We start from the raw sequence: 57671 nt of genomic DNA, 5'->3' as shown, positions 1-57671 counted from the left end.
ATCGATCCCTTTGTTGCCCCCCTCAGAGGTAGCGAAGTTCTCGATAATCTTGCCGTCAGTTGGCCAGCGCCAGGTGGTGATTGACGAGCTGGCATTCTGACTGCTTGCAGTCGGTACAGTAGAGCTAACCACAGGTGCCGTAGTCGGTGCTGTGACAACAGTCGCAGTACCTTTATTATTCGGCAACATTTTGTTAGCACTCTGATCACCTGAATCCTCAGAATACGTAATTACAGGTTGTGAAGCAACCACCGTGGTGGATTTTTGTGCAGGCTTAACGCTGTTATTTTGAGCCGTCACATCGGCCGCTGAAACCGTGTTGCCAGGCGTCAGTGGGGTACCCGTTGCATTGCCTACCTGGAGCGTTTGCCCGACTTCCAGACCATACGGGGCCTGGACGTTGTTTCGCTGTGCCAGATCGCGGAAATCGTTCCCGGTGATCCAGGCAATATAGAACAGCGTATCGCCGCGCTTCACGGTATAGGTGCTGCCGCCGGTATAGCTACCTTTCGGAATGTTCCCATACTTACGGTTATACACTATGCGGCCATTTTCGGTCTGAACAGGCTGATCCACTGGCTGAATCTGCGAAGGCTGCGTAACTGGACGCTGAACCGGCTGGATCTGCGGAGTTTGCTGCGCCGTGGACGTGCCCATTTTAGGCGGAGGGGTAATCAACATTCCGCTGGACGTGTTACCCGAGCCGCTGGTTCCATTGACGGAACTGACGGGCGCAGGTGCATTGTCAGAACTTGTACAGCCTGCCAGCCAGAGCGAAACCAGTGATAATGCCGCAACACGGCTGATGGTGAATTTTGGGCTTCCCGCGCTCATTTATCCCCCAGGAATGTGTTAACTACCAGTGACTTAAAAATAACCGTGATGGCACGAACCTATCGCGCCACACCATACGCTGAATTTGCCTCAATAACCCTGGAAAAATCCGAGTCTCAGGCCAGCTCGCCTTTAACCAGGGGCACAAAGCGCACGGCTTCCACGGTATCGATAATAAACTCGCCGCCGCGTCGACGAACGCGCTTTAAAAGCTGCTGCTCATCGCCGACGGGCAAAACAAGAATGCCGCCCTCGTCCAGCTGCGAGAGAAGTGCAGCGGGGATTTCAGGTGGCGCTGCCGTGACAATAATGGCGTCAAACGGGGCGCGAGCCTGCCAACCCTGCCATCCATCGCCGTGGCGTGTCGATACATTATGTAAATCAAGCTGTTTCAGGCGACGGCGCGCCTGCCACTGCAAGCCTTTAATCCGTTCCACGGAACAGACATGGTGCACAAGGTGGGCCAGGATCGCGGTCTGATACCCTGAACCGGTGCCAATTTCCAGCACCCGGGAGTCTGGCGTTAACTCCAGAAGCTCCGTCATACGCGCCACCATGTAAGGCTGCGAAATCGTCTGGCCTTGCCCGATGGGCAGCGCCACGTTTTCCCACGCTTTGTGTTCAAACGCCTCATCTACAAACTTCTCACGGGGAACCTGGGCAAGCGCATCCAGCACCTGCTCGTTGGCGATCCCCTGTGCGCGTAATTGTTCCAGAAGAGTTTGTACACGTTTACTTACCATTGCGCGTTCACTCCGACCCGATCTAACCAGTCCGACACCACATCATGCGCGCTATAAGCGGTTAAATCTACGTGCAACGGCGTAACGGAAACGTAACCTTCATCCACCGCAGCGAAGTCGGTGTCTGGCCCTGCATCGCATTTATCTCCCGGCGGGCCGATCCAGTACAGGGTATTGCCGCGCGGATCCTGCTGGGGAATAACCTGATCGGCCGGATGGCGACTGCCGCAGCGCGTCACGCGGATCCCTTTGATCTCGTCCAGCGGGAGATCCGGCACGTTAATATTGAGGATACGTCCGGTACGCAGCGGCTCGCGGCCAAGCGCACGGAGAATGGAGCAGGTCACCGCGGCGGCAGTGTCATAGTGGGTGTGGCCGTTTAACGAGACCGCCAGCGCCGGGAAACCCAGGTGACGCCCCTCCATCGCCGCGGCCACGGTGCCGGAGTAAATCACATCATCGCCAAGATTCGGCCCGGCATTGATGCCGGAGACCACAACATCCGGCCGCGGGCGCATCAGCGCATTTACGCCCAGAAACACGCAGTCGGTCGGCGTCCCCATCTGGACGGCAATATCGCCATTCTCAAAGGTAAAGGTGCGAAGTGAAGACTCCAGCGTCAATGAGTTAGACGCGCCACTGCGGTTACGATCGGGAGCCACGACCTGCACATCCGCAAATTCGCGGAGGTGTTTCGCCAGCGTCTGAATACCTGGCGCATGGATCCCGTCATCGTTACTCAGCAATATTCGCATAATCACCCGACGTGTTGATAAGTTCCCTGACAACACTGGTGGCAAAGCTACCTGCCGGCAGCCAGAAGCGTAACTCGACGGTTACGTCATCCCACCAGTTCCAGCTCAGCTGTTGCGGGTAGAGGAGCATCGCACGGCGCGCCGCCTCAACTTTTTCCCGCACCAGCAATGATTGTAATTCTGGCGCATCCGCCACCGCTGACTGCTCAGCGGCCAGCGCCTCGCCCTGGGTTCCCCAGTCGCCTGAGCCCGGCAAGGCGGCGGTAATCATCAGCGCTTTAGCGTCCACGCGCGACTGGGCATCGGCCATCTCATTGGCCGTTGCCACAAACCAGCTTCCGCGTCCCGCTAATTGTAGCGCATCGCCGACAACAACTTGATTCGCGTCCGGTTTTTTCAGCCGTTCGCTCACAATCTGATTAAACAACGCACTGCGGGCCGCCGACAACCAAAAACTGCGTTTATTCCTGTCGCGTACCGGCGCACTGCTTTGCGCCCAGCGCAGCGCGCCCAGCAGGTTGCTGCCACCAATGCCAAAGCGCTGTGCGCCAAAATAGTTTGGCACGCCGCGTACGGTAATGGCCCTCAGGCGTTTTTCAACGTCATCGCGGTCGGTCACTTCACGCAGCACCAGCGTGAAATCGTTGCCTTTCAACGCTCCCGGACGCAGTTTGCGTTTATGGCGGGCATACTCCAGTACCTTACAGCCCTCAAGCTCAAATTTGCTTAAATCGGGCATGGCATTGCCGGGCACGCGGGCGCAAAGCCACTGTTCGGTCACGGCATGTTTATCTTTTTGACCGGCAAAGCTCACTTCACGGGCGTGAATTTTGAGGAATTTTGCCAGCGCGTCCGCCACGAAGCGGGTGTTGCAGCCGTTTTTCAGAATGCGCACCAGGATGTGCTCGCCTTCGCCATCCGGCTCAAAACCCAGATCTTCCACTACCACGAAATCTTCAGGGTTGGCTTTCAGCAGACCCTTGCCCTGCGGTTTACCGTGCAGATACGTCAGGTTGTCGAAATCCGTCATTTGGCCGCCTTCACCAGCAGCGCCACAGCTTCACAGGCAATGCCTTCGCCACGACCGGTAAAGCCCAGCTTCTCCGTGGTGGTCGCTTTGACGTTGACATCGTCCATATGGCAGCCCAGATCTTCAGCGATAAACACGCGCATCTGAGGGATGTGCGGCAGCATCTTCGGTGCCTGAGCAATGATCGTCACATCAACGTTGCCGAGGGTGTAGCCTTTGGCCTGAATACGACGCCAGGCTTCGCGCAGCAGTTCGCGGCTGTCTGCGCCTTTAAAAGCAGGATCGGTGTCCGGGAACAGTTTGCCAATGTCGCCCAGCGCGGCGGCACCCAGCAGCGCGTCGGTCAGCGCATGCAGCGCCACGTCGCCATCAGAATGCGCCAGCAAACCTTTTTCGTAAGGAATGCGCACGCCGCCAATGATAATTGGGCCAACGCCGCCAAAGGCGTGTACATCAAAACCGTGTCCAATACGCATTATGCCTTCTCCTGAGGGGTCGTACGAGTAAGATAAAATTCCGCGAGCTGTAAGTCTTCCGGGCGCGTCACTTTAATATTATCAGCGCGCCCTTCAACAAGCGTTGGGTGGAAACCGCAATACTCCAGCGCCGAGGCTTCGTCCGTAATGGTCGCACCTTCTTTGAGCGCACGCGTTAAGCAGTCGTGAAGTAATTCGCGGTGAAAAAATTGTGGCGTCAGCGCGTGCCATAAATCCACGCGCTCGACGGTGTGGGCAATCGCCAGTTTACCCGGTTCGGCACGCTTCATGGTGTCACGCACCGGGGCGGCCAGAATGCCGCCCACGTTACTGGTTTCACTCAGGGCCAGCAGACGTGACAGATCGTCGTGATGCAGACAGGGACGCGCGGCATCGTGCACCAGCACCCACTGCGCGTTCCCGGCAGCCTGAATGCCCGCCAGAACAGAGTCGGCCCGCTCGGCGCCGCCGTCAACAACGGTAATCTGAGGATGATTTGCCAGCGGGAGCTGTGCAAAACGCGCATCGCCGGGGCTGATGGCAATAACCACGCGTTTCACCCGGGCATGCGCCAGCAGCGCTGCCACGGCGTGCTCGAGGATCGTTTTATCGCCAATTGAGAGGTACTGCTTGGGACACTCTGTCTGCATGCGCCGGCCAAAACCTGCGGCCGGCACCACGGCACAGACGTCCGAAAAAGTTGCTGCCATGTCGTAATCCTGGGCCTGATTATCGATTGTTTTGTGCGGAGCCCTGATTGCGTTTAGACGCATCCGGAACCAGGCGATAAAACGTTTCGCCCGGCTTAGTCATACTGAGTTCATTGCGTGCGCGTTCCTCAATCGCCTCCTGGCCGCCATTGAGGTCATCAATTTCAGCAAAAAGTTGATCGTTACGCGCTTTAAGTTTGGCGTTTGTAGCCTGCTGTGCCGCGACGTCATCGCTCACCCGGCTGTAGTCGTGCAGTCCGTTTTTGCCGAACCACAGCGAATATTGCAGCCAGACCAGCAAAGCCAGCAACAGCAGCGTTAGTTTACCCATCCTGCCCCCTGAAAAAACGGCATCATCATCCCATAACTTTCCGCTGGACTCTACTGCGGGGTTTTAATTATGCCGTAAGTTAGCCCATCAGCCATAAAAACAGCAGGCCAAAGATGACCACAACGGTGGCGATAGTGATGAGCGTACTATACAGGAGCTTGCCGTTGAAAAGGGAGTGCAGCGCCACGCCCACAACCACCGCAACGGGCATCAGCGCCAGAAAGAAAGGCCAGGTATAGAGGAAGAAAAAGAGGGTGTTACCACCGTAGATCAAAAACGGGATACCCAGCGCCAGTAGCCACGATACGAAGCCGACTATCGCCCCAGGGAAGGACCAGGTCGTCTCGTCGTCGGTCGTTAACGGTTCCGACCCGGTGGTAATCATGTAGTTTTCACTGTTGCGCATAGCTAATCCTGTGACCGTGACTCATCGCTCGGGAAGACAGCTCCCGAACGATACCGTCTCAGGATCTGATAATATCGTCCCGTCTGAGCAGGTCTAATAATTGGCTTACTAAATTTGTTACCAATTGTTGGCCTTCCAGATGAATCTCAGGGGATTCAGGCGCTTCGTAAACCGAGTCAATGCCGGTGAAGTTTCGCAGCTCTCCCGCGCGGGCTTTTTTGTACAGCCCTTTTGGATCGCGCGCTTCGCAGATTGCCAGCGGGGTATCCACAAACACTTCAATAAAGCGATTCTGCCCCACGCGCTCACGCACCATCTGACGTTCGGCGCGGTGCGGTGAGATAAACGCCGTTAGCACCACCAGCCCGGCATCCGCCATCAGGCTGGCGACTTCCCCTACCCGACGAATGTTCTCTTTACGGTCTTCATCGCTGAACCCTAAATCGCTGCACAGGCCGTGACGCACGTTGTCGCCGTCCAGCAGGTAGGTGCTCACCCCCTGCTGATGCAGCGCCTCTTCCAGTGCGCCTGCCACCGTGGATTTACCGGAGCCAGACAGCCCGGTAAACCACAGCACAACCCCACGGTGACCGTGGAGCTGTTCGCGCTGGGCGACGGTGACCGGATGAGGATGCCAGACGACGTTCTCATCATGGGCGGCCATCACTTGCCTCCCAGCAGATCGCGTGCGCCCCAGTGCGGGAAGTGCTTACGCACCAGCGCGTTCAGTTCCAGCTCGAAGGCGCTGAACTCAGACGTCACGCTCGCCTGTGCGTCAGGCTCGCGGACCATGCCGGCACCGACGGTGACGTTGGTCAGGCGGTCAATGAAGATCAGCCCGCCCGTCACCGGATTCTGCTGATACGGATCCAGCACCAGCGGCTCGTCGAAGGTCATATCCACCAGACCGATGCCGTTCAGCGGCAGCTCGCTCACGTCACGGTGGGTCAGGTTGTTGATGTCCACCTGGAACTGAATGCCGTCCACGCGGGCGCGGGTTTTCTTGCCGGCGATTTTAATGTCATAGCTCTGGCCTGCGGTCAGCGGCTGTTCGGCCATCCACACTACATCCACGGATGCGCCCTGCACCGCCGCCAGCGTTTCCTGCGCGTCGACCAGCAGGTCGCCGCGGCTGATATCAATTTCGTCTTTCAGTACCAGGGTTACCGCTTCACCTGCCCCGGCTTCGTCCAGATCGCCATCAAAGGTGACGATACGGGCGATGGTCGATTCCACGCCGGATGGCAGCACCTTGACGCGCTGACCCACCTTCACGGAGCCTGAAGCGAGAGTACCGGAGAAGCCGCGGAAATCGAGGTTCGGACGGTTCACGTACTGCACCGGGAAGCGCATCGGCTGGGTATCGACCACGCGCTGAATTTCAACGGTTTCCAGCACTTCCAGCAGCGTCGGGCCGCTGTACCACGGCATGTTCGCGCTCTGAGAGGCGACGTTATCCCCTTCCAGCGCCGACAGCGGCACAAAGCGAATATCGAGGTTGCCCGGCAGCTGTTCAGCAAAGGTCAGGTAGCTCTGGCGGATCTCGTCGAAACGCGCTTCGCTGTAGCCCACCAGATCCATTTTGTTCACCGCCACCACCAGATGCTTGATCCCCAGCAGCGTAGAGATAAAGCTGTGACGACGAGTCTGATCCAGCACACCTTTACGGGCGTCGATCAGCAGGATCGCCAGGTCACAGGTGGACGCGCCGGTCGCCATGTTACGGGTGTACTGCTCGTGCCCCGGGGTGTCGGCGATAATAAATTTGCGCTTTTCGGTAGAGAAGTAGCGATAGGCGACATCAATGGTAATGCCCTGCTCGCGCTCCGCCTGCAAGCCGTCCACCAGCAGCGCCAGGTCGAGTTTTTCGCCCTGGGTGCCGTGGCGTTTGCTGTCATTGTGCAGGGAAGAGAGCTGATCTTCGTAGATCTGGCGCGTGTCGTGCAGCAGACGACCAATCAGGGTACTTTTCCCGTCATCCACGCTGCCGCAGGTCAGGAAACGCAGCAGGCTTTTGTACTGTTGGGCGTGCAGATAAGCTTCTACGCCGCCTTCATCGGCAATTTGTTGGGCAATAGTCGTATTCATGGCGGCTCCTTAGAAATAACCCTGACGTTTCTTCAGCTCCATGGAGCCTGCCTGGTCGCGGTCAATCACGCGGCCCTGTCGCTCACTGGTGGTCGACACCAGCATCTCCTCGATGATCTCGGGCAGCGTCTGCGCACTGGATTCCACCGCGCCGGTCAACGGCCAGCAGCCGAGAGTACGGAAACGGACCATCTGTTTTTTGATCACTTCGCCCGGCTGTAAATCAATGCGATCGTCGTCGATCATCATCAGCATGCCGTCGCGCTCCAGCACCGGGCGCTCGGCCGCCAGATACAGCGGAACGATCTCAATATTTTCCAGATAGATGTACTGCCAGATATCCAGCTCGGTCCAGTTGGAGAGCGGGAAGACGCGAATGCTTTCGCCCTTGTTGATCTGGCCGTTGTAGTTGTGCCACAGCTCCGGACGCTGGTTTTTCGGGTCCCAGCGGTGGAAGCGGTCGCGGAAAGAGTAGATACGCTCTTTGGCGCGGGATTTCTCTTCGTCACGTCGCGCGCCGCCGAAGGCCGCATCAAAACCGTATTTATTCAGCACCTGCTTCAGCCCTTCGGTTTTCATGATGTCGGTATGCTTGGCGCTGCCGTGCACGAACGGGTTGATGCCCATCGCCACCCCTTCCGGGTTTTTGTGCACCAGCAGCTCGCAGCCGTAGGCTTTGGCGGTACGGTCACGAAACTCGTACATCTCGCGGAATTTCCAGCCGGTATCCACGTGTAACAGCGGGAACGGCAGCGTACCCGGATAAAACGCTTTACGCGCCAGGTGCAGCATGACGCTGGAATCTTTACCGATGGAGTACATCATCACCGGGTTAGAAAACTCGGCGGCCACTTCGCGGATAATGTGGATACTTTCCGCTTCGAGCTGCCGCAGGTGAGTAAGTCGTTTTTGGTCCATAACCGTTCCTTAAGCCAAATTTATAACAGAAGCGCCAAAGCCTTCTGTGTCGGTTGTGTGTTGGAACCAGGCGAGCGTGCTGTGCAGCTGCACCACTTCTCCCACCACGATCAGGGCGGGCATTGGGGCGTCTTTCGCCAGGGTTGCAAGGTCTTGTAAGGTGCCGATGGCGACATGCTGATCGACGCGTGTCCCGCGGGAGATCACCGCTACCGGCGTCGTCGCATCGCGACCGTGCTGAATAAGCTGTTCGCTGATGTCAGCCGCTTTCATCGTGCCCATATAAATCGCCAGCGTTTGTCGGCTCTGGGCGAGATGCGACCAGTCAAACGGCGTGCTGTCGGCTTTATAGTGCCCGGTCACAAAGGTCACGCTCTGGGCGTAATCGCGATGGGTCAGCGGAATACCGGCGTAGGCCGTGACGGCAGACGCCGCCGTAATGCCGGGAACCACCTGGAACGGGACGCCCGCTTCGGCTGCCGCCTGCAACTCCTCGCCACCACGACCGAAGATAAACGGGTCGCCCCCTTTCAGGCGCACCACGGTCTTGCCCGCTTTCGCGGCGGCAATCAGCATCTGGTTGGTGTCGTGCTGGGGCACGGAGTGCTCGCCGGCACGTTTGCCGACGCAAATTTGCTCCGCGTCACGGCGGATCAGCTCGCGAATACCGTCGGTGACCAGGTGGTCATAGAACACGACATCCGCATCCTGAAGAACCTGGAGGCCACGCAGCGTGAGCAGCCCGGCATCGCCCGGCCCGGCGCCCACCAGAATGATCTCCCCGCCCGTACTGCCGGGGTTATCCAGTTCGTCTTCGAGAATTTGTTGCGCCGCCGTCTCGTTACCGGCCTGCATCAGGCTGGCAAAGCGGCCGCGAAACACACGCTCCCAGAAGCGACGGCGTTCCGTCACGCTGGTCAGACGCGTTTTCAAATGGTTGCGCCAGTAGCTGGCCTTCTCCGCCATGCGTCCGAGGCTGGTCGGCAGCAGCGCTTCGATTTTTTCTCGCAGCACGCGCGCCAGCACCGGGGCGGTGCCGCCGGAGGAGATCGCCACCAGCAGCGGCGAGCGGTCGACAATTGACGGGAAGATAAATGAACATAACGGCTGGTCGTCTACCACGTTCACCAGACGGTGTCGGGCCTGAGCTGCGTCGGAGATGCGGCGGTTGAGCGCCCGATCTTCGGTTGCCGCAATCACCAGCACCACGCTGTCGATCTGAGACTCTTCAAAATCCGCCTCTGCAACGATCTGCACCTGCGCCCCGGCGCGTTGCAGGAAGGCGATTTTGCGATCGGCAATTTCACCCGTCCCGACAACCAGTACCGGTCGGTCTTTTAAGGCAGCAAAAAGGGGGAGATAGTCCACAGGCAACAACTCACTAACAACCACGAATAAAGGGACTATAGGGGGCGGCTTAGATCGAATGAAATTACGAATTGGAATGAGTAGTTACTCAATGGAATAACGCCGTGGAAAAGCAAATATCAAAAAATGCTTAACACGCGAAATTTCGGGCATTTAGGAGCAATTCAAATTGTGTCTACCCGATCACAGTTTCATACTATGCGGGTTAAAATTTTGCTCTGTTTTTAAGGACTCACTATGTTTTCCGCAATGCGCCACCGATTCGTTGCCCTGGCGCTCGGCGTTTGCTTTATCCTTCCGGCTCAGGCAAATAATCAATCTTACGGTGAAATAGCCAGTATGCAGGCGCGGCATATTGCGACGGTCTTTCCGGGCCGTATGACCGGAACCCCAGCCGAGATGCTCTCGGCAGACTATATTCGTCAGCAGTTTGCGGATATGGGCTATGAGAGCGACATTCGCGCTTTCCACAGCCGCTACATCTATACCACACGCAATAAAACGCAGAACTGGCATAACGTAACCGGCAGCACGGTCATTGCGGCGCACGAAGGAAAGGCGGCTGAGCAGATTATTATTATGGCGCACCTTGATACCTACACGCCGTTGAGCGACGCCGATGTCGATAATAACCTCGGCGGGCTGACGCTTCAGGGACTGGATGACAATGCGGCGGGTCTGGGCGTGATGCTTGAGCTGGCCGAACGCCTGAAGAATATTCCGACGAAATACAGCATTCGCTTTGTTGCGACCAGCGGCGAAGAAGAAGGAAAACTCGGCGCTGAGAATCTCCTTAAGCGCATGAGCGCTGAGGAGAAGAAAAATACGTTGCTGGTGATTAACCTCGATAATCTGATCGTGGGGGATAAGCTCTATTTTAATAGCGGACAGAGCACGCCGAGCAGCGTACGTAAACTCACCCGCGACCGCGCGCTGGCGCTTGCCCGCACGCATGGCGTCTATGCTGCGACAAATCCGGGCGGTAACCCGCAGTATCCTAAAGGCACAGGCTGCTGTAATGACGGTGAAGTGTTTGATAAGGCGGGCATTCCGGTGCTTTACGTCGAGGCGACGAACTGGGCGCTGGGCAAAAAAGATGGCTATCAGCAGCGCAGCAAATCGAAAGCCTTTCCGGACGGCACCAGCTGGCATGATGTGCGGCTGGATAATCAGCAGCACATTGATAAAGCGCTGCCGCAGCGGATTGAGCACCGCAGCCGGGATGTCGTGAAGGTGATGCTGCCGCTGGTGAAGGAGCTGGCGAAAGCGGGGAAAGCCTGAGGCAATTAAGCCCGGTAAGGCGTAGCCGCCACCGGGCGAAACGACATTACCCTTCGTGCAGCCCGCACTCGCGCTTCAGCCCAAAGAATCGCGTCTCTTCTTCCGCCATTCCCGGTTCCCATTTACGCGTGGTGTGGGTGTCGCCTACCGACAGGTAGCCTTGATCCCACAGCGGATGGTACTTCAGCCCGTGCTTTTGCAGATACTGGTACACCGTGCGGTTATCCCAGTCGATGATCGGCAGCACTTTGAACACGCCGCGCTGCACCGCCAGCACCGGCAGCGTTGCCCGGCTCCCGGACTGCTCGCGGCGCAGGCCCGCGAACCAGGTCTGAGCGTTCAGCTCTTTCAGCGCCCGGTTCATCGGCTCGACCTTGTTGATCTCATTGTATTTCTCAATGCCCTCAACACCCTGCTCCCACAGCTTGCCGTAGCGCGCCTCCTGCCAGGCCGCGCTTTCCGTCGCGCGGTAAACTTTGAGGTTCAGCTTGAGCTTGTCCGTCAGCTCGTCAATAAACTGGTAGGTCTCCGGGAACAGATAGCCGGTATCGGTGAGGATCACCGGAATGTCCGGGCGGATCCGATTCACCAGGTGCAGGCTGACCGCCGCCTGGATGCCAAAGCTTGACGACAGCACATAGTCACCCGGCAGGTTTTCCAGCGCCCACGCCACGCGCCCTTCGGCGTCGAGTTTTTCCAGCTGGGCGTTGGTTTCTGCCAGGGCCAGAATGCGTTCGACTTTTGGCTGGTCATTAAGGGCGTTTAGATCGAGTACGGACATAAGAACCTCGTTTGCCTGTTTTGCCGGGCGGCACTGCGTTTGCCCGGCCTACAAAAGCGGTGAAACCGCCGGGATGTTACTCCCAGAAATCCCTTGCGGGATCGAGCACCGGGCGAATGATGCCCGCACGTACCGTAAAGTCGCCGAAGCCTTCACCCGCTTCACGCTCTATCGCCCAGCGCCCGACAAGCTCGTCGATGGAATCAAGAATTTCCGGTTCCGTAATATTTTCACGGTACATACGCGGAATGCGCGTCCCCATACGGTTGCCGCCAAGGTGCACGTTGTAACGACCCGGCGCTTTGCCCACCAGACCCAGCTCGGCCAGCATCGCGCGACCGCAGCCGTTCGGGCAGCCGGTGACGCGCATAACAATATGCTCGTCCGGAATACCGTGTTTTTCCAGAATCGCTTCCACCTTATCAGTGAAGGACGGCAGGAAACGCTCCGCTTCGGCCATCGCCAGCGGACAGGTCGGGAACGACACGCAGGCCATCGAGTTTTCACGCTGCGGTTTAACCGCATTCATCAACCCATGATCGCGCGCCAGCTTCTCGATTTTAGCCTTCTGGCTTTCCGGCACGCCGGCAATAATCAGGTTCTGGTTGGCGGTAATGCGGAACTCGCCTTTATGGATCTTAGCAATTTCCAGCAGACCGGTTTTCAGCGGGCGGCCCGGATAATCCAGAATACGACCGTTTTCAATAAACAGCGTCAGGTGCCATTTATTATCGATACCTTTCACCCAGCCAATGCGATCGCCGCGACCGGTGAATTCGTAAGGGCGGATCGGCTCAAACTTGATCCCCGCGCGACGCTCCACTTCTTCTTTGAACGTCTCGACGCCCACGCGCTCCAGGGTGTATTTGGTTTTCGCGTTTTTACGGTCGGTACGGTTGCCCCAGTCGCGCTGGGTAGTAACCACCGCCTCAGCCACGGCCAGCGTGTGCTCCAGCGGCAGGAAGCCGAACTCGCTCGCGGTGCGGGCGTAGGTTTTCTTGTTCCCATGCTCGATGGACAAACCGCCGCCCACCAGCAGGTTAAAGCCGACCAGCTTGCCATTTTCGGCAATCGCCACGAAGTTCATGTCGTTGGCGTGCAGGTCGATATCGTTCTGCGGCGGGATAACCACCGTGGTCTTGAATTTGCGCGGCAGGTAGGTCTGACCGAGGATCGGCTCTTCGTCCGTGGTCGCGACTTTCTCCTGATCGAGCCAGATCTCCGCATAGGCACGCGTGCGTGGCAGCAGGTGCTCGGAGATCTTCTTCGCCCACTCGTACGCTTCGGCGTGCAGCTCGGACTCATACGGGTTCGAGGTGCAAAGCACGTTACGGTTCATGTCGTTGGCGGTCGCCAGCGCGTCCAGCCCCACGGAGTGCAGCATCTGGTGCACCGGCTTGACGTTCTTCTTCAGAATGCCGTGGAACTGGAAGGTCTGACGGTTAGTCAGACGGATGCTGCCGTAAATCGTGTTTTCACCGGCAAACTTGTCAATCGCCTGCCACTGTTTGGTGGTGATGATGCCACCCGGCAGGCGGCAGCGCAGCAGCATCGCATGACGCGGCTCCAGCTTCTGTTCGGCACGTTCGGCGCGGATATCGCGGTCGTCCTGCTGGTACATACCGTGGAAACGGATCAGCAGGAAGTTGTCGCCTTTGAAACCGCCGGTCAGGCCGTCATTTAAATCTTCGGCAATGGTACCGCGCAGGTAGTTGCTCTCTACCTTCATGCGCTCGGCATCAGACAGTTTGCCTTCGACCACCAGTGGGCCAGGATGTTTTTCGCTCATTAGTAGACATCTCGCTGATAACGGCGCTCTACGCGCAGCTCACTTAAAAATTCATCCGCCGTTTCGGCATCCATACCGCCGAATTCGGCAATCACTTCCAGCAGTGCCTGCTCAACGTCTTTCGCCATGCGATTGGCGTCGCCGCAGACATAAATGTGGGCGCCGTCATTGATCCAGCGCCACAGCTCTGCGCCCTGTTCGCGCAGTTTGTCTTGTACGTATACTTTTTCTTTCTGATCGCGGGACCAGGCCAGATCGATGCGGGTCAGCACGCCCTCTTTGACGTAGCGCTGCCATTCAACCTGGTAGAGGAAATCTTCAGTAAAATGCGGGTTGCCGAAGAACAGCCAGTTTTTACCCGGTGCCTCGTCCGCTGCACGCTGCTGCATAAAGGCGCGGAACGGTGCGATGCCGGTGCCCGGGCCAATCATGATCACCGGCGTTTCCGGGTTCGCCGGCAGGCGGAAGTTGTCGTTGTGTTCGATAAAGACGCGCACCTCGCCCTCTTCTTCCACGCGGTCGGCCAGGAAGCCCGACGCCCCACCCGCCCGCGCGCGGCCTTCGATGTCGTAACGCACCACGCCAACGGTGATGTGGACTTCGTTTTCCACTTCCGCCTGTGAAGAGGCGATGGAGTAAAGACGCGGCGTCAGCGGACGCAGCAGGCCGATCAGCGCGTCGGCATCCAGCTGTGCCGGGGAGAAACGCACCATGTCGACAATCGGCGTCGTCGCGGCGTAATGCTGTAACTTCGTCTTGTCCCCCACCAGCGGCAGAAGGGACTCGCTGCGCGTTAAGGTGGCGTAGTTTTCAACGATGTTGGCGGTGTTCACCGTCAGCTCGAAATGCCACTGAAGCGCCTCAGAGAGCGGTAAGGTTTTACCTTCCACCTGGACCAGCTCCGTGCCTTTCAGCCACAGCAGCTCGACCAGCTCTTTCACCAGCGCCGGATCGTTCTGATACCAGACGCCCAGCGCATCGCCAGGCTGATAACGCAGGCCGGAGTCACCGAGATCGATTTCGATATGGCGCACGTCTTTTTCCGAATCACGGCCCGTGATTTTCTGGTTTACCGACAGGCTCGCCGTCAGCGGCGCCTCTTTCGTGTAAGGGCTGGTGTGGATTTCATTTACGGTGCCCGCTGCGGTAACGGCGGCCTGCGCTGGCGTCTCTTTCGGGACGCGGACCTTCAGCACCTCAACGATGCGCGTCCGCCATTCGGCGGCGGCGGCCTGGTATTCGACATCAGCGTCTACGCGATCCAGCAGGCGCTCTGCACCCAGCTCCGCCAGCTTGCTGTCGAAGTCTTTACCGGACTGGCAGAAAAATTCATATGACGTATCACCGAGGCCGAAGACGGCAAAGGCGGTGCCCTCCAGCCTGGGCGCTTTTTTCGAGAACAGGAACTTATGCAGCGCGACGGCTTCTTCAGCAGGCTCACCTTCCCCCTGCGTTGACGCCACCACCACCAGCAATTTTTCTGACGCGATCTGTTTGAATTTATAATCCCCGGCGTTGACCAGGTTAACGTTCAGCTTCGCGGCGAGCAGGTCATCACGCAGCGCTTCGGCCACACGACGGGCATTACCCGTTTGCGAAGCGGAGATAAGCGTGATGGCAGGAATTTCAACGGCCGTTGGCGGGACGCCAGCCACAGCACCCGGCTGCTGGTTGAGCATTCCCCAGAAATAGCCGGAGACCCAGGCGAGCTGGGTGGGTGAAAAATCGGAAGTCGCGGCCTGGAGGCGCGCCAGTTGCTCCGGGTTAAGGGGAAGCAAATTTGAAGGTGGGGCCTGTGTTGTCATGCGTCGTTATGTTCCAGTAGCAAAGCGGACTTTAAGCGAATAAATCCAAACTGAAGATAAGGTTAACGGCGGGGATAATAACAATTAAAGAAGGGATGGAAATAATAAATAACCAAATGGACTAACCTGTTTTAGTTATCGTTCTTAACGATAAAAGCGATTAAATAACTAACTGAAATAAAACAATAAAGGCCGATAAATACCATGAATACGAGGCGGTGACCGTTCAGAGCCGTTTTAGTTAATGATAAAAATTGTGCTTTCCGGTACTATGCGGCGGTTTTTTCCGCATTCCTGAGAGCTATGATGTCCACCACACTGTTTAAAGATTTCACCTTCGAAGCCGCACACCACCTTCCACACGTTCCTGCCGGGCACAAATGTGGCCGCCTGCATGGACACTCGTTTATGGTGCGTCTTGAAATCACCGGTGAAGTCGATCCCCATACGGGCTGGATCATGGACTTTGCCGAACTGAAGGCCGCGTTTAAGCCGACCTACGATCGTCTCGATCACTACTATCTGAATGATATTCCGGGCCTTGAAAACCCGACCAGCGAAGTGCTGGCGAAATGGATTTGGGATCAGATGAAACCGCTGGTGCCGCTGCTGAGCGCGGTGATGATCAAAGAGACCTGCACGGCAGGCTGCGTCTACCGCGGGGAGTGAATCTCCTCCGTTGCGGCCTCACGAGGCACGAGCGGCGTAAACTCGTAGAGCACCAGCGCATTACTCTCCAGTGATTCACTCAGTTGCCAGCCGTCATAAAGGCGTTCATCGCGTACGGAAAGCGTTGGACGCGCTTTATGCGCTATCCAGCGCCACATCTCTTCATCAGGGCCGCTTTCGCTGCCAACCCCTTCAAGCAGCGGATAGAGCGCGCCGTTGTGCTGATCAAACAGATGACATTTAATTCGCCATTTACCGCGCATTCCCTTCAGGTGTAAATGATACTGCTGGCGAAAACGCTGGATGAATGCTTCTTCACTGGAAAGGAGCGGATTAAAAACCACCACATTACGCAGCAACAGCTGATAACCATTGCGATGGCGCGTAAGCAGGACACGCTTATCATTGACCAGCACCTCGCCCCGCAGACGTTGCCAGAGCCAGAGTACCCAATAAACCGGACGCGGCAGACCATGGTTATACTGTAGCGCCAGGCTTGAGGTATCGATGGTGTTGTTCGCACGAGCTTCTCCCTGAAGGCCCGAATTGAGCCAGAATCCCGCCAGCCAGACCTGCTCCGAAAGTCCAAGCAGGTTCTGCATCAGCAACGCCCCACGAAAAAACCAGCCGTTTGTCGCCCGCGTGTTGCCGGTGAGGGTATTCCAGGAGAGAAGCCAGACGGGAAGCGAACTTTTTCGCAGGCGAAGGGCGGCGAGGATCTGGCGGACCTTCAGTATCGGATAATTTTCCGTTGAGGAGAGAGGGGTTGCCTCCAGCTGCGCGGGATCGAGAAGCTCATTGGCATCGGCAGAACAGGCAAGAAAATCGGCCTGCATCAGGATGGCTGAACTGAACAGGGTATCGTCGCTTACGCCCGCGCTGACGGGGGCAAATCGGTGCCATAAACCAAACTTTGCCTGCGGAAGATAAGTTCGTATTGCCTTTTGCTGGGCCAGCCAGACCTGCTCCCGGGTCTCCTCACTTGCCTGTGTTGACCAGTGCATGACGAAGTGCCAGCCCGCGGTGATCTCTGGCGAAAAATGATTAACCGACTGTTGTAAAAAACGGGTAAGAAGATCGCGACGGGTCGTTACGCCGGTGTGCAGTAGCACCGTCCACTGCTTTTTTGCCAGCCAGGTGAAGAGCTGATGCAGATTGTACCAGCAGGCGTAGCCCGCTATCTGGGGGTCATCCCACCCGGTGGCAAACAGACGACTGCTGAGAAAAGGTTCGGCGATATCAATCCCCTCAATGGGAATGGCCTCATTTATCGCCTCCAGATTTTGTCGAACGTCCTTACGCAGCAAATCGTCGAGCTCACGCAGGGTAATGACCACCCGCATACGGCGCAGCGAGGCAGAAAGAGGATTAAGCTGCTCAAGATCCAGGCTCTGCTCCTGCTGCGGATGAACGATGAGCGGCGAGGCTCCCCAACCGCGCGCCACCGGTTCATTGAGCAGGCTAAACAGCTTGTCCACGGCGACCGGATAGCGCTGCTCACGCCTGTCCGTCCGAATACGTGCCGCCTCCGGGTGCTGGCGCCGGGTCTTACGAAACTCACCCGGAGACATATTGTGAACACGCCTGAACCGATCGCTCATCATACGCGTGCTGGCGAAACCCTGCTCAAGCGCAATCTGGTGCAGCGGTCGGTTCGTCAGCCGGAGAGCGTCGGCCGCCTTTTCCAGCCGCAGGTGGGTGATGTACTGCATGAAACTGATCCCCACCTCCTTGCGAAAGAGACGAGAGAGCCAGGCTTCAGAGACATATTCACTCGCGGCGATTTCCGCAAGCGTAATACGGCGGGAATAACTGGCATTGATCCGCTCTATCACCCGGGCGATGCGTTTGCTGTGCGCTGAGGAAAGTTCCCGGGACAGCATACGGGCGGGCTGTTGAAAGCGGCTGGTCAGCAAGAGCAATATCTCGCTCAGCCAGCGGTACGCCTCCAGCCGGTAGCGGTGCGGGTCGTTGATGAGGGTGACCACAAGAAGCTGGCGCAGCAGATCGCGAAGCGCATCGCATTGGGGCCAGACGCCTCCGGCTTCTGCCGGTACAGCATAATCATGGGCAAAAAAATCATTGCAGAGCTGGATGACCCAGCGCCCGGAAAGGGTTACGCGCAGGGTGACATTTGCCGTTTCGCTCGTGAACAGCCAGCGCCGATGACGGTTGATGATAGCAAGGGTATTGGCCTCCAGGATGTCATGTCCCACATCGGTGTTCAGCTCTGCCCGCCCTTCCAGCACCCAGAGCAACGTTAGCGTATCGCCTTCATCCTCCACGCAGTGGCGAATGTCCTGAATCTCTATCCAAAATTCATCTCCCCGTTGCGCCATCTTACCCCTCACCAAAGACAAAAAATGACCTGATCTTTTTTGTCATAACTGAATTGTATGAAAAACAATCAAAATAAAGCCGTCGCTTTACAACAAAAAAATGCATTTTCAGGCGGGACGATCGTCATAGACTCGAAATTATCATCGTTTGGCAGAAAAAGGATAACAAAAATGACACATCCAATTATCGAAGCTCTGCGTGGCAACGAAGCTAGGTTCACTGAATTACGTCGCTATTTTCATCAGCATCCTGAAATTGGTTTTGAGGAGCACAACACGAGCGATCGCGTTGCAGCGCTGCTTCAGGAATGGGGATATGAGGTTCATCGCGGCCTGGCGAAAACCGGTGTGGTCGGCACACTGAAGGTGGGTAACGGGCATAAACGCCTGGGCCTGCGCGCCGATATGGATGCGCTGCCAATGCAGGAAAACAACGGCAAGGCGTGGAGCAGTACCGTTGAGGGTAAATTCCACGGCTGCGGTCATGACGGCCACACCACAACGCTCCTGTATGCAGCGGAGTACCTGGCACGCACCCGCAATTTTAACGGCACGCTGCACCTTATTTTTCAGCCCGCGGAAGAACTTCTGTATGGCGGACGCGTTATGGTAGAGGACGGTTTGTTTGACCTGTTCCCCTGCGACCACATCTTCGGTCTGCACAATATGCCGTCACAGCCCCTCGGAAAAATTGGTCTGCGCGATGGCGCCATGATGGCCTCTTCCGACACCCTTCATATTGAGGTTAACGGCGTGGGGGGGCACGGCGCGGTGCCAGAACATACCGTTGACGCCACCCTGGTTGCCTGCCATATCACTATCGCTTTGCAGTCGATTGTTTCGCGCAACATTACCCCCTTCCAGCCAGCCGTCGTTACCGTAGGCAGCATTCAGGCCGGGCACGCTCCCAACATTATCAACGACAAGGTATTGATGAAACTTACCGTTCGCACGCTGGATGAACGCGTGCGACAAACCGTGCTACAGCGTATCCATGATATCGCCGTTGCACAGGCGGAAAGTTTCAATGCGACGGCCACCATTCGACACATTAACGGCAGCCCGGTGCTGAAAAACAATCCGCAAGCCAACGAGATGGTGCGCAGCGTCGCCACCGATCTGTTCGGTCAGGATGCCGTCGCGGAGGTCAATGCGTTTATGGGCAGCGAGGACTTTGCTTTCATGCTCGAGAAAAATCCCAATGGCTGCTATTTCACGCTTGGCGCCGGGGATGAGCCTGACCGCTGCATGGTACATAACCCGGGCTACGACTTTAACGACAACATTCTCCTCACCGGCGCGGCGCTGTGGGCCGCACTGACCGAACACTATCTGCGCTGATTCGCACCTTCCCGGGAGGGCTGCACTATGAGTACCGTTTCCCTGACAGGCGCATCCGCCTACGCCGGTAACGATCGGCTGCTGGCGGGTATCGTCATGAGCGTTCTGACATTCTGGCTGTTTGCCCAGTCGGTTATCAACGTGGTTCCGGCCATGCAGAATAGCCTCGATATTGCCCTCGAAACCCTTACGCTGGCCGTCAGCCTGAGCGCGTTGTTCAGCGGCTGTTTTGTCGTCGCCTGCGGTGGGTTTGCCGATAAGTTTGGGCGCATGCGCCTGACCATGATTGGCCTGATCCTGAGCATGATCGGGAGTGGTCTGCTGTTCATTTCATGGGAGCCCATCCTGTTTCTGTTGGGAAGAGCGATACAGGGGCTATCAGCGGCGTGCATCATGCCCGCCACGCTGGCGCTGATTAAGACCTGGTATGAAGGTAAAGCACGCCAGCGCGCAATCAGTTTCTGGGTTATCGGTTCATGGGGCGGGAGTGGCCTGAGCTCGTTTGTGGGAGGTGCCATTGCCACCACGCTGGGCTGGCGCTGGATTTTTATTCTGTCGATGGTGGTGGCTCTGGCCGCGCTATTGCTTATCCGCGCCACGCCGGAAAGCCGCAGCCCTGATGCGTGTCGACACAAACTGGATATCAGCGGCCTGGTGAGTTTTGTCCTTATGCTGGTGCTGTTCAATCTGTTTATTAGCAAAGGACACAGCTGGGGCTGGAGCAGCAGTTTATCGCTTCTTGTACTGTGTGGAGCCGTGATTGCACTGATGTGCTTTGTCGTTACCGGGCGGCGAAAAGGCGATGCGGCGCTGATCGATTTCGCCCTGTTTAAAAACCGGGCCTATAGCGCCTCGGTATTCTCAAATTTCCTGCTCAACGGCTGCATTGGCACCATGATGATCGCCAGCATCTGGTTGCAGCAGGGCCATCATCTGTCACCGCTACAGACCGGCATGATGACGCTGGGGTATCTGGTTACCGTACTGGCGATGATCCGGGTGGGTGAAAAACTGCTTCAGCGCTATGGCGCCAGGCTGCCGATGATGACCGGCCCGCTGCTGACCGCAACAGGTATTTCGCTGATTTCATGCACCTTCTTAAGCAAAGAGGTCTACATTGTTACCGTTTTTCTGAGCAATATTTTATTCGGGCTGGGGCTCGGATGTTACGCCACGCCCTCAACGGACACGGCGGTAATGAATGCCCCTGAAAACAAAGTGGGGGTGGCTTCAGGGATCTATAAGATGGGCAGCTCCCTGGGCGGAGCCATGGGGATCGCGGTCACCGCATCGCTGTACGCGCTATGGCTGCCGATGGGAACGGCCAGTGCCGCGCAGTATGCCTTGCTTTTCAACAGTGCGATTTGCCTTGGGTCGGTAGTCGTGACCTGGGCTTTACTGCCAACAACAAAAGCCCCGCGTTAAGCGGGGCCACAAAAGTATCAGGCAATGTTCAGATATTTGTGCGTCTGCATCGACAGGCGCCAGTTGCGGGCGATACAGGTTTCAATGCACAGACGGGTCGCATCGTCTTTCTGGCTGATAGGCTGGAGCGCGATCACGCGCTGCTTTTCGTCCGTCAGCGTCGCCAGCAGTTCATCCAGCGCTTCGATGTCACGCACGCGCCCCACCGGATGTTTGATCTCATCAGCTCGCTCAAGCGCCTGCGACAGTACGTCATACCCGCCACGCATATTCACTTTTGGTGAAACCGTGACCCACGTTGAATGGGAGCAGCGCACTTCATGGGTGCCGCTGGTTTCGATCTGACAGCTATAGCCGTTCTTCTCGAGCAGTTCGGTGAGCGGCATCAGATCGTGAATGCAGGGTTCCCCGCCGGTGATCACCACGTGCCGCGCCGTCCAGCCCTGACGACCAATAATGGCAAGCAGATCTTCTGCGCTGCCCGCGCCCCATTTATCGCTCTCTTTGGTTTTCGCCAGAATGCTGAACAGCGATACTTCCCGATCTGCGAGCTTATCCCACGTATGTTTGGTATCACACCAGGCACAGCCAACCGGGCATCCCTGTAAACGAATAAAGATAGCGGGAACGCCGGTAAAGTAACCCTCGCCTTGCAGGGTCTGGAACATCTCGTTAATCGGGTACTGCATAGTCAACTCTGTTAAGGGAATAAACGATAAGTATCGCAGATCCCCGTCAGATGATCATGCTCCATCGGTGCTTTGCGCGCCAATTGCCGCCATAAACCGTTCCGTAATTTGCTGTGGTCGGGTGATCGCCCCGCCGACGACAACCGTGTGCGCCCCCAGCGCCAGACACCTGGCCGCGCGTTCAGGCGTATCCACGTTACCTTCAGCAATCACGGGGATCGTGACGGCAGACAGCACCTCTTTCAAAAACGCGCAGTCATTTTCCGGTAGCGAATGGCCCGCAGTCTCCGCCGTATAACCGTAAAGGGTGGTTCCGACGCAATCAAACCCCAGCACCTGCGCGGCCACGGCCTCCTGCACGGTGGCAATATCCGCCATCAGCAGCAGCGAAGGGTAACGGGTGCGGATCTGCGCGATCAGCATGTCCAGCGATCCGCCACCGGGCCGTTTCCGGGCGGTCGCATCCAGCGCAACGATCTCCGGGCCGACCGCCATCAACTCATCCACTTCTTTGAGCGTTGCGGTGATGAACACCTCGCTGTCCGGATAGTCTCGTTTGATGATGCCGATTACCGGCAGTGAGACCAGCCCTTTGATAGCCTCAATATCCACCACGCTATTGGCGCGGATCGCAGCGGCACCGCCCTGGGCCGCCGCCAGCGCCATTCGCGACATAATAAACGGGCTGTGCAACGGTTCGTTTTCCAGCGCCTGGCAGGAGACGACCAGTTTTCCTTTCAGGTTATCCAGTACAGTTTTCATTACGATAAGATCTCTTCTACTTCGTTTTTGATAATGGTGACGTGCGGTCCATAGATGACCTGGACACCGTTGCCGCGGACGATTACGCCGCGGGCGCCGGTCGCTTTCAGTGCAGATTCATTGACTTTGCTACCGTCTTTCACCGTGACGCGAAGGCGCGTGGCGCAGCAGTCAACGTCATCCAGATTGTCTTTTCCTCCCAGCCCGGCGATCACCGCCGCGGCGCGCTCGCTTTGCGGCAGGGTAGCCTCGTCAGCCAACGCCTCCTTTTCACGGCCCGGCGTGGCAAAATCAAAACGTTTGATCAGATAGCGGAAGGTACAGTAGTAAAGGAAGAACCACGGTACGCCCACCAGCGGGACGAACATCCAGTTAGTTTTCGCTTCCCCCTGCAAAATGCCGAACAGCACGAAATCAATAAACCCGCCGGAGAATGTTTGTCCGATGGTGATGTGCAGCATGTGCGCGAGCATGAACGCCAGCCCGTCAAACAGCGCATGAATGACGTACAGCACCGGGGCAATAAACAGGAATGAGAACTCTATGGGCTCGGTAATTCCCGTCAGGAATGAGGTTAACGCCGCAGAGAGCAGCAGCCCGGCAACCCGCTTTTTGTTCTCCGGCCTGGCCGTGTGGTACATCGCAAGGCAGGCGCCGAGCAGACCAAACATCATGGTAATAAAGCGCCCGGACATGAAGCGCGACGTGCCCTCATAGAAATGCTGCGTGTTCGGGTCGGCGAGCTGGGCGAAGAAGATCCGCTGCGTACCCTCAACCAGGTGACCGTTAACAATTTCACTGCCGCCAAGCGCGGTGGTCCAGAACGGAAGATAGAAGATGTGGTGCAAACCAAACGGGCCAAGCATGCGCAGGATGAAGCCGTACAGCAAAGTCCCCAGATAGTCGGTGGCATCCACCAGCCCGCCGAGGCCAAAGATCAGCTTCTGAAAATGCGGCCAGACCACGGTCATCAGCGCGCCGACGAGTATCGCCGCCAGTGAGCTGATAATGGGAACGAAGCGTGAGCCGCCAAAAAAGCCCAGGAATTGCGGAAGCGCGATTTTATTAAACCGATGATGCAGTGCGCAGGTCACCAGCCCAATAACTACCCCACCAAACACGCCCGTTTCAAGCGTCTGAATACCCAGCGTCATGCCCTGCCCTACGGCGCCCGGGTTCTCATGCGCCAGTTTTCCGGTCAGGATCAGCAGCGCATTGATAGTGGCATTCATCACCAGATAAGCGAGCAACGCCGCCAGCCCTGCCGTGCCTTTATCATTTTTCGCCAGCCCAACGGCGACCCCAACAGCAAACAGTACCGACAGGTTTGCAAACACAATCGAGCCTGCGCTGCTCATGATGGTAAAGATGGCCTGTAGCCAGCCAACGTCTAAAAATGGATACGCAGTAAGCGTATTTGGATTCGATAGCGCCCCGCCGATCCCCAGCAACAGACCTGCTGCGGGCAGTATGGCGATGGGTAACATAAAGGATTTGCCGAAGCGCTGCGCTTTTTCAAACCATCCGCCGGAAGACGCTCCGCTGAACATTTGCATCATTTTTTTATCCCCCTGGTTATTGATGAAAATTTTTACCACATATATTTTTAATTGTGAAAATTACCACCAAAAACCAGGACGCCGATCATACTTTTTCGAAATGACTGGCATCTCTCCCCCGCTTTCCGCCACACTAGTTGGCAGAGAAACGCATTAAGGATCTAGCATGTCGGACCATGAAAACCTGCTGCTGAAGCTACGCCAGGAGGCTTCCGGGTACAGCCCAACGCAACAAAAACTGGGGGAGTTTGTCCTCAACGATCCTGCCAGGGTGCTCTACCTGACGATCACCGAGCTGGCGCGTGAAAGCGGCACCAGCGAGGCCAGCGTCACACGCCTTTGCCGCACGCTGGGCTGTAAGGGATATAACGAATTTAAAATGGCGCTTGCGCTGGATATTCAGCAGGGTTTGCCGGAGCGTCAGGCAGGAGATGCGATAGATAACGTGGTGGATGAGTCTGTCCAGGCGCTGCAAGATACCGCAAAACTCCTCGACCGGGCCCAGCTTGAACAGGCGACACTGGCCCTTCATCTGGCGCAGTCAGTGCAAATTTACGGAGTGGCAGCCAGCGCAATTCTGGGGGAGTATTTGCATTACAAGCTGCTGCGACTCGGTAAACCTGCACAGCTGTTTAGCGATATGCATCGCGCCGCCATGAATGCGACGACGCTCTCGAAAGAGACGCTGGTGGTGGCCATCTCAAGTTCCGGCTCTACACGGGATCTGCTTCACGTGGTGAAACTCGCCCGCAAGCGGGGCGTTAAGGTACTGGCGCTCAGCAATACGCCCCGCAGCCCGCTGGCCTCCCTGAGCGATTTACAGCTGGTTGCAGCCAAACCCGAGGGACCGCTGAGCGCGGGTGCGCTCAACGCCAAGGTTGGCGTGATGCTGCTGGTTGAACTGCTAACCACTTCCCTTATTGCAGTAGACAGCCATTACGGTGACGTCAGTCAGCAAACGGCAAGCGCCACGTTGCCGCTTCTGCTATAGAAAACAAAAAACCCGCCGAAGCGGGTTTTTTCATAAGAACGAAGGTTCGGGCTTATGCCTGGCCTTTGATCTCTTTACGACCGTTGTAAGGTGCTTTTTCGCCCAGAGCTTCTTCGATACGAATCAGCTGGTTGTATTTAGCAACACGGTCAGAACGGCTCATAGAACCAGTTTTGATCTGGCCAGCAGCGGTACCAACAGCCAGGTCAGCGATGGTAGCGTCTTCAGTTTCGCCAGAACGGTGAGAGATAACCGCGGTGTAGCCAGCGTCTTTCGCCATTTTGATCGCAGCCAGCGTTTCGGTCAGAGAACCGATCTGGTTGAATTTGATCAGGATGGAGTTAACGATGCCTTTCTCGATGCCTTCTTTCAGGATCTTGGTGTTGGTTACGAACAGATCGTCACCAACCAGCTGGATTTTGTCGCCCAGTACTTTGGTCTGGTATGCGAAACCATCCCAGTCAGACTCGTCCAGACCGTCTTCGATAGAAACGATTGGGTACTGTTTGGTCAGGTCTTCCAGGAAGTGGGTGAACTCTTCAGAGGTGAACGCTTTGTTGCCTTCGCCAGCCAGAACGTATTTACCGTCTTTGTAGAATTCAGATGCTGCGCAGTCCATCGCCAGGGTGATGTCTTTGCCCAGCTCGTAGCCTGCTGCTTTAACCGCTTCAGCGATAACAGCCAGTGCTTCTGCGTTAGAACCCAGGTTTGGCGCGTAGCCGCCTTCGTCACCAACAGCCGTGTTCATGCCTTTAGCTTTCAGAACTTTAGCCAGGTTGTGGAACACTTCAGAACCCATACGTACCGCTTCTTTCAGGGATTTCGCGCCAACTGGCTGAATCATGAATTCCTGAATATCAACGTTGTTGTCTGCGTGCTCACCACCGTTGATGATGTTCATCATTGGTACAGGCATGGAGTATTTGCCTGGGGTGCCGTTCAGTTCAGCGATGTGCTCGAACAGTGGCATGCCTTTAGCTGCCGCTGCCGCTTTGGCGTTCGCCAGGGAAACGGCCAGGATTGCGTTCGCACCGAAGTTAGATTTGTTTTCAGTACCGTCCAGATCGATCATGATCTTGTCGATGCCAGCCTGATCTTTAGCATCTTTGCCAACGATAGCCTGAGCAATAGGACCGTTAACAGCGCCAACCGCTTTCAGTACGCCTTTGCCCATGAAACGGGATTTGTCGCCATCACGCAGTTCCAGCGCTTCGCGGGAACCTGTAGAAGCCCCTGATGGAGCCGCTGCCATACCGACGAAACCACCTTCCAGATGAACTTCAGCTTCAACGGTCGGGTTACCACGGGAGTCGATGATTTCACGACCGATGACTTTAACGATTTTGGACATTAGATTTTCCTCAGTACAAGTTAAACTAAAACTCCAGACAAACAACGCGTACCAAAGGTACGCGTTGCCGTTCTAACTTTTTTTACTTCGCCTGACGCTTCTGGTACTCGCTGGCGGCTTTCACGAAGCCTGCAAACAGCGGATGCCCGTCACGCGGCGTTGAAGTAAATTCCGGGTGGAATTGGCAGGCCACGAACCACGGATGGTTAGGCACTTCGATGATCTCGACTAACTGATCATCCCCGGAACGGCCCGCAACACGCAGACCCGCAGCTTCAATTTGTTTCAACAACATGTTGTTGACTTCATAGCGGTGACGATGGCGCTCGGTGATGACCGGCTCGCCGTACAGCTTGCGTACCACGCTATCGTCGGACAGCTGGCAGGCCTGTGCGCCAAGACGCATGGTGCCACCCAGATCGCTCTTCTCGGTACGGACTTCGACGTTACCGTCTTCGTCGCGCCATTCCGTAATCAGCGCCACAACAGGGTACTTACAGTCTGGCACAAATTCCGTAGAGTTCGCGTTTTCCATTCCCGCTACGTTGCGCGCAAATTCAATCAGCGCAACCTGCATACCCAGGCAGATACCGAGGTATGGAATATTGTTTTCACGCGCATAGCGTGCAGTGGCGATCTTGCCTTCAACACCACGGTAGCCGAAGCCGCCAGGGATGAGAATCGCATCCAGATCTTTAAGAATTTCAACGCCGCGCGTCTCCACATCCTGCGAATCAATCAGCTTGATGTTCACAGAGACGCGATTCTTCAGACCACCGTGTTTCAGCGCTTCGATAACTGACTTATAGGCATCTGGCAGTTCGATGTACTTGCCGACCATACCGATAGTCACTTCGCCGCCCGGATTGGCTTCTTCGTAAATCACCTGCTCCCATTCAGACAGGTTAGCTTCCGGACAGTTCAAGCTGAATCGTTTACAAATATAATCGTCCAGACCCTGTGATTTCAACAGGCCCGGGATTTTATAAATGGAATCGACATCTTTCATTGAAATAACGGCTTTTTCAGGCACGTTACAGAACAATGCAATTTTCGCGCGTTCGTTCGCCGGAATCGCGCGATCGGAACGGCAAACCAGGATGTCAGGCTGAATACCGATGGAGAGCAGCTCTTTAACAGAGTGCTGAGTCGGTTTGGTTTTCACTTCACCTGCTGCCGCCATGTAAGGCACCAGCGTCAGGTGCATGAACAGCGCGTGCTCACGACCAATATCTACCGCCAGCTGACGAATCGCTTCGAGGAACGGCAGGGATTCGATATCCCCCACGGTACCGCCGATTTCAACCAGCACAACGTCATGCCCTTCGCCACCGGCAAGGACACGCTCTTTAATGGCGTTAGTGATGTGTGGGATGACCTGCACGGTCGCGCCCAGGTAGTCACCACGGCGCTCTTTACGCAGAACGTCAGAGTAGATACGGCCAGTCGTAAAGTTGTTACGACGGGTCATTTTGGTACGGATGAAACGCTCGTAGTGGCCAAGATCCAGATCGGTTTCAGCGCCGTCTTCAGTAACGAACACTTCCCCGTGTTGGGTTGGGCTCATGGTGCCAGGATCGACGTTGATGTACGGATCCAGTTTCATCATGGTCACATTGAGGCCACGGGCTTCAAGAATGGCTGCGAGGGAGGCTGCGGCAATGCCTTTACCCAGAGAGGATACGACCCCGCCGGTCACAAAAATATAGTTCGTTGTCATGCTGAACCTGAGAAGTTAGGGTGAAACGATGGAATAACCAGGACGGGAAAGTAGTATACCCGAACACGACGAGCGCCACAAACTTTCATTCTCCGTCTCCACTCCAGGCCATGACAAACATAAGGAGTGAGAAAATAGCCCCTTTTGGGTAAATGTTTTTGACGCAAATCAAGCGCTTGTCATTTAAAAAATCACACAAATTGCGCTTGATCGCAAAATCTCGTTAGAGATCATGTTCCTGGCGTTTTACTTCCTGCCAGACTTCTTCCATCGCGTCGAGGTCAATCCCGCTCATTTCGAGGCCGCGCGAGGCCACAATCCGCTCAACTTCGCGAAAGCGTCGTTCGAATTTAATGTTCGCTTTTTGCAGGGCGGTTTCCGCTTTTACACCGAGGTGGCGCGAAAGGTTGACGGTCGCAAACAGCAGATCGCCCATCTCCTCTTCCAGCTTTGCTTCATCCACAACGGCCTGCTGCGCTTCATGCATCACTTCGTCGATCTCTTCGTGCACTTTTTCCAGCACCGGGCCGAGAGAGGTCCAGTCAAACCCTACCGCCGAGCAGCGCTTTTGAATTTTGTGCGCGCGCATCAGCGCGGGAAGGTTCAGGGGAATGTCGTCCAGCGCCGAGTGCTGGGATTTTTCAGCGCGTTCGGCGCTTTTGATCTGCTCCCAGCGCGCCAGCACTTCCGCACTGTTGCCTGCGGAGGCATCGCCAAAAATATGCGGATGACGACGCTCCAGCTTGTCACTGATAGCGGCGCAGATATCGTCAAAGTTAAAGCGCCCCTCTTCCTGCGCCATCTGCGCGTAGAACACAACCTGGAACAGCAGGTCGCCCAGCTCACCGCGCAGGTCGTCGAAATCTTCGCGCGAAATCGCGTCCAGCACTTCGTAGGTCTCTTCCAGCGTGTAAGGCGCAATGGTGGCGAAAGTCTGCTCTTTATCCCACGGGCAGCCGTTTTCCGGGTCGCGCAGGCGTTTCATGATGCCAAGCAGGCGGTCGATTTGAGTCATAACAGATTCCATTAAATGCCAGAGCCGGGTGGCGGCGTTGCCTTACCCGGCCTACAGAAGAGGATGTTTAGCCGCCGTGCAGACGACGCGCGTCAATCACATCCGGCACCTGGTTCAGTTTGCCGAGTACGCGGCCCAGCACCTGAAGGTTATAGATTTCGATAGTCATATCGATGGTGGCAAGCTGCTCGCGGGTATCGCTGCGGCTGGCAACGCCCAGCACGTTGACCTTCTCGTTGGCGAGAATGGTGGTGATGTCGCGCAGCAGGCCGCTGCGGTCGTTGGCAGTGACGCGCACCACCAGCGAGTAACCCGCCGAGTAGCTCTCCCCCCAGACGGCTTCCACGATACGTTCCGGCGCATGCGATTGCAGCTCTGCAAGCTGATCGCAGTCGGAACGGTGAATCGAGATCCCGCGCCCCTGGGTGATAAAGCCGACAATATCGTCTCCCGGGATCGGCTGGCAGCAGCGGGCAATATGGTGCATGAGGTTACCCACCCCTTCAACCACCACGCGGCCATTGTCCTTGCTGCGCTGCTGCGGAGCGTAGGTTTTCTGCTGGAGTTGTTTCAGCGCTGCCGCATCCTGCTCCGCTGCGCTTGGCTTGTTGAACTGCGCTTGCAGGAAGTTCACCATCTGGTTCAGGCGGATATCGCCGCCACCAATCGCCGTTAACAGTTCGTCGAGCTCGTTGAAGTTGTAGCGCGGCAGCAGGAACTTCTCCGCTTCTTTCAGGCTGATGCCAATATGTTCCAGCTCGTCGTCCAGGATCTGGCGACCGGCAAGGATGTTCTTGTCACGATCCTGCTTACGGAACCAGGCGTGAATTTTAGAGCGCCCACGGCTGGTGGTAACGTAACCGAGGTTCGGATTCAACCAGTCGCGGCTTGGGTTTGGCTGCTTCTGGGTGATGATTTCAATCTGATCGCCCATCTGGAGCTGGTAGGTAAACGGTACGATACGTCCGCCGATCTTCGCCCCGATGCAACGGTGCCCCACATCGCTGTGGATGTGGTAGGCGAAATCGAGCGGCGTGGAGCCTGCCGGCAAATCAACCACGTCCCCTTTCGGGGTAAAGACGTAGACGCGATCGTCGAAGACCTGACTGCGCACTTCGTCGAGCATTTCGCCGGAGTCGGCCATCTCTTCCTGCCACGCAATCAGCTTACGCAGCCAGGCGATACGGTCCTCGTGACCGGAGCGACCGCCACCGGAGGTACCCTCTTTGTATTTCCAGTGCGCCGCCACGCCCAGCTCGGCGTCTTCGTGCATCTGTTTGGTACGGATCTGAATTTCCACCGTTTTGCCGCCAGGGCCGAGCACCACGGTATGAATAGACTGATAGCCGTTTGGTTTGGGGTTGGCGACGTAGTCATCGAACTCATCCGGCAGATGGCGGAAGTGAGTATGCACTATCCCCAGCGCGGCATAGCAGTCCTGGAGACGCTCCGCCACGATACGTACGGCGCGCACGTCAAACAGCTCGTCAAAGGCGAGGTGTTTCTTTTGCATTTTGCGCCAGATGCTGTAGATGTGCTTCGGACGCCCGTAGACCTCGGCGCGCACATTCTCCTCTTTCATCGACTGGCGCAGCCCGCTGACAAATTCCTCGATATAGTGCTCGCGGTCAATGCGGCGTTCGTGCAGCAATTTTGCAATGCGTTTGTATTCCGCCGGATGCAGGTAGCGGAAGCAGTAATCTTCCAGCTCCCACTTCAGTTGCCCGATACCGAGACGGTTCGCCAGCGGCGCATAGATATTCGTACACTCTTTAGCGGCCAGGACGCGCTCGTCTTCCGGCGCATCCTTCACTTCACGCAGATGGGCAACCCGTTCGGCCAGCTTGATAACCACGCAGCGGAAATCATCTACCATCGCCAGCAGCATGCGACGGACGTTATCCACCTGCTCGGAAGAGACAGAGTCCGTTTGCGCGGCTTTAAGCTGACGAATGGCTGCCATGTCACGCACGCCGTGGATAAGCGCCACGACGGACTGGCCGACGCTTTCACGCAGGACGTCTTCCGTCACCACGTCGGCGTCCGCCAGGGGGAACAGCAGTGCGGCCTGTAGCGTTTCAATATCCATGTTCAGCATGGAGAGAATTTCAACCATCTCCACGCCGCGCCACAACAGCAGTTCAGCGTCCGGATGCCCCTGCGTTGTGCGTAAACAATAGGCCCAGGTTTCGGTTAAGCGTTCACACGACTGCTGGCTGGAAATCCCCAGACTTGCGATCCATTTTTGAGGGTCAAACTCACCAGCTTTATTTAAATGTGCACTTCTTACCGCAACCATCGTCCTCTCCTTTAGGGACAAGGGCCTGTCGAAGTCGACAAGCCAAACTCATTAGATGTGCTCGAACAACACCATCGATTCCAGATGACCAGTGTGCGGGAACATGTCCAGCATTGCCAGACGTCGAATCTGGTAACCCCCGCTCAATAATGCTTCGCTGTCACGGGCAAGCGTCGCCGGGTTACAGGAAACATAGACCACGCGTTCAGGCGCGAGTTTAATTATATGCTGCATCACGCCCGGCGCACCTGCGCGCGCCGGGTCGAGCAGGATCTTATCAAAGCCCTGCTTAGCCCACGGTTGCTGAGTAACATCATCCTCAAGATTTTGATGAAAGAATGTCACATTTTGCAAGCCGTTCTGTTGGGCGTTTTCCTGGCCTTTCACCACCAGCGCCTCAACGCCTTCCACCCCGACCACGCTTGCTGCTTTGCGGGCCAGCGGCAGGGTAAAGTTCCCCATACCGCAGAACAGATCGAGCACCCGATCGGTGGGTTGTACGTCCAGCCACGCCAGCGCGTTCGCCACCATCTTCTGGTTCACGCCGTCGTTGACCTGGATAAAATCCCGCGGGCTGAACGTTAAGCGTAGCCCGTCTGACGCATACCAGGGCGCTTCTCCGCTGACCTGCTCAAGTATCTCGCTTTGCGGCGCGAGGAAAAGCGCAAGCTCATGAGAATGCGAAAAGCGTTCCAGTTTTTCGCGATCTGCCTTTGACAGCGGCGCGGTGTGGCGCAGTACCATCAGCGGGCCACTGTTGGCCAGCACCAGTTCGACATGGCCCAGCGAACGCACGCCATCCAGCGATGCAAGACAGTGGTGCACGTCCGGGAGCAACGCCTCAAGATGGGGCACCAAAACAGGGCACTGCGTGACAGAGACGATATCGCTGGAGCCGGCTTTGCGAAAACCCATCTCCAGCCGCTCGGTTTTGGGCTGGTAGCTGAGGCTCAGGCGAGCGCGGCGACGGTAGCCCCAGGGCCGATCGGCAATGATGTCATTCACGTCGTGTCCGACCAGGCGGGCCAGCGCGCTGCTTTTACTTTTTTGCTGTAATTCTGTGCTGGCATGCTGTTGCTGGCAGCCACCGCAGACGCCAAAATGGGGGCAGCGAGGCATCACGCGCTCCGGGCTATCATTAAGACGGCGCTTGACCTGACCACGCGCATACTGACGTTTTTCTTCCGTCAGCGTAATATCTGCGCGTTCTCCTGGCAGCAAACCTGTGATAAACAGTGACTTACCCTTGTGACGCGCCACCCCCTGTCCAAAAGGATCGAGGTCCGTGGCTTCAACAGTTATGATCTGACGCGTCGTCACGCGTCGTTTTGCAGAGTAGAATTGCGCCATCGCCGAGATTGTTCTCAAATAAACATAATTAGCCTGATTGTCCCATAACGGAACTCCATGACCAACTACAGCCTGCGCGCGCGCATGATGATTTTGATCCTCGCTCCTACCGTTCTCATCGGTTTGCTGCTGAGCATTTTCTTTGTGGTGCATCGCTATAACGATTTGCAGAGACAGCTTGAAGATGCCGGGGCCAGCATTATCGAACCGCTGGCCGTCTCCAGCGAGTACGGTATGAACCTGCAAAACCGTGAATCCATTGGTCAGTTAATCAGCGTGCTGCACCGCCGTCATTCAGAGATTGTGCGCGCCATTTCCGTTTACGATGAGCATAACCGTCTGTTCGTCACCTCGAATTTCCATCTGGATCCCACGTCGCTGAAAATCCCGGATGGTACCCCCTTCCCGCGTCACCTTACGGTGTTGCGGCGCGGCGATATCATGATCCTGCGCACGCCGATTATCTCCGAAAGCTATTCACCCGATGAATCCGCCCAGTCCGATGCGAAGTCCAGCAATAATATGCTGGGATATGTGGCGCTGGAGCTGGATCTTAAGTCGGTACGGCTCCAGCAGTACAAAGAAATATTCATCTCCGGCGTGATGATGCTGTTCTGCATCGGCATCGCGCTGATCTTCGGCTGGCGACTGATGCGCGACGTCACGGGGCCTATCCGCAACATGGTGAATACCGTTGACCGGATCCGCCGGGGTCAGCTCGACAGCCGCGTGGAAGGCTTTATGCTCGGCGAGCTGGATATGCTGAAAAATGGCATCAACTCAATGGCGATGTCGCTGGCGGCTTATCACGAAGAGATGCAGCACAACGTTGACCAGGCCACCTCTGACCTGCGCGAAACGCTGGAGCAGATGGAGATCCAGAACGTGGAGCTGGATCTGGCGAAAAAACGTGCGCAGGAGGCGGCACGAATTAAGTCTGAGTTCCTGGCGAACATGTCGCACGAGCTGCGCACGCCGCTGAACGGGGTGATTGGCTTCACCCGTCTGACGCTCAAAAGCGAGCTGAACCCGACCCAGCGTGACCATCTGCATACCATTGAACGCTCAGCCAACAACCTGCTGACCATTATTAACGACGTACTGGACTTCTCGAAGCTGGAAGCGGGCAAGCTGATTCTGGAGAGTATTCCCTTCCCGCTGCGCAGCACGCTGGATGACGTGGTCACGCTTCTTGCCCACTCATCGCATGATAAGGGTCTGGAACTGACGCTCAATATTAAAAATGATGTGCCGGATAACGTCATTGGCGACCCGCTGCGCCTGCAACAGGTCATTACCAATCTGGTGGGCAACGCGATTAAGTTCACCGAGAGCGGCAACATCGATATTCTGGTCGAAAAAAGGGCGCTCAGTAATAACAAAGTGCAGATTGAAGTGCAGATCCGGGATACCGGAATTGGTATTCCGGAGCGCGATCAGACGCGTCTGTTCCAGGCTTTCCGCCAGGCCGATGCGAGCATTTCCCGTCGTCACGGCGGAACGGGCCTGGGGCTGGTGATCACCCAAAAGCTGGTGAAAGAGATGGGAGGCGATATCTCCTTCCACAGCCAGCCTAACCGGGGCTCAACCTTCTGGTTCCATATCAACCTTGATCTTAACCCGAACGTGCAGACCGACGGCCCGGTCACCGGGTGCCTGAAGGGGATGCGTCTGGCCTATGTGGAACCGAACGCCGCGGCAGCGCAGTGTACGCTTGATGTATTAAGCAGCACGCCGCTGGAGGTCATTTACAGCCCGACCTTCTCCGCGCTGGCGAACGATCATTACGATATCCTGTTGTTGGGGATTCCGGTGACGTTTACCGGAGAACTGACCATGCAGCAGGAACGCCTGGCGAAGGCGGCCTCAATGACGGACTACCTGCTGCTGGCGCTGCCGTGCCACGCCCAAATCAACGCCGAAGAGCTGAAAAACGACGGAGCGGCGGCGTGTCTGCTGAAACCCCTCACCGCCACACGGCTGTTACCTGCGCTGACCGAATATTGCCGTCTGACGCATCAGTCCCTGCCGCTGGAAAACGACGAACATAAGCTGCCGATGACGGTGATGGCCGTGGACGACAACCCGGCGAACCTGAAGCTGATTGGCGTGCTGCTTGAGGATCAGGTTCAGCATGTTGAGCTGTGTACCAGCGGCGCCGAAGCCGTGGAACAAGCCAAACAGATGCAGTTCGACCTGATCCTGATGGATATTCAGATGCCGGGCATGGATGGCATCCGCGCCTGCGAGTTGATTCGCCAGCTTCCGCACCAGCAGCAGACGCCGGTGATTGCCGTGACGGCGCACGCGATGGCGGGGCAAAAGGAGAAACTGCTGGGTGCGGGCATGAACGATTATCTGGCGAAACCGATCGACGAAGAGAAGCTGCACAGCCTGCTGCTGCGCTACAAGCCGGGGCACATTGGCGGGACATACACCATTACAGCTGAATCGCCGGAGATCAGCGTTAACCAGAATGCCACGTTTGACTGGCAACTGGCGCTGCGCCAGGCGGCGGGCAAACCCGATCTGGCCCGCGATATGCTGCAAATGCTGGTGGACTTCCTGCCTGAGATCCGTAACAAGGTTGAAGAACAGCTGGTGGGTGAAAACCCCGAAGGACTGCTGGAAGCCATTCATAAACTGCACGGCAGCTGCGGCTACAGCGGCGTACCGCGGTTGAAAAATCTCTGCCAGTTGCTTGAACAGCAGCTCCGCGCGGGTACGCCAGAATCCGATCTCGAACCGGAGTTCCTGGAGCTGCTGGACGAAATGGACAACGTGACGCGGGAAGCAATGAAGGTGTTGGGGAGCTAAGACCAAAGCCCGGTGGCGCTTCGCTTACCGGGCCTACAGGAGCACGAACGTTAACGCGACATCCCCTGCCCCATCTTTATCACCGCCGCAATATTCCTTGCGGCCATCTGTACATTCTGTTGCGCATTTTCCAGCGCATCCTCCAGCGAGCAGATGGTGTAGATCACGCTGAATACGGCATCCAGTCCATGCTCATGCACCACGCCAACATCCGCCGTCAGGCTGCCGGCAATGCCGATAACTGGCTTGTTATAGCGTTTCGCGACTCTCGCCACGCCAACGGGCACTTTGCCGTGGATCGTCTGGCTGTCGATACGCCCTTCGCCCGTGATCACCAGATCGGCGTCCGCGACCTGTTCATCAAGATGCAGGGCATCGGTGACAATCTCAATCCCCTGACGGAGCTGTGCGCCGCAAAATGCATACAGCGCCGCCCCCATTCCGCCAGCCGCACCGCCGCCCGCCAGGTTTAAGACGTCAATATCCAGATCCCGGGCGATAATTTTTGCGTAATGCGCCAGCGCGTTGTCCAGCGTCCTGACCATCTCCGGCGTCGCCCCTTTCTGCGGACCAAATACCGCAGAAGCGCCAGCTTCGCCGATCAGGGGGTTGGTCACATCGCAGGCCACTTCAATTCGACAGTCTGCCAGCCGCTTATCCAGCCCGCTAAGATCGATATGCGCAAGGCTTGCCAGTTCGCCGCCGCCCGGCCCTACGGGCTGCGCTTTCGCATCCAGCAGTTTTACGCCCAGCGCCTGCACCATGCCTGCGCCACCGTCATTGGTCGCGCTGCCTCCAATGCCAATAATGATATGCTTAACGCCCGCATCCAGCGCATGACGGATCAGTTCCCCGGTTCCCCAGGAGGTGGTGATTAACGGGTTACGCTTTGCGGGAGCAACAAGCTCCAGACCGCTCGCTGCCGCCATCTCAATAAAGGCGCTTTTCCCGTCTCCGGATAACCCGAAAAACCCTTCCACGCGTTCACCCAAAGGCCCGGTAACGGGAACATGGACAAGACGCCCATGCGTGGCTGCCACCATCGCTTCCACCGTCCCTTCGCCACCATCGGCAACCGTTAATTTGACATAGTCCGCTGACGGGAAAATGTCGCGAAAACCGACCTCTATCGCTGTCGCCACCTCCAGCGCGCTCAAGCTTTCCTTATACGAGTCCGGAGCGATAACAATTTTCATAAGCCATCCTTACGCATGTTAGTTACGTTAAGCATACACCACGTAAGGGACCACTCATGGGAGCGGTCCCAATGCGCTTATCGTACCATGCACGGACGTTTATTGTCGAATGTCCACTCTGGGATCAGGTATTGCATCGCCAGCGCGTCATCACGCGCGCCCAGGCCGTGTTTCTGGTACAGCTCATGCGCTTTCATGACCTGGTCCATATCCAGTTCTACGCCCAGACCCGGCGTAGCAGGAACCTGTACCATACCGCCTTTGATTTCAAACGGCTGTTTGGTCAGGCGCTGGTTGCCCTCCTGCCAGATCCAGTGGGTGTCGATGGCGGTAATGTTGCCCGGCGCGGCAGCCGCCACGTGGGTGAACATCGCCAGCGAGATGTCGAAGTGGTTGTTGGAGTGCGAGCCCCAGGTCAGGCCGAACTCATGGCACATCTGCGCCACGCGAACCGAGCCCTGCATCGTCCAGAAGTGCGGGTCTGCCAGCGGAATGTCCACCGATTGCAGCGAGAGCGTGTGCCCCATCTGACGCCAGTCGGTCGCGATCATGTTGGTGGCGGTTGGCAGCCCGGTGGCGCGACGGAACTCCGCCATCACTTCACGTCCGGAGAACCCCTGCTCTGCACCGCACGGATCTTCCGCATAGGCCAGCACGCCTTTAAGCTGCTTACCGATTTTTATCGCCTCATCAAGCGACCAGGCACCGTTCGGATCCAGCGTGACGCGCGCCTGCGGGAAGCGCTTCGCCAGCGCGGCGATCGCCTCTGCTTCTTCTTCACCCGCCAGTACACCGCCTTTCAGCTTGAAGTCATTAAAGCCATATTTTTCATACGCGGCTTCCGCCAGACGCACCACCGCGTCCGGGGTCATCGCTTCATCGTGACGCACACGATACCAGTCGCATTTTTCGTCCGGCTGGCTCTGGTACGGCAGCGGGGTGAGTTTGCGGTTGCCGATAAAGAACAGGTAGCCGAGCATTTCCACTTCGCTGCGCTGCTGGCCGTCTCCCAGCAGGGAGGCGACATTGACGCCCAGATGCTGGCCCAGCAGATCCAGCATCGCGGCTTCAATGCCCGTGACCACATGGATAGTGGTGCGCAGATCAAACGTTTGCAGACCACGGCCACCCGCATCACGATCGGCAAAGGTCGTACGCACGCGAGTCAGCACATTTTTGTACTCGCCCAGCGTTTTACCCACCACCAGCGGAATGGCGTCCTCCAGCGTTTTACGGATCTTCTCCCCGCCCGGGATTTCACCGACACCGGTATGCCCTGAGTTGTCCTTGATCACCACAATATTACGGGTGAAGAACGGCGCATGGGCGCCGCTCAGGTTCATCAGCATGCTGTCATGTCCCGCGACAGGAATGATCTGCATGGAGGTGACTACAGGGGTAGAAAATGTGCTCATCGTTCGATCCTTTTATCAGTGACGTCCAAATACAGGGCGCTTACGGTCAAATGTCCAGCCGGGGATAAGGTACTGCATCGGGCCTGCGTCGTTGCGCGCGCCGCCCGGCAGTTTTTTATACGCTTCATGCGCCTTGTGGATCTGATCCCAGTCAAGCTCCACGCCCAGCCCCGGCGCATCCGGTACGGCAATTGTGCCATTTTTGATTTCAAGTGGATTTTTGGTCAGGCGCGCTTCGCCTTCCTGCCAGATCCAGTGCGTATCGATGGCGGTCGGGTTGCCCGGCGCCGCCGCGCCAACGTGGGTAAACATCGCCAGCGAAATGTCGAAATGGTTATTGGAGTGGCAGCCCCAGGTGAGCCCCCAGTCATCGCACAGCTGCGCCACGCGCACCGCGCCGGAAAGGGTCCAGAAGTGCGGGTCCGCCAGCGGTATGTCCACCGCATTCAGCATCACCGCATGGCCCATTTCACGCCAGTTGGTGGCGATCATGTTGGTCGCAACCGGCAGCCCGGTAGCGCGGCGGAATTCGGCCATCACCTCGCGGCCAGAAAATCCCTGCTCGGCGCCGCACGGATCTTCCGCGTAGGTCAGCACGTCGCCCAGCCCTTTGCACAGCGCGATAGCTTCATCCAGCAGCCAGGCGCCGTTCGGATCGACGGTGATGCGTGCCTCCGGGAAGCGTTTTTTCAACGCGCGCACGCTGTCAATCTCCTGCTCGCCGGGCAGAACGCCGCCTTTCAGCTTGAAGTCTTTGAAGCCGTAGCGATCCTGCGCCGCCTCTGCAAGGCGTACCACCGCCTCGCCAGAGAGCGCCTCCTGATGACGCAGGTGATACCACTCGTGGCTGCCCGGCGAGCGTTCCAGATACGGCAGATCGGTTTTCGTCCGGTCGCCAACGTAGAACAGATAGCCCAGCACCGTTACCGCATTACGCTGTTTGCCTGGCCCCAGCAGTTCGCAGACCGGCACGTTCAGCGCCTTGCCCAGTAAATCGAGGAGAGCCGCCTCCAGCGCCGCCACCGCGTTAACGCGCAGTTCAAACGTCCAGGCGCCTTTGCCGAAGGTATCAAAATCCGCCGACTGGTTACCCTTATGCACCCGCTGAACCACCTTGTTCAGGCGGGCGACCTCCTGCCCAACCACCTGCGGGATGGCGTCGACCAGCGTCTGGTAAATCACCTCTCCGCCAGGCGCTTCCCCGACGCCGGTATTCCCTGCGCTGTCGGTCAGCACCACAATGTTGCGGGTGAACCAGGCGTTATGCGCGCCACCAATGTTGAGCAGCATGCTGTCCTGCCCCGCCACCGGAATGACCTTCATCTCCGTCACGATCGGGCTTGATTGCGTTGTCATCATCCGCGCTCCCCAACAGGTTTCAGTTCGATTCGTTTGATGTCACCCACCAGCACCAGATAACTGAGTACCGCCACCAGCGCATGGACGCCTACATAAATCAGCGCGCCGTTGAAGGAGCCAGTGGTGCCGACGATGTAACCGATAGCGATTGGGGTGACAATGCCGGAAATGTTGCCAAACATGTTGAACAGACCGCCGCTCAGGCCGCTGATCTCTTTCGGCGCGGTATCTGCCATCACCGCCCAGCCCAGTGCGCCAATGCCTTTACCGAAGAAGGCCATCGCCATAAAGCCGATAATCATCCACTCCGCGCTGACGTAGTTACAGAACACCATGGTCATGGAGAGCAGCATGCCGAGCACGATTGGCGTTTTACGCGCAATATTCAGCGAACCGGTACGACGCATCAGCCAGTCGGAGATGACCCCGCCAAGCACCCCACCCACGAAGCCGCAGATGGCCGGCACGGAGGCGACAAACCCCGCCTTCAGAATCGACATCCCGCGCGCCTGCACCAGGTAAACCGGGAACCAGGTGATAAAGAAGTAGGTTAAGGCGTTAATGCAGTACTGGCCGAGATAGATACCGATCATCATTCGTGAGCCGACGAGCTGTTTGATCTGCCCCCATTTCTGGCTGAACGGAACTTTAGCTTTCTGGGTTTTCTGATCCATGTTGATCAGCGCCCCACCTTCAGCAATGTAGTCCAGCTCTTTCTTGTTCACGCCCGGATGCTGGTTTGGTTCGTGGATCACTTTCAGCCAGATGAAGCTGATGACGATCCCCAGCCCGCCCATGAAGAAGAAGACGTGCGACCAGCCCACTTCGTGCGTCAGCCAGCCCATGATTGGCGCGAAAATAACCGTCGCAAAGTATTGCGCCGAGTTAAAGATGGCTACCGCCGTTCCCCTCTCCTGCGCCGGGAACCAGGCGGCCACAATACGGCTGTTGCCAGGGAACGATGGCGCTTCCGCTAAGCCCACCAGGAAGCGGAGGGTAAAGAGCGCAATGATAATGCCGAAGCCGCTGAAGATATCCACGAAGCCCTGTAACAGGGTAAACATCGACCAGATGAAAATGGACCAGAAATAGACCCGTTTTGAACCAAAGCGGTCCAGCAGCCAGCCGCCAGGGATTTGGCCGATTACGTAGGCCCATGAAAATGCGGAGAAAACATAACCCATACCCACCGGATCAAGTCCGATGTCCTTTGCCATCTCAGAGCCGGCAATGGATAACGTGGCACGGTCGCCGTAGTTGAAAGAGGTGACGATAAACAGCATCACCACTATCCAGTAGCGGGCGTTGGTGCGCTTCTCAGCGCTGCTCGCCGCGTGGCTTAATGTACTCATTGTTGCACTCCTGAAACATAGCTTTCGCCTGGTTCATTCTGTACAGCACCTGTAGGGTAATCAGAATGAGAGATTTGTGTTTGGTTTTGGTACGGCCAGAAGCCGTTTTATAGTGACGGGAAAAGTATATGAAGGAGTGCCTCTTCACCTCACCGTGCAAAAACACAGTATTGAAGGGCGTGAGGGAGGTTGTTTAGGGCATAAGCCCAGAGGAGTGGAAGGTGGTTCACGGAAATGGCGTTTGGGGCGGGGTGTAATGCCGGGTGGCGGCTACGCCTGACCCGGCCTGGCATTGGTATAGCGCAGGGTTATTTAAGCAGCGTTGCCCAGTGCTCGACCCACGGGTTTGACTCGCTTTCTGGCTCAGGGTGTTCACCCGCATCAATCAGCAACATCTCTCCGACGCGCTGAGCGCTCTGTTCCTGCAACAGCGCGTCGAACTGTTTACCGCCGCCGCAGAAATTAGCGTAAGAGCTATCGCCGAGGGCGATGATGCCATAGTGAACATCTGGCTGATAGCCGAGCTGGTCTTTAATGCCCTGGAAAAGCGGGACGATGCTGTCCGGCAGATCGCCCTGCCCGGTGGTGGAGGTCACCACCAGGATGTATTTATCTTTATACTTTTCCCAGTCCGCCAGCTCCGGATCTTCATAGACCGTTGCTTTATGGCCCTGGTTTACAAGGATTGCTTCCGCTTCCTCCGCCACCAGCAGCGAGTTGCCGTACATCGTGCCGACAAAAATGCCTACTTCAGCCATGCTTTGCTCCCGTAATTATTGCGCTTGCTGTTCATCCTGAACGTTGCCTGCGGCAAACTCAACCCTTTCATTTTCGGGGAGTTGTCCCAGCCAGCCAAACTGTGACAGCGCCTGCATCCAGACCTCGTCCAGCCCTGCGCGAATAGTCAGCGGTTCGCCGGTAAACGGGTGCGTCAGGCGTAGCTCGCTGGCGTGCAGCATCAGCCGGTTACAGCCAAAGTGCTCGGCCGCGCTGCGGTTCTGGCGCAGATCGCCGTGCTTGCTGTCGCCGATAATCGGGTGGCGCAGATGTGCAAGGTGGCGGCGAAGCTGGTGCTTGCGCCCGGTTTTGGGCAAAAGCTCAACCAGACTGTATCGCGTGGTCGGAAATTTGCTGGTCGCCACCGGCAGTTCTGTGGTCGCCATACCGCGATAGTCGGTCACCGCAGGCTGCGGGCCTTTATCTTCGCGGGCAAATTTATCGGCAATTTTATCCAATTCCTCCACCAGCGGATAATCAAGCGTGGCGGAATCCGTCAGCCAGCCACGCACGATGGCGTGGTAGCGCTTTTGCATCTGGTGCTGCTCAAACTGCTGCGAAAGCAGTCGACCCGCCTCACTGGAAAGCCCCATCAGCAGAACGCCAGAGGTTGGCCGATCCAGACGATGAGCAGTAAAGACGTGCTGACCGATCTGATCGCGCACGGTTTGCATGACCACGACTTTCTCATCGCGATCGAGCCAGCTACGGTGCACCAGCCAGCCGGACGGTTTATTCACCGCCACTAACCACTCATCCTGATAAAGGATCTCAAGCGTCATGCATCGTCACCGGCGAAAAGCGCATCGAGCTTTTCCAGCTCCACCAGCATCATGGCACGCGCCGGGTGGGTCGCTTCCAGCGCCATTTCGTAATAGGGAGAGACGGCAAAAGACGCGGGCAACGCGTGACCACCTTCAAGTAGCGCGTGCATACGCGGAATTAAGACCCACTGGAGCCACTCGAACGGGGCCAGCGTATCCAGACAAAACGGTTGGGTGCTGGCGAACGCGTCTGGCTGCGGCGCGTTATCCTGCCACAGCTGATGCTGGCGCATAAGGGCTTCGATGGCGTGCAACTGCGCACGAACGTTGTCATGATGCGACATATATACCTCAACTGAAAAACGGAATGGCGCGAAGCATAGCATTGCGGACGACAGAAATAAAAAAAGGGAGCACTGTAAAAACAGTGCTCCCGGTTCGTTTCGCAGCATTCCAGCTACAATACGTGCTCCCTGCTCATCCGTGACAACTTTTCCTGATGCCCGAAGGCCTGGTCATCCCTTTACCTTTTGCTTCCTGCTCACATCGTCCTGATGTGTAGGTTTCATCCTGAAACGTCCTGGCCATCCTGACCCACCGACCATCCTGACCGGCTCTCGTTCTCCTTCCTGGAGGTGTCCCTTACGCATCCTGCGTGATCCACTTTGCTTCATCCTGAAGCCTTCCTGCGGCGTCATCCTGACGTGTCCCTGGTAAGAAACGCCATCATCCTGATGTTCGTTTCTCGTGTCGGCATCCTGTCGACACAGATAGATTCCGCTATTCTGCTTCGTCTTACAACCCACCTTGTAAGCAATGTAAGCCAGGCGAAACGGGGGATTCCCTTTCAGAAAACCACTAACCTGTTGAAAGAAAAGTTAATATTAATCTGAAATTCCTAAGGCAACGCTAACTGTTTCGGCGATGTCTCACAGAGCGTGTAAGAGATCTCTCACACGTCCAGTAGCATCATGGATTACAGAAGCGGCTCAATTTGGGTAAGAAAATCCGCAAGTGAAGGCGCGAGAACGTCGCGATTGCGGGTGCCGAGCGTCTCTTTGATGACCTCACCAGACAGGTTGCAGACAGAAATGACGTCCAGTTCACTGTCGAGCGTCGCAATAAAAAGAGTCGGAGAGAGCTTAAGGCGTTTTTGCGTGACCAGGTGACCAATGAGGTTTTCCTGAACGCGTTGCAGATCGTCTTCGCTCCAGGTTTGCAGCAGCGTCAACGGCTGTCCTGCAAAACATGCAGTCATATCCCCGGCAAACTGCGTGGTATAAAATGCATGAAGCGCAGGTTGTATCACAATGTCCATCGCGCGTTCAACCGCATTTACATTCTGCTCGCCCGTGAACGGTTTCGGTTGCCAGATAACGTAATCATCCTGCGAAGCGATAATGCACGGTGACGGCACGCCATATAAGTCAGTACTTTGCGGCCACGTCCCCCGCTTTTCATGCCAGGCATCGCAATAGCGGGTCGTGAAGGACGTCAGGGCATTTGCAGTTTCGATATCCACCGATTTCTCTCTTCTTGTAAGACAGGATAAACTCAGCCCATAAGTGTACCTGTAAAGTGGCTATGAAACATGTCTTACGAAAATCATCAGGCGTTAACGGGCTTAACGCTGGGTAAATCGACCGATTACCGCGACACCTACGATGCAAGCCTGTTGCAGGGCGTGCCGCGCAGTCTGAACCGCGATCCGCTCGGGCTGCACGCTGACGCGCTGCCGTTTGTCGGCGGCGACATCTGGACGCTGTACGAACTCTCCTGGCTGAATGCGCGCGGTCTGCCGCAGGTGGCCGTGGGCCACGTCGAGCTGGATTACGCCAGCGTAAACCTGGTCGAATCCAAGAGCTTTAAGCTCTATCTCAACAGCTTTAACCAGACCAAATTCAACAGCTGGGACGAGGTACAACAGACGCTTGAACGTGATTTAAGCGCGTGCGCGCAGGGCAACGTAACCGTCTCGTTATACCGTCTGCATGAGCTGGAAGGACAGCCCATTGCCCATTTCCACGGCACCTGCATCGACGATCAGGACATTGAGGTGGAAAGCTATGAATTTAGCACCGACTACCTGGAAAACGCGGCGGGCGGAAAAGTGGTCAGCGAGACGCTGGTCAGCCATCTGCTGAAATCCAACTGCCTTATCACCCATCAGCCGGACTGGGGCTCGGTACAGATCCAGTACCGCGGCCCGCAGATTGACCGTGAAAAGCTGCTGCGTTACCTGGTGTCATTCCGTCATCACAACGAATTTCACGAGCAGTGCGTGGAGCGCATCTTCAACGACATCCAGCGTTTCTGCCAGCCCGAAAAGCTGAGCGTTTATGCCCGCTACACCCGTCGAGGCGGTTTGGATATCAATCCGTGGCGCACCAATACCGATTTTGTGCCTGCCACCGGACGGCTGGTGCGCCAGTAAGATAAATATTTTCACAATATGCGGGCGGTATTCCGCCCGAAGTGTTGTGAAACGTCATAAGCCAGGGCTATTGTAATCAACAGGGAAAGACGATAATCGTCCCATAAGGAGCTCACTTGATTACACATATTAGCCCGCTTGGCTCTATGGATATGTTGTCGCAGCTGGAAGTGGACATGCTTAAACGCACCGCCAGTAGCGACCTTTATCAACTGTTTCGTAACTGTTCACTTGCCGTACTGAACTCCGGAAGCCTGACCGACAACAGTAAAGAGCTGCTGTCCCGCTTCGAAAGTTTTGATATCAACGTGCTGCGCCGCGAGCGCGGGGTGAAGCTGGAAGTGATCAACCCGCCGGAAGACGCTTTTGTCGACGGGCGTATTATTCGCTCACTTCAGGCCAACCTGTTTGCCGTGCTGCGCGACATTCTGTTTGTTAACGGACAGATCAGCAACGCCGGACGTTTCCAGCATCTTGACCTGGAAAGTTCCGTTCATATCACTAACCTGGTCTTCTCCATTCTGCGTAACGCCCGCGCCCTGCACGTGGGCGAAGCGCCGAACATGGTCGTCTGCTGGGGTGGTCACTCTATTAACGAAACCGAATACCTGTATGCCCGCCGCGTGGGGACGCAGCTCGGCCTGCGCGAACTGAATATCTGTACCGGTTGCGGTCCTGGCGCGATGGAAGCACCAATGAAAGGCGCGGCAGTAGGTCACGCGCAGCAACGCTATAAAGAAGGCCGTTTTATCGGCATGACCGAGCCGTCGATCATCGCCGCTGAGCCGCCTAACCCGCTGGTTAACGAACTGATTATTATGCCGGATATCGAAAAACGTCTTGAGGCGTTTGTCCGTATCGCGCACGGCATTATTATCTTCCCGGGCGGCGTAGGTACGGCGGAAGAGCTGCTTTATCTGCTCGGGATCCTGATGAACCCGGCCAACAAAGATCAGGTTCTGCCGCTGATCCTGACCGGCCCGAAAGAGAGCGCCGACTACTTCCGCGTGCTGGACGAGTTTATCGTGCATACGCTGGGCGAAGACGCGCGCCGTCACTACCGCATTATTATTGACGATGCCGCAGAAGTGGCCCGTCAGATGAAAAAAGCAATGCCGCTGGTGAAAGAGAATCGTCGTGATACCGGGGATGCCTACAGCTTTAACTGGTCCATCCGTATCGCACCGGATCTTCAGATTCCCTTCGAGCCGTCGCATGAGAACATGGCGAACCTCAAACTCTATCCGGATCAGCCGGTGGAAGTGCTGGCTGCCGACCTGCGTCGCGCCTTCTCTGGCATCGTGGCGGGGAACGTGAAAGAGGTGGGGATACGCGCAATTGAAGAGTTTGGCCCGTATAAGATCCACGGTGATCCGGAGATGATGCGCCGCATGGATGATATGTTGCAGGGCTTTGTCGCTCAGCACCGCATGAAGCTTCCAGGCTCTGCCTATATTCCGTGTTACGAAATCATCAAGTAAAGCGACATTCCTCTCCTCTCAAGCCGGATCGTCATCCGGCTTTTTTATTCGTGTTGCAATTCATAGCGATCTTCAATGTTATTAACAAATCTGACGCCTGCGCAAACGATTACCTCGTTTTTGAAACCGTAAATAATCAGTCTTAATCGAAATTACCCGCCAGAAAATCCTAAAATCCCATTTCTTTACAGCGAAAGACACCTATCTCGCGGGTCGACCTTTTCGAAAACATGTCGTTAATGGTAGCCTTCGCGCCCGTAAATTCTCTTTGATGTTTTTTTAACAGATAAATGGTCTAAAGATACCCACATCACAAGTGGATTATTGCATTTGGGATCGCGATCACTGATAGATTCATAACTAGAATGTATCTTTCCGCCCGCCAATAGTTACGGGCAAAAATTATTAAAAAACCGTCACTGAACGAATTTCATATTACCGTCAGGCGCTTTTTCATCGGATTTGACTAAAAACCTGACAATTTGCTTCCTCCAGGAGATACAGATGGAAACCACTCAAACCAGCACCGTTGCTTCGATTGAATCCCGAAGCGGTTGGCGCAAAACGGATACCATGTGGATGCTTGGCCTGTACGGCACAGCAATCGGCGCTGGTGTACTGTTCCTTCCTATCAACGCAGGTGTCGGCGGTATGATCCCGCTGATCATCATGGCCCTCATTGCCTTCCCGATGACCTTCTTTGCGCACCGAGGCCTGACCCGCTTCGTGCTGTCCGGTAAAAACCCGGGCGAAGACATCACTGAAGTCGTCGAAGAACACTTCGGCGTCGGCGCAGGTAAGCTGATTACCCTGCTCTACTTCTTCGCGATTTACCCGATTCTGCTGGTGTACAGCGTTGCTATCACCAACACCGTAGAAAGCTTTATGATGCACCAGCTTCAGATGACCCCGCCGCCGCGTGCGATTCTGTCCCTGATCCTGATCGTCGGTATGATGACCATCGTGCGCTTCGGCGAGCAGATGATTGTGAAAGCGATGAGCGTGCTGGTGTTCCCGTTTGTTGCGGCTCTGATGGTGCTGGCTCTGTACCTGATCCCACAGTGGAACGGCGCTGCGCTGGAAACCCTGTCTCTGAGCAGCGCATCCACGACCGGCAACGGTCTGCTGCTGACCCTGTGGCTGGCGATCCCGGTGATGGTGTTCTCCTTCAACCACTCGCCAATCATCTCTTCCTTCGCAGTAGCGAAGCGTGAAGAGTACGGCAATGGCGCAGAGAAGAAGTGCTCCAGCATCCTGGCTCGCGCGCACATCATGATGGTACTGACCGTAATGTTCTTCGTGTTCAGCTGCGTGCTGAGCCTCTCCCCGGCGGATCTGGCGGCGGCGAAAGAGCAGAACATCTCTATTCTGTCTTACCTGGCAAACCACTTTAACGCACCGCTGATTGCGTGGATGGCGCCGATCATCGCAATTATCGCCATCACCAAATCCTTCCTGGGCCACTACCTGGGCGCACGTGAAGGCTTCAACGGCATGGTGATTAAATCTCTGCGTGGTAAAGGCAAGACCATTGAAATCAACCGTCTGAACAAAATCACTGCGCTGTTCATGCTGGTGACCACCTGGGCGGTAGCCACCCTGAACCCAAGCATTCTGGGCATGATTGAAACCCTGGGCGGCCCGATTATCGCGATGATCCTGTTCCTGATGCCGATGTACGCGATTCAGAAAGTGCCTGCGATGCGTAAATACAGCGGCCATATCAGCAACGTGTTCGTTGTTGTGATGGGCCTGATTGCCATCTCCGCTATTTTCTACTCGCTGTTCAGCTAATACCTCCTGCGCCGTCTGCGGACGGCGCACTTCTCCCCTCTGACTGAAGCAATGGACGCATCATGATTAGCGTATTCGATATCTTCAAAATCGGTATTGGTCCTTCCAGCTCTCACACCGTCGGACCAATGAAAGCCGGTAAACAATTCACGGATGACTTGATTGCACGCGGCATTTTGCACGACATCACCCGCGTGGTTGTCGATGTATATGGTTCCCTTTCCCTGACCGGTAAAGGCCACCATACCGATATTGCCATTATCATGGGGCTGGCGGGTAATCTGCCGGATACCGTTGATATTGATGCAATACCTGGCTTTATCCAGGACGTGAACACCCACGGTCGTTTGCTGCTGGCGAACGGCGAGCATGAGGTTGAATTCCCGGTTGATCACTGCATGAATTTCCATGCGGATAACCTGTCGCTGCACGAAAACGGCATGCGCATTACCGCGCTGGCCGGCGACAAAGCGGTTTACAGCCAGACGTATTACTCCATCGGCGGCGGGTTTATCGTCGACGAGGACCATTTTGGTCAAAGCACCAATTCTGCCGTTGATGTGCCGTACCCTTACAAAAACGCGGCCGACTTACAGCGTCACTGCCAGGAGACAGGGCTTTCTCTCTCCGGCCTGATGATGAAAAACGAGCTGGCCCTGCACAGCAAAGAGGAGCTGGAACAGCACTTCGCTAACGTCTGGGAAGTGATGCGCAGCGGCATTGAGCGCGGGATCACCACCGAAGGCGTGCTGCCGGGTAAACTGCGTGTTCCGCGTCGTGCGGCTGCGCTGCGCCGCATGCTGGTCAGCACCGACAAAACCACCACCGACCCGATGGCCGTCGTCGACTGGATCAACATGTTCGCGCTGGCGGTGAACGAAGAGAACGCCGCGGGTGGCCGCGTCGTCACCGCGCCAACCAACGGGGCGTGCGGAATTGTTCCGGCGGTTCTGGCGTATTACGACAAGTTTATCCGTGAAGTGAATGCAAACTCACTCGCGCGGTATATGCTGGTCGCCAGTGCGATTGGCTCACTGTACAAGATGAACGCCTCGATTTCCGGCGCGGAAGTGGGCTGTCAGGGTGAAGTGGGCGTCGCCTGCTCTATGGCGGCGGCGGGTCTGGCCGAACTACTGGGCGCAAGTCCTGCGCAGGTTTGTATTGCGGCGGAAATCGGCATGGAACATAACCTGGGGCTGACCTGCGATCCGGTCGGCGGACAGGTCCAGGTGCCATGCATCGAGCGTAACGCCATCGCCTCTGTGAAAGCGGTGAACGCGGCCCGTATGGCGCTGCGTCGTACCAGCGAACCGCGCGTCTGCCTCGACAAGGTTATCGAAACCATGTACGAAACCGGTAAAGATATGAACGCCAAATACCGCGAAACCTCCCGCGGTGGCCTGGCGATGAAGATCGTCACCTGCGATTAAGCCTCTCAGGAAGCCTCGTTTTGCGAGGCTTCTTCCTGTTTTCCCCACCATTCATAGTTTCATGCTGCGCTCAGTGTTACCCTTCACCCATTAGACAGAAGGGAGATTATCTGTGGCCGTTCATTTGCTTATCGTCGATGCACTTAACCTGATTCGCCGTATTCATGCGGTACAGGGCACCCCCTGCAAGGACACCTGTTTACACGCGCTGGAGCAGCTCATTCGCCATAGCGAACCCACCCACGCTGTTGCCGTATTCGACGATGAAGCACGCAATACCGGCTGGCGGCACCAGCGCCTGCCGGACTACAAAGCCGGACGTGCGCCGATGCCGGACGATCTGCACGCAGAAATGCCCGCTATCCGCGCGGCCTTTGAGCAGCGCGGCGTTCCGTGCTGGGGCGCCCACGGTAATGAGGCTGACGATTTAGCCGCAACGCTGGCGGTTAAAGTCGCGAGCGCCGGGCATCAGGCAACTATCGTTTCAACCGACAAAGGCTACTGCCAGCTGCTCTCACCAACGATCCGCATCCGGGACTACTTTCAAAAACGCTGGCTGGACGCGCCATTCATTGCCAGCGAGTTTGGCGTATCGCCTGAGCAACTGCCGGATTACTGGGGGCTGGCGGGGATCAGCAGCTCTAAAGTGCCGGGTGTCGCCGGTATTGGACCCAAAAGCGCCGCACAGCTGCTGACGGAGTTTCAGAGTCTGGAAGGAATTTACGCCAGGCTTGATGAAGTGCCGGAAAAATGGCGCAAAAAGCTGGAGGCGCATAAAGAGATGGCGTTTATCTGCCGGGAGGTGGCGACGCTACAGACGGATTTACAGCTGGACGGGAATTTACAGCAGTTAAGGTTAGAACGTTGATGCCCCTCACCCCGGCCCTCTCCCCAAAGGGGCGAGGGGGAAAAGACCGCACGGAGCAGTCCCCTCTCCCCTTTGGGGAGAGGGTTAGGGTGAGGGGACTATCGCTCGTCGCGACGCCCACCCACGGCCGCCCACCAGCGACGGATATGGACCGTCACTTCTTCGCGGTCGTGATAAAGCTGGCGCGCCTGGATTTCCGCGTTAATCCCGTGTTCGTCCAGCTGCTGCTGAATATAAGCCAGGTTCTGCGACACCTCTTCGTAGCGCTTTTTCATCGGCAGCTTGAGGTTGAAAATCGTCTCACGACACCAGCCGTTCACCAGCCAGGAGGCCATCAGCGCCGCGACTTTCGCCGGTTTTTCTACCATGTCGCACACCATCCAGGAGATGTTGTTGCGGTTCGGGCGATAGCGGAAGCCGTCCTCACGCAGCCAGGTGACCTGCCCGGTATCCATCAGGCTTTGCGCCATCGGGCCGTTATCCACAGACGAAACCCACATATTGCGTTTCACCAGCTGATAGGTCCAGCCGCCCGGGCACGCGCCAAGGTCGACGGCATACATGCCGTTTGCCAGACGTTCGTCCCACTCGTCCGCCGGGATAAAGACGTGAAACGCCTCTTCCAGCTTCAGGGTTGAACGGCTCGGCGCGTCTGCCGGGAAGCGCAGACGCGGGATCCCCATAAAGAACGGCGAATTATTGGTGGTATACGAGTAGCCGGCGTAGCAACATCCTGGCGCAATAAAGAAGATATGCACGACCGGGCGCTTTGGCGTTTCGTAGTTTGTCAGCACACCCGCATCACGCAGCGCCGCGCGCAGCGGCACGGTGAACTTACGGCAGAACTTCATCAGCTCTTTGCTTTCGTTGGTGTCGGCCACTTCCACGCGCAAATCGCCGCCCTTCTCCACCACGCCCTGCAACAGGCCAACAATCGGCGTGATGCGATCTTCCGGCGGAAGATCTTTCAGCAGTTCGCCCGCGACAAACATCTGACGGGCGAAAATCAATGAGCTGAACGGCAGTTCGCGCGCCAGCTTGTCGGCATCATCAGGCTGATAGCATTCAAATACCACATAGCCCGCGTTCTCTTTGACGCGAGCGAATCCGAAGACTTCACGCTTCGCCGCTTTATCGGTGATTTCCGCGGCGCACTCTTTCTCAAACCCCGGGCGACAATATAAAACAACCTTATTCATGAACAACGCCCTTGCGTTTCAGACGGATAGCTCCGATAAACATTAACACCCAACCCGCCAGGAAGCTGACGCCGCCGACAGGTGTAACAAACGCCCACAGGCGTAAATGCGACAGCGCCAGACAGTAAAGACTGCCGCTGAACAGTACGGTACCCAGCGCCAGAAAGACGCTGCTCCAGTAAAACCAGATGCTGATGCGGCGCTGCATCGCCACCGCCAGCCCAAAAATTGCCAGCGTGTGGAACGCCTGATATTCAAGGCCGGTCTGGATCCAACCCATCTCCACAACGCCCAGAGATTTGCTTAAGACATGCGCGCCAAACGCGCCCAGAGCTACAAAAATAAAGCCACTCACCGCGGCGAAAATCAGCATGAATCGGCTGGTCATGTTTAAGTCCTGAATTGATGCGTGCCCGACACACAAACGTTATTGTTCATACCTGAAGCGGAATTTTTCTTGCTCGCTTGCCGCTTTCGCCAGTATCCACTGCCGGAAAGCGGCTATTTTACCCAGTTCTGCCTGACTGTCATGACAAACCAGATAAAATGCATTCTTGCTGACCAGTACATCGTTAAATGGGCAAACCAGACGGCCTGCCTCAATTTCGGACTGCGCCATAACGTTGTTTGCCAACGCCACGCCCTGCCCGTGAATGGCAGCCTGTAGCACCATCGCGCTGTGGCTAAAAATGGGCCCCTGCTGCACGTTTATATGATTAAGACCTAACTGGCGGGTATAAGTTTGCCAGTCGCGACGCGAAGCATCGTGCAAAAGCGTATGTTGCGCCAGATCGGCGGGCGTTTTGAGCGCTTTATCCCCCGTCAGCAGCAGCGGTGAACAGACCGGCAACAGATATTCTGCGTATAATTTTTCCACACGCAAGCCCGGCCAGTTACCTCGACCGTAAAAAATCGCTACGTCCACATCATCTGCCAGCTTGTCTTCCTGACGGTCCACCGCCTGGATTCGGACATCGATTCCCGGATAAGTTGAGTTAAAGCTTGAGAGTCGCGGCACCAGCCACTGAATGGCAAAACTGGGCAATAAACTCACAGTCAGAGCGCCTTTTGCGCTCCGGGCCTGAAGCTTGCGAGTGGCTTCCGTCAGCTGGGAAAAAATCTCTTTAATATCCTGAAAATAGCTCTGCCCCTCTTCGGTCAACAGCAACGAACGGTTGCGTCGACGGAACAGCTTAAGCCCCAGAAAATCCTCCAGAGACTTGATTTGATGACTTACTGCGGCCTGTGTCACAAAAAGCTCATCGGCTGCGCGGGTGAAGCTGAGGTGGCGTGCTGCTGCATCAAAAACACGTAATGCATTTAGGGGTGGCAATCGCTTGGACATGGTTATCTGGCTTAGATGTTAACGAGATTTAACATATAGGAAACAACGTTTAACCTATTAGTTTTTTTTATCTGAGCCATTATAATTTGTCCGTTGAGGAACTACCAGCAAATACCTATAGTGGCGGCACTTCCTGAGCCGGAACGAAAAGCTTTTTTTGGAATGCGTGTTCTGAAGGGCTTTTGGCTTACGGTTGTGATGTTGTGTTGTTGTGTTTGCAATTGGTCTGCGATTCAGACCACGGTAGCAACGCTACCAATTTTTCACTTCCTGTACATTTACCCTGTCTGTCCATAGTGATTAATGTAGCACCGCCAACTTGCGGTGCTTTTTTTTTCGCTTATCTAACTGTTAATGCTCGATTTCCTTCATCTCTTTCACATCACTGCGGTTGATCTGCTGTTTGTTCCCGTTAGCATCTTTGTATGAAATCATCCCGGTATCATTATCGGTTGTCGGTTTCCCTTCAGAGACGATAGATCGACCATCGTTGGTATGCATTACGTAGTTATTACCAGAACAGGCGCTCAGGGCAAAGGTCAACGCACAGGCAGAAATGATTGCAGCTGTCTTTTTCATGATTATCTCCTTTAGCAATTAATGCTATTCAAACCTCGATTTATAACAGGCTAAAACATCCGCCTAACACTATTTAGCATAACCTGCTTTTTCAGACTCGCCAGGATAAGCAGACAAATCTGATAGATATCAACTTCCTTGCCCTGCCGATGAATTTGCGCGACGATCGTAGAATCGATATGAGGAATTCCATGAACGCTTTCAGTCCTGCGCAGTTTCGCGCACAGTTTCCTGCGCTGGCCGATGCCGGCATTTATCTTGATAGCGCCGCCACGGCCCTTAAACCGCAGGCGGTGATTGAGGCAACCCGCCAGTTTTACAGCCTGAGCGCCGGGAACGTGCACCGCAGCCAGTATGCCGACGCGCAGCGCTTAACGGCGCAATACGAAGCCGCACGGGATCAGGTCGCGCGCCTGATCAATGCTGACAGCGGTAAGAACATCGTCTGGACGCGGGGCACCACCGAGGCCATTAACATGGTGGCGCAATGTTACGCGCGTCCGCTGTTGCAGCCCGGGGATGAGATCATCGTCAGCGAGGCGGAACACCACGCCAACCTGGTACCCTGGCTGATGGTGGCCGAACAAACCGGGGCACAGGTTGTAAAGCTCCCGTTGGGTGCGGACTTCCTGCCTGACGTGGCGCGTCTGCCTGAGCTGATTACGCCGCGCAGCCGTATTCTGGCGCTGGGGCAGATGTCCAACGTCACCGGCGGCTGCCCGGATCTGGCGCGTGCCATTGAGATTGCCCATGCCAGCGGCGTGGTGGTGATGGTCGACGGTGCGCAGGGTGTGGTGCATTTTCCGGCTGACGTTCAGGCGCTGGATATCGACTTCTATGCCTTCTCAGGACACAAATTGTACGGGCCAACCGGTATCGGCGCGCTGTACGGCAAAGCTGAACTGCTGGCCCGGATGACGCCGTGGCTCGGCGGCGGCAAGATGATTACCGAAGTCACCTTCGACGGTTTTAAAACGCAGGATGTACCCTACCGCCTGGAAGCCGGTACCCCAAACGTGGGCGGGGTTATCGGTCTGAGCGCAGCGCTCGAATGGCTGGCAGAAACGGACGTGGTTCAGGCTGAAAGCTGGAGCCGGGGTCTGGCGACGCTGGCGGAAGAAGAACTGAAAAAACGTCCGGGTTTTCGCTCGTTCCGCGTCCAGGACTCCAGCCTGCTCGCCTTTGATTTCGCGGGCGTGCACCATAGCGACATGGTGACGTTGCTTGCCGGATATGGCATTGCCATGCGTGCCGGACAGCACTGCGCCCAGCCGCTGCTGGCGGCTATTGGCGTGAGCGGTACCCTGCGCGCCTCGTTTGCACCGTACAATACAAAAAGCGACGTCGATGCGCTGGTTTCCGCCGTCGACCGCGCCCTGGAATTACTGGTGGATTAATGACAAGTTCAGCTTTAGCCGGACACCCGTTCGGCACCGTTATTACTGAAGAGACGTTAAAACAGACCTTCGTCCCGCTCACGCAGTGGGAAGATAAATATCGTCAGCTGATCCTGCTGGGCAAACAGTTGCCCACGCTGTCAGACGAGCTGAAATCACAGGCGAAGGAGATCGCAGGCTGCGAGAACCGCGTCTGGCTTGGGTTTAGCGTATCCGGTGAGAAACTGCATTTCTTCGGCGACAGCGAGGGACGCATTGTTCGCGGTCTGCTGGCGGTGCTGTTGACCGCAATCGAAGGGAAAAGCGCCGCAGAGCTGCTGGCGCATTCTCCGCTGGCGCTGTTTGATGAGCTGGGACTTCGCGCGCAGCTTAGCGCCTCACGCGGTCAGGGACTGATTGCGCTAAACGACGCGGTGCTGGATGCCGCCCGTCAGACTCAGGTCTGACGTTCCGCCTTCGCCATCATCTTCTTCAGGGCGTGAGAGACCGCCACAAAGCCGAAGGTGGCGGTCACCATGGTGGCCGCTCCAAACCCTGAGGCACAATCCATCCGCTTTGGCCCTTCCGCCGTGCTTTTCATTGCACAGACCGAACCATCCGCCTGCGGATAAACCAGCGCTTCTGTCGAGAACACACAGTCCACGCCCAGCTTGCCTTTGCTATTTTTCACCACGTTGAAGTCGCTTTTTAAGCGCTCGCGCAGCTTAGCGGCCAGCGGATCCTGAATGGTCTTCGCCAGATCCGCCACCTGGATCTGCGTCGGATCAATTTGTCCACCCGCGCCGCCCGTTGTCACCAGCGGCACCTTGTAACGACGACAGTAAGCGATCAGCGCCGCTTTTGGCCGCACGCTGTCGATGGCATCAATCACATAGCTGTAGCCTTTGCTCATGTACTCCGCGACGTTATCTGCCGTCACAAAGTCGTCGATCACCGTCACCCTACACTCCGGGTTGATGAGACGAATACGCTCCGCCATCACCTCGGACTTCGCCAGACCGACGTTATCACGCAGGGCGTGGATCTGACGGTTAGTGTTAGTGACGCAGACGTCATCCATATCAATCAACGTAATTGCGCCAATGCCGGTTCTCGCCAGCGCTTCTGCCGCCCACGAACCCACACCACCAATGCCCACCACGCAGACATGCGCATCCGCGAACAGTTGCAGGGCTTTTTCACCATATAACCGTGCCGTGCCGCCGAAACGCTGGCGCCAGGCATCGCTGATTACCACAGACATAAAACCTCAGATGTAAAAAGGGTGAGGTATTCCTCACCCTGAACCGTAATCCGTCTTGCCCTCAGAATACCACAATCAGCCGCTGAATACGTTTCCGGTACCTGGCGCTGCCTTCAGCACCCACACGCGTCCGTAGTGGTTATACCAGCCTGCACGATGGCCGGCATCCGGGCCGATGCCCTGATAAATGTCGAAGTGCTGGCCTTTGATCGCCCCACCCACGTCCAGCGCCACCATCAGGCGTAATTCATACTTGCCGTTGAATTTGCCGTTGTTGTCGAGGAGTGGAACTTCCGCCAGCAGCGTAGTACCTGCCGGGATAATCGAACGATCCGATGCCACAGAAGCGCGGCCAATCAGCGGGACGGCGCTCGCCCCTTTCACCGGCGCAAAGTTCTGCGGTTTGAAGAAGACAAACGATGGGTTCTGCTCAAGCAGTTCACGCACTTCCGCTTCGCTGTGTTTTTCGCCCCACTCGCGGATCGCCTGCATCGACATATCTTCTCGTTTCACTTCGCCACGGTCGATGAGCACCTTACCGATGCTGCGATAGGCATGGCCATTTTTCCCGGCGTAGCTAAAGAAGTTCAGCGGCGAGCCGTCGCCAAAATCAATATAGCCGCTGCCCTGCACGTCCATAATGAAGTTGTCCATCAGCGAGTTGCTGTAGGCCAGCACGTAATTTTCGCTCAGCGCGCCAGCGTAGATCTCGGCGCGGGACGGCAGACGACCGCGTTTCGGCGGCATACGGTAAATGGGATACTGGAACTCGCCCTGGCGTGTGTGGCGCGCCTGGACAACCGGAGTGTAGTAACCGGTAAACTGGACGTTACCGTAGTTATCCGCCCCCTCCATCTGCCAGGCATCGATACCAAACTGGCGCATATTGCGGGTATCACCGCCTGCACGCAGCCAGTCCTGCACGGCGCTATAGACATTGTTCTGCGAACCGTATAAACGCGGAGAAGCAGTGCGGATCTGGTAAACCTGCTCGGAGAAGTCTCCGGCATTGATCGGAGCGCCCACGGCGTCTGGCTGGTTAACTAAAGAGAAAGGCTGGGATAACTTCCCGTCTTTATACTGTTGACCGCGATCGGTCGGTTTGGAAGAGCAGGCCGCAAGAATCGCCACCATTGCGCCTGTCATCAGATGCTTCGCCCAACGTCCTTTCATTATATCTCGTCTTTTAGTTGCCCAATTCCGCGAGATGAAGATAACAAACCCATCGTGTTAATGAAATGCAATCGCCTTCCCTTTGGCAAATTCTGCACAAAAAATAGTCCAAAGTGGCTTTTGCCGTTCATTTTGCATACAAAATAATGAATTATGTGAAAAAGGGGTTGCATCACAAACCTATCCGAGTATAGTGCGCTTCCACGGACGCGGGGTGGAGCAG

General features: G+C 56.3%; 52 protein-coding genes (1 of these 52 running past the window's edge). 14 read left to right on the top strand and 38 right to left on the bottom strand.

The genetic code is table 11. The features are described from left to right. Positions 1–783, bottom strand: the 5' portion of a protein-coding gene (nlpD, locus tag IM290_RS05005) for a murein hydrolase activator NlpD (RefSeq protein ID WP_223230139.1). The gene continues 291 nt to the left of window position 1, outside the view; only the first 783 of its 1074 coding nucleotides appear in the window; the start codon lies at positions 781–783; the stop codon falls past the left edge of the window. On the opposite strand from nlpD, the gene IM290_RS21575 reads away from it, so the two are divergent. Beyond that, the gene (locus tag IM290_RS21575; RefSeq protein ID WP_223230135.1) at positions 716–856 is read left to right on the top strand and encodes a peptidase; all 141 of its coding nucleotides are present in this window, start codon (positions 716–718) and stop codon (positions 854–856) included. The two genes, nlpD and IM290_RS21575, sit on opposite strands and share 68 nt — an antisense overlap. 94 nt (positions 857–950) lie before the next feature. Here IM290_RS21575 and IM290_RS05000 read toward each other — a convergent pair whose 3' ends face one another. The 11 genes from IM290_RS05000 to cysG all read right to left on the bottom strand — a co-directional run bounded on the left by IM290_RS05000 (position 951) and on the right by cysG (position 9659). Beyond that, the gene (locus IM290_RS05000) at positions 951–1577 is read right to left on the bottom strand and encodes a protein-L-isoaspartate(D-aspartate) O-methyltransferase (RefSeq protein ID WP_015571709.1); all 627 of its coding nucleotides are present in this window, start codon (positions 1575–1577) and stop codon (positions 951–953) included. Continuing rightward, complete coding sequence (gene surE, locus IM290_RS04995) at positions 1571–2332, bottom strand: 5'/3'-nucleotidase SurE (protein WP_017382816.1); 762 nt, start codon at positions 2330–2332, stop codon at positions 1571–1573. The genes IM290_RS05000 and surE overlap by 7 nt, the downstream gene beginning before the upstream one ends. Continuing rightward, the gene (gene truD / locus IM290_RS04990; RefSeq protein WP_193042615.1) at positions 2313–3362 is read right to left on the bottom strand and encodes a tRNA pseudouridine(13) synthase TruD; all 1050 of its coding nucleotides are present in this window, start codon (positions 3360–3362) and stop codon (positions 2313–2315) included. Before truD ends, surE begins: the two co-directional genes overlap by 20 nt. After that, the gene (gene ispF, locus IM290_RS04985; RefSeq protein ID WP_003862097.1) at positions 3359–3838 is read right to left on the bottom strand and encodes a 2-C-methyl-D-erythritol 2,4-cyclodiphosphate synthase; all 480 of its coding nucleotides are present in this window, start codon (positions 3836–3838) and stop codon (positions 3359–3361) included. Before ispF ends, truD begins: the two co-directional genes overlap by 4 nt. Next, positions 3838–4548, bottom strand: coding sequence for a 2-C-methyl-D-erythritol 4-phosphate cytidylyltransferase (ispD, locus tag IM290_RS04980; protein WP_193042614.1), 711 nt, complete (start codon positions 4546–4548; stop codon positions 3838–3840). The genes ispF and ispD overlap by 1 nt, the downstream gene beginning before the upstream one ends. A 19-nt stretch (positions 4549–4567) precedes the next feature. Beyond that, complete coding sequence (ftsB, locus tag IM290_RS04975; RefSeq protein ID WP_003862095.1) at positions 4568–4879, bottom strand: cell division protein FtsB; 312 nt, start codon at positions 4877–4879, stop codon at positions 4568–4570. A gap of 79 nt (positions 4880–4958) precedes the next feature. Further along, on the bottom strand, positions 4959–5285 hold the full coding sequence (locus IM290_RS04970; RefSeq protein WP_006811767.1) for a DUF3561 family protein: 327 nt from the start codon (positions 5283–5285) through the stop codon (positions 4959–4961). Positions 5286–5343: 58 nt separating this feature from the next. Next, positions 5344–5949: an adenylyl-sulfate kinase gene (gene cysC, locus IM290_RS04965; RefSeq protein ID WP_015571713.1), complete on the bottom strand. Its 606-nt coding sequence runs from the start codon at positions 5947–5949 to the stop codon at positions 5344–5346. Further along, positions 5949–7373, bottom strand: a complete 1425-nt coding sequence (cysN, locus tag IM290_RS04960; protein ID WP_058689535.1) for a sulfate adenylyltransferase subunit CysN — start codon at positions 7371–7373, stop codon at positions 5949–5951. Before cysN ends, cysC begins: the two co-directional genes overlap by 1 nt. Before the next feature lie 9 nt (positions 7374–7382). Then, the gene (cysD, locus tag IM290_RS04955; RefSeq protein ID WP_193042613.1) at positions 7383–8291 is read right to left on the bottom strand and encodes a sulfate adenylyltransferase subunit CysD; all 909 of its coding nucleotides are present in this window, start codon (positions 8289–8291) and stop codon (positions 7383–7385) included. A gap of 9 nt (positions 8292–8300) precedes the next feature. Beyond that, positions 8301–9659, bottom strand: a complete 1359-nt coding sequence (gene cysG / locus IM290_RS04950) for a siroheme synthase CysG (RefSeq protein WP_023304331.1) — start codon at positions 9657–9659, stop codon at positions 8301–8303. Positions 9660–9896: 237 nt separating this feature from the next. Here cysG and IM290_RS04945 point away from each other — a divergent pair, with 237 nt between their 5' ends. Further along, positions 9897–10940 (top strand): aminopeptidase, encoded by a 1044-nt coding sequence (locus tag IM290_RS04945; RefSeq protein ID WP_193042612.1) that lies wholly within the window; start codon positions 9897–9899, stop codon positions 10938–10940. Between the two features lie 46 nt (positions 10941–10986). Here the strand turns inward: IM290_RS04945 and cysH are convergent, their stop codons facing one another. From cysH to cysJ, 3 genes are all read right to left on the bottom strand, one after another. Beyond that, entirely contained in the window at positions 10987–11721 is a 735-nt protein-coding gene (cysH, locus tag IM290_RS04940; protein ID WP_193042611.1) for a phosphoadenosine phosphosulfate reductase, read from the bottom strand. Positions 11722–11797: 76 nt separating this feature from the next. Further along, the gene (cysI, locus tag IM290_RS04935; protein ID WP_064489135.1) at positions 11798–13510 is read right to left on the bottom strand and encodes an assimilatory sulfite reductase (NADPH) hemoprotein subunit; all 1713 of its coding nucleotides are present in this window, start codon (positions 13508–13510) and stop codon (positions 11798–11800) included. Then, positions 13510–15315: an NADPH-dependent assimilatory sulfite reductase flavoprotein subunit gene (gene cysJ, locus IM290_RS04930; protein ID WP_193042610.1), complete on the bottom strand. Its 1806-nt coding sequence runs from the start codon at positions 15313–15315 to the stop codon at positions 13510–13512. Before cysJ ends, cysI begins: the two co-directional genes overlap by 1 nt. A 303-nt stretch (positions 15316–15618) precedes the next feature. Here cysJ and queD point away from each other — a divergent pair, with 303 nt between their 5' ends. Further along, positions 15619–15984 carry a 6-carboxytetrahydropterin synthase QueD gene (gene queD, locus IM290_RS04925; RefSeq protein WP_006811776.1) on the top strand — a complete coding sequence of 122 codons (366 nt, stop codon included), beginning with the start codon at positions 15619–15621 and terminating at the stop codon, positions 15982–15984. On the opposite strand, the gene IM290_RS04920 is transcribed toward queD, so the two are convergent. Beyond that, positions 15969–18323 (bottom strand): helix-turn-helix domain-containing protein, encoded by a 2355-nt coding sequence (locus IM290_RS04920; protein ID WP_193354474.1) that lies wholly within the window; start codon positions 18321–18323, stop codon positions 15969–15971. The two genes, queD and IM290_RS04920, sit on opposite strands and share 16 nt — an antisense overlap. Before the next feature lie 171 nt (positions 18324–18494). Between IM290_RS04920 and IM290_RS04915 the strand changes: the two genes are divergently transcribed. After that, positions 18495–19664 carry a M20 aminoacylase family protein gene (locus IM290_RS04915; RefSeq protein ID WP_017692754.1) on the top strand — a complete coding sequence of 390 codons (1170 nt, stop codon included), beginning with the start codon at positions 18495–18497 and terminating at the stop codon, positions 19662–19664. Between the two features lie 27 nt (positions 19665–19691). Next, complete coding sequence (locus IM290_RS04910; protein ID WP_193042443.1) at positions 19692–21089, top strand: MFS transporter; 1398 nt, start codon at positions 19692–19694, stop codon at positions 21087–21089. Positions 21090–21106: 17 nt separating this feature from the next. Here the strand turns inward: IM290_RS04910 and queE are convergent, their stop codons facing one another. The 3 genes from queE to IM290_RS04895 are packed head-to-tail and all read right to left on the bottom strand — an operon-like array spanning position 21107 to position 24099. After that, positions 21107–21778 carry a 7-carboxy-7-deazaguanine synthase QueE gene (gene queE / locus IM290_RS04905; protein ID WP_006811780.1) on the bottom strand — a complete coding sequence of 224 codons (672 nt, stop codon included), beginning with the start codon at positions 21776–21778 and terminating at the stop codon, positions 21107–21109. Between the two features lie 54 nt (positions 21779–21832). Beyond that, a complete protein-coding gene (locus tag IM290_RS04900; protein WP_033487593.1) occupies positions 21833–22540 on the bottom strand; it encodes an N-acetylmannosamine-6-phosphate 2-epimerase in 708 nt (235 codons plus the stop codon). Then, the gene (locus tag IM290_RS04895) at positions 22540–24099 is read right to left on the bottom strand and encodes a PTS transporter subunit EIIC (protein ID WP_193042444.1); all 1560 of its coding nucleotides are present in this window, start codon (positions 24097–24099) and stop codon (positions 22540–22542) included. The genes IM290_RS04900 and IM290_RS04895 overlap by 1 nt, the downstream gene beginning before the upstream one ends. A gap of 166 nt (positions 24100–24265) precedes the next feature. Between IM290_RS04895 and IM290_RS04890 the strand changes: the two genes are divergently transcribed. Beyond that, positions 24266–25090 (top strand): MurR/RpiR family transcriptional regulator, encoded by an 825-nt coding sequence (locus IM290_RS04890; protein WP_193042445.1) that lies wholly within the window; start codon positions 24266–24268, stop codon positions 25088–25090. 52 nt (positions 25091–25142) lie between these two features. On the opposite strand, the gene eno is transcribed toward IM290_RS04890, so the two are convergent. The 5 genes from eno to rlmD all read right to left on the bottom strand — a co-directional run bounded on the left by eno (position 25143) and on the right by rlmD (position 32825). Next, the gene (eno, locus tag IM290_RS04885; protein WP_022649201.1) at positions 25143–26441 is read right to left on the bottom strand and encodes a phosphopyruvate hydratase; all 1299 of its coding nucleotides are present in this window, start codon (positions 26439–26441) and stop codon (positions 25143–25145) included. Positions 26442–26523: 82 nt separating this feature from the next. Beyond that, complete coding sequence (gene pyrG, locus IM290_RS04880) at positions 26524–28161, bottom strand: glutamine hydrolyzing CTP synthase (protein WP_003862718.1); 1638 nt, start codon at positions 28159–28161, stop codon at positions 26524–26526. A gap of 223 nt (positions 28162–28384) precedes the next feature. Continuing rightward, the gene (mazG, locus tag IM290_RS04875; protein WP_003862720.1) at positions 28385–29176 is read right to left on the bottom strand and encodes a nucleoside triphosphate pyrophosphohydrolase; all 792 of its coding nucleotides are present in this window, start codon (positions 29174–29176) and stop codon (positions 28385–28387) included. A 67-nt stretch (positions 29177–29243) separates the two neighbouring features. Further along, positions 29244–31475 (bottom strand): GTP diphosphokinase, encoded by a 2232-nt coding sequence (gene relA / locus IM290_RS04870; protein WP_193042446.1) that lies wholly within the window; start codon positions 31473–31475, stop codon positions 29244–29246. 51 nt (positions 31476–31526) lie between these two features. Further along, positions 31527–32825, bottom strand: a complete 1299-nt coding sequence (gene rlmD, locus IM290_RS04865; protein ID WP_193042447.1) for a 23S rRNA (uracil(1939)-C(5))-methyltransferase RlmD — start codon at positions 32823–32825, stop codon at positions 31527–31529. A 57-nt stretch (positions 32826–32882) separates the two neighbouring features. Here rlmD and barA point away from each other — a divergent pair, with 57 nt between their 5' ends. After that, positions 32883–35642, top strand: coding sequence for a two-component sensor histidine kinase BarA (barA, locus tag IM290_RS04860; protein ID WP_003862726.1), 2760 nt, complete (start codon positions 32883–32885; stop codon positions 35640–35642). Positions 35643–35692: 50 nt separating this feature from the next. On the opposite strand, the gene IM290_RS04855 is transcribed toward barA, so the two are convergent. The 8 genes from IM290_RS04855 to syd all read right to left on the bottom strand — a co-directional run bounded on the left by IM290_RS04855 (position 35693) and on the right by syd (position 44027). Beyond that, complete coding sequence (locus tag IM290_RS04855) at positions 35693–36838, bottom strand: glycerate kinase (protein WP_193042448.1); 1146 nt, start codon at positions 36836–36838, stop codon at positions 35693–35695. A 77-nt stretch (positions 36839–36915) separates the two neighbouring features. Then, positions 36916–38253, bottom strand: coding sequence for a glucarate dehydratase (gene gudD, locus IM290_RS04850; RefSeq protein ID WP_032619132.1), 1338 nt, complete (start codon positions 38251–38253; stop codon positions 36916–36918). Positions 38254–38268: 15 nt separating this feature from the next. After that, the gene (locus tag IM290_RS04845) at positions 38269–39609 is read right to left on the bottom strand and encodes an enolase C-terminal domain-like protein (protein ID WP_045333289.1); all 1341 of its coding nucleotides are present in this window, start codon (positions 39607–39609) and stop codon (positions 38269–38271) included. Next, positions 39609–40964: a galactarate/glucarate/glycerate transporter GudP gene (gudP, locus tag IM290_RS04840; protein WP_003862734.1), complete on the bottom strand. Its 1356-nt coding sequence runs from the start codon at positions 40962–40964 to the stop codon at positions 39609–39611. The genes IM290_RS04845 and gudP overlap by 1 nt, the downstream gene beginning before the upstream one ends. A gap of 308 nt (positions 40965–41272) precedes the next feature. Continuing rightward, the gene (locus IM290_RS04835; protein ID WP_015571732.1) at positions 41273–41722 is read right to left on the bottom strand and encodes a flavodoxin; all 450 of its coding nucleotides are present in this window, start codon (positions 41720–41722) and stop codon (positions 41273–41275) included. A 15-nt stretch (positions 41723–41737) separates the two neighbouring features. Beyond that, the gene (gene truC / locus IM290_RS04830) at positions 41738–42523 is read right to left on the bottom strand and encodes a tRNA pseudouridine(65) synthase TruC (RefSeq protein ID WP_015571733.1); all 786 of its coding nucleotides are present in this window, start codon (positions 42521–42523) and stop codon (positions 41738–41740) included. After that, entirely contained in the window at positions 42520–42849 is a 330-nt protein-coding gene (locus IM290_RS04825) for a YqcC family protein (RefSeq protein WP_017382834.1), read from the bottom strand. Before IM290_RS04825 ends, truC begins: the two co-directional genes overlap by 4 nt. Positions 42850–43481: 632 nt before the next feature. Then, positions 43482–44027, bottom strand: a complete 546-nt coding sequence (gene syd, locus IM290_RS04820; protein WP_032669304.1) for a SecY-interacting protein — start codon at positions 44025–44027, stop codon at positions 43482–43484. A 69-nt stretch (positions 44028–44096) separates the two neighbouring features. Between syd and queF the strand changes: the two genes are divergently transcribed. The 5 genes from queF to xni all read left to right on the top strand — a co-directional run bounded on the left by queF (position 44097) and on the right by xni (position 50512). Then, the gene (gene queF, locus IM290_RS04815; protein WP_032669303.1) at positions 44097–44939 is read left to right on the top strand and encodes an NADPH-dependent 7-cyano-7-deazaguanine reductase QueF; all 843 of its coding nucleotides are present in this window, start codon (positions 44097–44099) and stop codon (positions 44937–44939) included. Between the two features lie 116 nt (positions 44940–45055). Then, the gene (gene ppnN, locus IM290_RS04810) at positions 45056–46420 is read left to right on the top strand and encodes a nucleotide 5'-monophosphate nucleosidase PpnN (RefSeq protein ID WP_003862748.1); all 1365 of its coding nucleotides are present in this window, start codon (positions 45056–45058) and stop codon (positions 46418–46420) included. Positions 46421–46924: 504 nt separating this feature from the next. Beyond that, a complete protein-coding gene (locus IM290_RS04805) occupies positions 46925–48214 on the top strand; it encodes an HAAAP family serine/threonine permease (protein WP_003862749.1) in 1290 nt (429 codons plus the stop codon). Between the two features lie 62 nt (positions 48215–48276). Further along, positions 48277–49644, top strand: a complete 1368-nt coding sequence (locus tag IM290_RS04800; RefSeq protein WP_015571736.1) for an L-serine ammonia-lyase — start codon at positions 48277–48279, stop codon at positions 49642–49644. Positions 49645–49756: 112 nt separating this feature from the next. Beyond that, a complete protein-coding gene (gene xni, locus IM290_RS04795; RefSeq protein ID WP_023295348.1) occupies positions 49757–50512 on the top strand; it encodes a flap endonuclease Xni in 756 nt (251 codons plus the stop codon). A 98-nt stretch (positions 50513–50610) separates the two neighbouring features. Here xni and rlmM read toward each other — a convergent pair whose 3' ends face one another. From rlmM to IM290_RS04775, 4 genes are all read right to left on the bottom strand, one after another. Further along, positions 50611–51711 carry a 23S rRNA (cytidine(2498)-2'-O)-methyltransferase RlmM gene (gene rlmM, locus IM290_RS04790; RefSeq protein ID WP_003862754.1) on the bottom strand — a complete coding sequence of 367 codons (1101 nt, stop codon included), beginning with the start codon at positions 51709–51711 and terminating at the stop codon, positions 50611–50613. After that, positions 51704–52099 carry a DUF423 domain-containing protein gene (locus IM290_RS04785; RefSeq protein WP_003862756.1) on the bottom strand — a complete coding sequence of 132 codons (396 nt, stop codon included), beginning with the start codon at positions 52097–52099 and terminating at the stop codon, positions 51704–51706. The genes rlmM and IM290_RS04785 overlap by 8 nt, the downstream gene beginning before the upstream one ends. Before the next feature lie 39 nt (positions 52100–52138). Then, positions 52139–53056, bottom strand: coding sequence for a glycine cleavage system transcriptional regulator GcvA (gcvA, locus tag IM290_RS04780; protein ID WP_003862758.1), 918 nt, complete (start codon positions 53054–53056; stop codon positions 52139–52141). A 351-nt stretch (positions 53057–53407) separates the two neighbouring features. Beyond that, on the bottom strand, positions 53408–53635 hold the full coding sequence (locus tag IM290_RS04775; protein WP_015571738.1) for a YgdI/YgdR family lipoprotein: 228 nt from the start codon (positions 53633–53635) through the stop codon (positions 53408–53410). A gap of 191 nt (positions 53636–53826) precedes the next feature. Between IM290_RS04775 and csdA the strand changes: the two genes are divergently transcribed. Both csdA and csdE read left to right on the top strand, forming a co-directional pair. Further along, complete coding sequence (gene csdA, locus IM290_RS04770) at positions 53827–55032, top strand: cysteine desulfurase CsdA (protein WP_193042449.1); 1206 nt, start codon at positions 53827–53829, stop codon at positions 55030–55032. Further along, positions 55032–55478 carry a cysteine desulfurase sulfur acceptor subunit CsdE gene (gene csdE, locus IM290_RS04765; RefSeq protein ID WP_193042450.1) on the top strand — a complete coding sequence of 149 codons (447 nt, stop codon included), beginning with the start codon at positions 55032–55034 and terminating at the stop codon, positions 55476–55478. Before csdA ends, csdE begins: the two co-directional genes overlap by 1 nt. On the opposite strand, the gene tcdA is transcribed toward csdE, so the two are convergent. Together tcdA and mltA are read right to left on the bottom strand one after the other, a co-directional pair. Beyond that, on the bottom strand, positions 55469–56275 hold the full coding sequence (gene tcdA / locus IM290_RS04760; RefSeq protein WP_193042451.1) for a tRNA cyclic N6-threonylcarbamoyladenosine(37) synthase TcdA: 807 nt from the start codon (positions 56273–56275) through the stop codon (positions 55469–55471). The two genes, csdE and tcdA, sit on opposite strands and share 10 nt — an antisense overlap. 75 nt (positions 56276–56350) lie before the next feature. Continuing rightward, complete coding sequence (gene mltA, locus IM290_RS04755; protein ID WP_193042452.1) at positions 56351–57448, bottom strand: murein transglycosylase A; 1098 nt, start codon at positions 57446–57448, stop codon at positions 56351–56353. Positions 57449–57671 lie beyond the last annotated feature (223 nt).

It is taken from the genome of Enterobacter cloacae complex sp. S1 (genome assembly GCF_014930525.1).
In the GTDB taxonomy this organism is placed as follows: domain Bacteria; phylum Pseudomonadota; class Gammaproteobacteria; order Enterobacterales; family Enterobacteriaceae; genus Enterobacter; species Enterobacter hormaechei_C.
The sequence above is the reverse complement of the archived record's forward strand: the minus strand, read 5'-3'. Positions and strand labels throughout refer to the sequence as shown.

Coding starts and splice junctions, on each gene's coding strand:
- IM290_RS05000 (WP_015571709.1), bottom strand. CDS start 1,577: ATGGTAAGTAAACGTGTACAAACTCTTCTGGAACAATTACGCGCACAG.
- surE (WP_017382816.1), bottom strand. CDS start 2,332: ATGCGAATATTGCTGAGTAACGATGACGGGATCCATGCGCCAGGTATT.
- truD (WP_193042615.1), bottom strand. CDS start 3,362: ATGACGGATTTCGACAACCTGACGTATCTGCACGGTAAACCGCAGGGC.
- ispF (WP_003862097.1), bottom strand. CDS start 3,838: ATGCGTATTGGACACGGTTTTGATGTACACGCCTTTGGCGGCGTTGGC.
- ispD (WP_193042614.1), bottom strand. CDS start 4,548: ATGGCAGCAACTTTTTCGGACGTCTGTGCCGTGGTGCCGGCCGCAGGT.
- ftsB (WP_003862095.1), bottom strand. CDS start 4,879: ATGGGTAAACTAACGCTGCTGTTGCTGGCTTTGCTGGTCTGGCTGCAA.
- IM290_RS04970 (WP_006811767.1), bottom strand. CDS start 5,285: ATGCGCAACAGTGAAAACTACATGATTACCACCGGGTCGGAACCGTTA.
- cysC (WP_015571713.1), bottom strand. CDS start 5,949: ATGGCCGCCCATGATGAGAACGTCGTCTGGCATCCTCATCCGGTCACC.
- cysN (WP_058689535.1), bottom strand. CDS start 7,373: ATGAATACGACTATTGCCCAACAAATTGCCGATGAAGGCGGCGTAGAA.
- cysD (WP_193042613.1), bottom strand. CDS start 8,291: ATGGACCAAAAACGACTTACTCACCTGCGGCAGCTCGAAGCGGAAAGT.
- IM290_RS04945 (WP_193042612.1), top strand. CDS start 9,897: ATGTTTTCCGCAATGCGCCACCGATTCGTTGCCCTGGCGCTCGGCGTT.
- cysH (WP_193042611.1), bottom strand. CDS start 11,721: ATGTCCGTACTCGATCTAAACGCCCTTAATGACCAGCCAAAAGTCGAA.
- cysI (WP_064489135.1), bottom strand. CDS start 13,510: ATGAGCGAAAAACATCCTGGCCCACTGGTGGTCGAAGGCAAACTGTCT.
- cysJ (WP_193042610.1), bottom strand. CDS start 15,315: ATGACAACACAGGCCCCACCTTCAAATTTGCTTCCCCTTAACCCGGAG.
- queD (WP_006811776.1), top strand. CDS start 15,619: ATGATGTCCACCACACTGTTTAAAGATTTCACCTTCGAAGCCGCACAC.
- IM290_RS04920 (WP_193354474.1), bottom strand. CDS start 18,323: ATGGCGCAACGGGGAGATGAATTTTGGATAGAGATTCAGGACATTCGC.
- IM290_RS04915 (WP_017692754.1), top strand. CDS start 18,495: ATGACACATCCAATTATCGAAGCTCTGCGTGGCAACGAAGCTAGGTTC.
- IM290_RS04910 (WP_193042443.1), top strand. CDS start 19,692: ATGAGTACCGTTTCCCTGACAGGCGCATCCGCCTACGCCGGTAACGAT.
- queE (WP_006811780.1), bottom strand. CDS start 21,778: ATGCAGTACCCGATTAACGAGATGTTCCAGACCCTGCAAGGCGAGGGT.
- IM290_RS04900 (WP_033487593.1), bottom strand. CDS start 22,540: ATGAAAACTGTACTGGATAACCTGAAAGGAAAACTGGTCGTCTCCTGC.
- IM290_RS04895 (WP_193042444.1), bottom strand. CDS start 24,099: ATGATGCAAATGTTCAGCGGAGCGTCTTCCGGCGGATGGTTTGAAAAA.
- IM290_RS04890 (WP_193042445.1), top strand. CDS start 24,266: ATGTCGGACCATGAAAACCTGCTGCTGAAGCTACGCCAGGAGGCTTCC.
- eno (WP_022649201.1), bottom strand. CDS start 26,441: ATGTCCAAAATCGTTAAAGTCATCGGTCGTGAAATCATCGACTCCCGT.
- pyrG (WP_003862718.1), bottom strand. CDS start 28,161: ATGACAACGAACTATATTTTTGTGACCGGCGGGGTCGTATCCTCTCTG.
- mazG (WP_003862720.1), bottom strand. CDS start 29,176: ATGACTCAAATCGACCGCCTGCTTGGCATCATGAAACGCCTGCGCGAC.
- relA (WP_193042446.1), bottom strand. CDS start 31,475: ATGGTTGCGGTAAGAAGTGCACATTTAAATAAAGCTGGTGAGTTTGAC.
- rlmD (WP_193042447.1), bottom strand. CDS start 32,825: ATGGCGCAATTCTACTCTGCAAAACGACGCGTGACGACGCGTCAGATC.
- barA (WP_003862726.1), top strand. CDS start 32,883: ATGACCAACTACAGCCTGCGCGCGCGCATGATGATTTTGATCCTCGCT.
- IM290_RS04855 (WP_193042448.1), bottom strand. CDS start 36,838: ATGAAAATTGTTATCGCTCCGGACTCGTATAAGGAAAGCTTGAGCGCG.
- gudD (WP_032619132.1), bottom strand. CDS start 38,253: ATGAGCACATTTTCTACCCCTGTAGTCACCTCCATGCAGATCATTCCT.
- IM290_RS04845 (WP_045333289.1), bottom strand. CDS start 39,609: ATGACAACGCAATCAAGCCCGATCGTGACGGAGATGAAGGTCATTCCG.
- gudP (WP_003862734.1), bottom strand. CDS start 40,964: ATGAGTACATTAAGCCACGCGGCGAGCAGCGCTGAGAAGCGCACCAAC.
- IM290_RS04835 (WP_015571732.1), bottom strand. CDS start 41,722: ATGGCTGAAGTAGGCATTTTTGTCGGCACGATGTACGGCAACTCGCTG.
- truC (WP_015571733.1), bottom strand. CDS start 42,523: ATGACGCTTGAGATCCTTTATCAGGATGAGTGGTTAGTGGCGGTGAAT.
- IM290_RS04825 (WP_017382834.1), bottom strand. CDS start 42,849: ATGTCGCATCATGACAACGTTCGTGCGCAGTTGCACGCCATCGAAGCC.
- queF (WP_032669303.1), top strand. CDS start 44,097: ATGTCTTACGAAAATCATCAGGCGTTAACGGGCTTAACGCTGGGTAAA.
- IM290_RS04805 (WP_003862749.1), top strand. CDS start 46,925: ATGGAAACCACTCAAACCAGCACCGTTGCTTCGATTGAATCCCGAAGC.
- IM290_RS04800 (WP_015571736.1), top strand. CDS start 48,277: ATGATTAGCGTATTCGATATCTTCAAAATCGGTATTGGTCCTTCCAGC.
- rlmM (WP_003862754.1), bottom strand. CDS start 51,711: ATGAATAAGGTTGTTTTATATTGTCGCCCGGGGTTTGAGAAAGAGTGC.
- IM290_RS04785 (WP_003862756.1), bottom strand. CDS start 52,099: ATGACCAGCCGATTCATGCTGATTTTCGCCGCGGTGAGTGGCTTTATT.
- gcvA (WP_003862758.1), bottom strand. CDS start 53,056: ATGTCCAAGCGATTGCCACCCCTAAATGCATTACGTGTTTTTGATGCA.
- IM290_RS04775 (WP_015571738.1), bottom strand. CDS start 53,635: ATGAAAAAGACAGCTGCAATCATTTCTGCCTGTGCGTTGACCTTTGCC.
- csdA (WP_193042449.1), top strand. CDS start 53,827: ATGAACGCTTTCAGTCCTGCGCAGTTTCGCGCACAGTTTCCTGCGCTG.
- csdE (WP_193042450.1), top strand. CDS start 55,032: ATGACAAGTTCAGCTTTAGCCGGACACCCGTTCGGCACCGTTATTACT.
- tcdA (WP_193042451.1), bottom strand. CDS start 56,275: ATGTCTGTGGTAATCAGCGATGCCTGGCGCCAGCGTTTCGGCGGCACG.
- mltA (WP_193042452.1), bottom strand. CDS start 57,448: ATGAAAGGACGTTGGGCGAAGCATCTGATGACAGGCGCAATGGTGGCG.